General features: G+C 60.4%; 48 protein-coding genes, 1 tRNA gene and 3 pseudogenes (2 of these 52 running past the window's edge). 24 read left to right on the top strand and 28 right to left on the bottom strand.

Annotated features, from left to right (window positions below; genetic code table 11):
- The 3 genes from AC2444_RS02490 to copM form a co-directional block, all read left to right on the top strand.
- A protein-coding gene (locus AC2444_RS02490; protein WP_171815672.1) for a hypothetical protein crosses the window boundary here: on the top strand, positions 1-442 show its 3' portion. The gene continues 320 nt to the left of window position 1, outside the view; 442 of the gene's 762 nt are visible here — the last part of the coding sequence; its start codon lies off the left edge, out of view; it ends in the stop codon at positions 440-442.
- A 57-nt stretch (positions 443-499) separates the two neighbouring features.
- Positions 500-865 carry a hypothetical protein gene (locus AC2444_RS02485; RefSeq protein ID WP_012756198.1) on the top strand — a complete coding sequence of 122 codons (366 nt, stop codon included), beginning with the start codon at positions 500-502 and terminating at the stop codon, positions 863-865.
- A 75-nt stretch (positions 866-940) separates the two neighbouring features.
- Positions 941-1,300 carry a CopM family metallochaperone gene (copM, locus tag AC2444_RS02480; RefSeq protein WP_012756197.1) on the top strand — a complete coding sequence of 120 codons (360 nt, stop codon included), beginning with the start codon at positions 941-943 and terminating at the stop codon, positions 1,298-1,300.
- 64 nt (positions 1,301-1,364) lie between these two features.
- Here copM and AC2444_RS02475 read toward each other — a convergent pair whose 3' ends face one another.
- On the bottom strand, positions 1,365-2,414 hold the full coding sequence (locus AC2444_RS02475) for an aldo/keto reductase (protein WP_128449652.1): 1,050 nt from the start codon (positions 2,412-2,414) through the stop codon (positions 1,365-1,367).
- A 237-nt stretch (positions 2,415-2,651) separates the two neighbouring features.
- On the opposite strand from AC2444_RS02475, the gene AC2444_RS02470 reads away from it, so the two are divergent.
- The gene (locus tag AC2444_RS02470) at positions 2,652-3,356 is read left to right on the top strand and encodes an HAD family hydrolase (protein ID WP_012756195.1); all 705 of its coding nucleotides are present in this window, start codon (positions 2,652-2,654) and stop codon (positions 3,354-3,356) included.
- A gap of 19 nt (positions 3,357-3,375) precedes the next feature.
- On the opposite strand, the gene AC2444_RS02465 is transcribed toward AC2444_RS02470, so the two are convergent.
- Positions 3,376-3,882, bottom strand: coding sequence for a hypothetical protein (locus tag AC2444_RS02465; RefSeq protein WP_012756194.1), 507 nt, complete (start codon positions 3,880-3,882; stop codon positions 3,376-3,378).
- Positions 3,879-4,508 carry a DNA-3-methyladenine glycosylase I gene (locus AC2444_RS02460; protein WP_012756193.1) on the bottom strand — a complete coding sequence of 210 codons (630 nt, stop codon included), beginning with the start codon at positions 4,506-4,508 and terminating at the stop codon, positions 3,879-3,881. Before AC2444_RS02460 ends, AC2444_RS02465 begins: the two co-directional genes overlap by 4 nt.
- A 248-nt stretch (positions 4,509-4,756) precedes the next feature.
- Here AC2444_RS02460 and AC2444_RS02455 point away from each other — a divergent pair, with 248 nt between their 5' ends.
- From AC2444_RS02455 to AC2444_RS02445, 3 genes are all read left to right on the top strand, one after another.
- Positions 4,757-5,506: a L,D-transpeptidase gene (locus AC2444_RS02455; protein WP_012756192.1), complete on the top strand. Its 750-nt coding sequence runs from the start codon at positions 4,757-4,759 to the stop codon at positions 5,504-5,506.
- A gap of 240 nt (positions 5,507-5,746) precedes the next feature.
- Positions 5,747-6,439 carry a L,D-transpeptidase gene (locus tag AC2444_RS02450; RefSeq protein WP_012756191.1) on the top strand — a complete coding sequence of 231 codons (693 nt, stop codon included), beginning with the start codon at positions 5,747-5,749 and terminating at the stop codon, positions 6,437-6,439.
- Positions 6,440-6,559: 120 nt separating this feature from the next.
- Positions 6,560-7,234: an outer membrane protein gene (locus AC2444_RS02445; RefSeq protein ID WP_012756190.1), complete on the top strand. Its 675-nt coding sequence runs from the start codon at positions 6,560-6,562 to the stop codon at positions 7,232-7,234.
- A 27-nt stretch (positions 7,235-7,261) separates the two neighbouring features.
- On the opposite strand, the gene AC2444_RS02440 is transcribed toward AC2444_RS02445, so the two are convergent.
- The 4 genes from AC2444_RS02440 to AC2444_RS02425 all read right to left on the bottom strand — a co-directional run bounded on the left by AC2444_RS02440 (position 7,262) and on the right by AC2444_RS02425 (position 11,942).
- Positions 7,262-7,702: a hypothetical protein gene (locus AC2444_RS02440; protein WP_012756189.1), complete on the bottom strand. Its 441-nt coding sequence runs from the start codon at positions 7,700-7,702 to the stop codon at positions 7,262-7,264.
- 42 nt (positions 7,703-7,744) lie between these two features.
- Positions 7,745-9,055: a glycolate oxidase subunit GlcF gene (glcF, locus tag AC2444_RS02435; RefSeq protein ID WP_012756188.1), complete on the bottom strand. Its 1,311-nt coding sequence runs from the start codon at positions 9,053-9,055 to the stop codon at positions 7,745-7,747.
- A 251-nt stretch (positions 9,056-9,306) separates the two neighbouring features.
- On the bottom strand, positions 9,307-10,506 hold the full coding sequence (locus tag AC2444_RS02430; RefSeq protein WP_012756187.1) for an FAD-binding protein: 1,200 nt from the start codon (positions 10,504-10,506) through the stop codon (positions 9,307-9,309).
- A complete protein-coding gene (locus AC2444_RS02425) occupies positions 10,503-11,942 on the bottom strand; it encodes an FAD-linked oxidase C-terminal domain-containing protein (protein ID WP_012756186.1) in 1,440 nt (479 codons plus the stop codon). Before AC2444_RS02425 ends, AC2444_RS02430 begins: the two co-directional genes overlap by 4 nt.
- A 159-nt stretch (positions 11,943-12,101) precedes the next feature.
- Here AC2444_RS02425 and AC2444_RS02420 point away from each other — a divergent pair, with 159 nt between their 5' ends.
- Entirely contained in the window at positions 12,102-12,998 is an 897-nt protein-coding gene (locus AC2444_RS02420) for a LysR family transcriptional regulator (RefSeq protein ID WP_012756185.1), read from the top strand.
- 13 nt (positions 12,999-13,011) lie between these two features.
- On the opposite strand, the gene AC2444_RS02415 is transcribed toward AC2444_RS02420, so the two are convergent.
- Positions 13,012-13,863, bottom strand: a complete 852-nt coding sequence (locus tag AC2444_RS02415; RefSeq protein ID WP_012756184.1) for a LysR family transcriptional regulator — start codon at positions 13,861-13,863, stop codon at positions 13,012-13,014.
- 138 nt (positions 13,864-14,001) lie between these two features.
- On the opposite strand from AC2444_RS02415, the gene AC2444_RS02410 reads away from it, so the two are divergent.
- Positions 14,002-14,997, top strand: coding sequence for a zinc-dependent alcohol dehydrogenase family protein (locus AC2444_RS02410; protein WP_012756183.1), 996 nt, complete (start codon positions 14,002-14,004; stop codon positions 14,995-14,997).
- An 18-nt stretch (positions 14,998-15,015) separates the two neighbouring features.
- Here AC2444_RS02410 and AC2444_RS02405 read toward each other — a convergent pair whose 3' ends face one another.
- A complete protein-coding gene (locus AC2444_RS02405; protein WP_012756182.1) occupies positions 15,016-16,173 on the bottom strand; it encodes an adenosylhomocysteinase in 1,158 nt (385 codons plus the stop codon).
- Between the two features lie 99 nt (positions 16,174-16,272).
- A complete protein-coding gene (locus AC2444_RS02400; protein ID WP_012756181.1) occupies positions 16,273-17,181 on the bottom strand; it encodes a LysR substrate-binding domain-containing protein in 909 nt (302 codons plus the stop codon).
- Positions 17,182-17,414: 233 nt separating this feature from the next.
- Here AC2444_RS02400 and AC2444_RS02395 point away from each other — a divergent pair, with 233 nt between their 5' ends.
- The 5 genes from AC2444_RS02395 (at position 17,415) to AC2444_RS02375 (ending at position 23,076) form a co-directional block, all read left to right on the top strand.
- Positions 17,415-17,945 (top strand): NUDIX hydrolase, encoded by a 531-nt coding sequence (locus AC2444_RS02395; RefSeq protein WP_012756180.1) that lies wholly within the window; start codon positions 17,415-17,417, stop codon positions 17,943-17,945.
- A 62-nt stretch (positions 17,946-18,007) separates the two neighbouring features.
- Positions 18,008-19,507 carry an inorganic phosphate transporter gene (locus AC2444_RS02390; RefSeq protein WP_012756179.1) on the top strand — a complete coding sequence of 500 codons (1,500 nt, stop codon included), beginning with the start codon at positions 18,008-18,010 and terminating at the stop codon, positions 19,505-19,507.
- Between the two features lie 98 nt (positions 19,508-19,605).
- On the top strand, positions 19,606-20,343 hold the full coding sequence (locus AC2444_RS02385) for a 16S rRNA (uracil(1498)-N(3))-methyltransferase (RefSeq protein WP_012756178.1): 738 nt from the start codon (positions 19,606-19,608) through the stop codon (positions 20,341-20,343).
- A gap of 147 nt (positions 20,344-20,490) precedes the next feature.
- Positions 20,491-21,864 carry a glutamate--cysteine ligase gene (locus AC2444_RS02380; RefSeq protein ID WP_012756177.1) on the top strand — a complete coding sequence of 458 codons (1,374 nt, stop codon included), beginning with the start codon at positions 20,491-20,493 and terminating at the stop codon, positions 21,862-21,864.
- A gap of 345 nt (positions 21,865-22,209) precedes the next feature.
- Positions 22,210-23,076: a DUF937 domain-containing protein gene (locus AC2444_RS02375; protein WP_012756176.1), complete on the top strand. Its 867-nt coding sequence runs from the start codon at positions 22,210-22,212 to the stop codon at positions 23,074-23,076.
- 159 nt (positions 23,077-23,235) lie between these two features.
- Here the strand turns inward: AC2444_RS02375 and AC2444_RS02370 are convergent, their stop codons facing one another.
- Positions 23,236-23,535 carry a DUF1127 domain-containing protein gene (locus AC2444_RS02370; protein ID WP_012756175.1) on the bottom strand — a complete coding sequence of 100 codons (300 nt, stop codon included), beginning with the start codon at positions 23,533-23,535 and terminating at the stop codon, positions 23,236-23,238.
- A 215-nt stretch (positions 23,536-23,750) separates the two neighbouring features.
- Between AC2444_RS02370 and AC2444_RS02365 the strand changes: the two genes are divergently transcribed.
- Positions 23,751-24,707, top strand: coding sequence for a LysR substrate-binding domain-containing protein (locus tag AC2444_RS02365; protein ID WP_032986695.1), 957 nt, complete (start codon positions 23,751-23,753; stop codon positions 24,705-24,707).
- 6 nt (positions 24,708-24,713) lie between these two features.
- Here AC2444_RS02365 and AC2444_RS02360 read toward each other — a convergent pair whose 3' ends face one another.
- From AC2444_RS02360 to AC2444_RS02335, 6 genes are all read right to left on the bottom strand, one after another.
- Positions 24,714-25,355 carry a TetR/AcrR family transcriptional regulator gene (locus tag AC2444_RS02360; protein WP_041935628.1) on the bottom strand — a complete coding sequence of 214 codons (642 nt, stop codon included), beginning with the start codon at positions 25,353-25,355 and terminating at the stop codon, positions 24,714-24,716.
- Between the two features lie 214 nt (positions 25,356-25,569).
- Complete coding sequence (locus AC2444_RS02355) at positions 25,570-28,617, bottom strand: autotransporter outer membrane beta-barrel domain-containing protein (protein ID WP_244432241.1); 3,048 nt, start codon at positions 28,615-28,617, stop codon at positions 25,570-25,572.
- Between the two features lie 333 nt (positions 28,618-28,950).
- A complete protein-coding gene (locus AC2444_RS02350) occupies positions 28,951-29,367 on the bottom strand; it encodes an MAPEG family protein (protein WP_012756172.1) in 417 nt (138 codons plus the stop codon).
- 164 nt (positions 29,368-29,531) lie between these two features.
- On the bottom strand, positions 29,532-30,086 hold the full coding sequence (locus AC2444_RS02345; protein ID WP_012756171.1) for a hypothetical protein: 555 nt from the start codon (positions 30,084-30,086) through the stop codon (positions 29,532-29,534).
- A 2-nt stretch (positions 30,087-30,088) separates the two neighbouring features.
- Positions 30,089-31,573 carry an IMP dehydrogenase gene (gene guaB, locus AC2444_RS02340; protein ID WP_012756170.1) on the bottom strand — a complete coding sequence of 495 codons (1,485 nt, stop codon included), beginning with the start codon at positions 31,571-31,573 and terminating at the stop codon, positions 30,089-30,091.
- 280 nt (positions 31,574-31,853) lie between these two features.
- A complete protein-coding gene (locus tag AC2444_RS02335; protein WP_012756169.1) occupies positions 31,854-32,846 on the bottom strand; it encodes an MBL fold metallo-hydrolase in 993 nt (330 codons plus the stop codon).
- Between the two features lie 248 nt (positions 32,847-33,094).
- Between AC2444_RS02335 and AC2444_RS02330 the strand changes: the two genes are divergently transcribed.
- On the top strand, positions 33,095-34,519 hold the full coding sequence (locus tag AC2444_RS02330) for a DHA2 family efflux MFS transporter permease subunit (protein WP_128449653.1): 1,425 nt from the start codon (positions 33,095-33,097) through the stop codon (positions 34,517-34,519).
- An 85-nt stretch (positions 34,520-34,604) separates the two neighbouring features.
- Here the strand turns inward: AC2444_RS02330 and AC2444_RS02325 are convergent, their stop codons facing one another.
- The 3 genes from AC2444_RS02325 to AC2444_RS02315 form a co-directional block, all read right to left on the bottom strand.
- Positions 34,605-34,988, bottom strand: coding sequence for a VOC family protein (locus tag AC2444_RS02325; protein WP_012756167.1), 384 nt, complete (start codon positions 34,986-34,988; stop codon positions 34,605-34,607).
- Between the two features lie 157 nt (positions 34,989-35,145).
- Positions 35,146-35,865 carry an RlmE family RNA methyltransferase gene (locus AC2444_RS02320; protein ID WP_012756166.1) on the bottom strand — a complete coding sequence of 240 codons (720 nt, stop codon included), beginning with the start codon at positions 35,863-35,865 and terminating at the stop codon, positions 35,146-35,148.
- Between the two features lie 14 nt (positions 35,866-35,879).
- Positions 35,880-37,448 (bottom strand): Ppx/GppA phosphatase family protein, encoded by a 1,569-nt coding sequence (locus tag AC2444_RS02315; protein WP_041935463.1) that lies wholly within the window; start codon positions 37,446-37,448, stop codon positions 35,880-35,882.
- Between the two features lie 242 nt (positions 37,449-37,690).
- Between AC2444_RS02315 and AC2444_RS02310 the strand changes: the two genes are divergently transcribed.
- From AC2444_RS02310 to AC2444_RS02300, 3 genes are all read left to right on the top strand, one after another.
- A tRNA-Gln gene (locus AC2444_RS02310) sits at positions 37,691-37,764 on the top strand.
- 848 nt (positions 37,765-38,612) lie between these two features.
- The gene (locus tag AC2444_RS02305; RefSeq protein ID WP_012756162.1) at positions 38,613-38,774 is read left to right on the top strand and encodes a hypothetical protein; all 162 of its coding nucleotides are present in this window, start codon (positions 38,613-38,615) and stop codon (positions 38,772-38,774) included.
- A 600-nt stretch (positions 38,775-39,374) separates the two neighbouring features.
- Positions 39,375-40,289, top strand: a complete 915-nt coding sequence (locus AC2444_RS02300; RefSeq protein WP_012756161.1) for a nucleotidyltransferase and HEPN domain-containing protein — start codon at positions 39,375-39,377, stop codon at positions 40,287-40,289.
- 52 nt (positions 40,290-40,341) lie between these two features.
- Here the strand turns inward: AC2444_RS02300 and traA are convergent, their stop codons facing one another.
- Positions 40,342-44,952: a Ti-type conjugative transfer relaxase TraA gene (gene traA, locus AC2444_RS02295; RefSeq protein WP_128449654.1), complete on the bottom strand. Its 4,611-nt coding sequence runs from the start codon at positions 44,950-44,952 to the stop codon at positions 40,342-40,344.
- 554 nt (positions 44,953-45,506) lie between these two features.
- Here traA and AC2444_RS02290 point away from each other — a divergent pair.
- Positions 45,507-46,692, top strand: a pseudogene (locus tag AC2444_RS02290) (IS3 family transposase).
- 106 nt (positions 46,693-46,798) lie between these two features.
- Here AC2444_RS02290 and AC2444_RS02285 read toward each other — a convergent pair.
- A complete protein-coding gene (locus AC2444_RS02285) occupies positions 46,799-48,832 on the bottom strand; it encodes a sulfatase-like hydrolase/transferase (RefSeq protein ID WP_012756159.1) in 2,034 nt (677 codons plus the stop codon).
- The gene (locus tag AC2444_RS02280) at positions 48,829-50,196 is read right to left on the bottom strand and encodes an SAM-dependent methyltransferase (protein ID WP_012756158.1); all 1,368 of its coding nucleotides are present in this window, start codon (positions 50,194-50,196) and stop codon (positions 48,829-48,831) included. The genes AC2444_RS02285 and AC2444_RS02280 overlap by 4 nt, the downstream gene beginning before the upstream one ends.
- Before the next feature lie 837 nt (positions 50,197-51,033).
- On the opposite strand from AC2444_RS02280, the gene tnpA reads away from it, so the two are divergent.
- The 4 genes and pseudogenes from tnpA to AC2444_RS02260 all read left to right on the top strand — a co-directional run bounded on the left by tnpA (position 51,034) and on the right by AC2444_RS02260 (position 53,729).
- Positions 51,034-51,402, top strand: coding sequence for an IS66-like element accessory protein TnpA (gene tnpA / locus AC2444_RS02275; protein WP_012756395.1), 369 nt, complete (start codon positions 51,034-51,036; stop codon positions 51,400-51,402).
- Between the two features lie 50 nt (positions 51,403-51,452).
- Entirely contained in the window at positions 51,453-51,746 is a 294-nt protein-coding gene (gene tnpB / locus AC2444_RS02270; protein ID WP_130665924.1) for an IS66 family insertion sequence element accessory protein TnpB, read from the top strand.
- A gap of 63 nt (positions 51,747-51,809) precedes the next feature.
- Positions 51,810-53,432: an IS66 family transposase gene (gene tnpC / locus AC2444_RS02265; RefSeq protein ID WP_128450348.1), complete on the top strand. Its 1,623-nt coding sequence runs from the start codon at positions 51,810-51,812 to the stop codon at positions 53,430-53,432.
- Positions 53,432-53,729 (top strand): annotated as a pseudogene (locus AC2444_RS02260) (hypothetical protein). The gene tnpC and the pseudogene AC2444_RS02260 overlap by 1 nt, the downstream one beginning before the upstream one ends.
- A gap of 293 nt (positions 53,730-54,022) precedes the next feature.
- On the opposite strand, the pseudogene AC2444_RS02255 reads toward AC2444_RS02260, so the two are convergent.
- The 5 genes and pseudogenes from AC2444_RS02255 to AC2444_RS02235 all read right to left on the bottom strand — a co-directional run.
- Positions 54,023-54,124 (bottom strand): annotated as a pseudogene (locus AC2444_RS02255) (bifunctional riboflavin kinase/FAD synthetase); the annotation flags it as partial.
- Positions 54,117-54,965, bottom strand: coding sequence for a TIGR01459 family HAD-type hydrolase (locus AC2444_RS02250; RefSeq protein ID WP_012756155.1), 849 nt, complete (start codon positions 54,963-54,965; stop codon positions 54,117-54,119). The gene AC2444_RS02250 and the pseudogene AC2444_RS02255, both read right to left, overlap by 8 nt.
- A 252-nt stretch (positions 54,966-55,217) precedes the next feature.
- Positions 55,218-55,961, bottom strand: a complete 744-nt coding sequence (locus tag AC2444_RS02245; protein ID WP_012756154.1) for a glycosyltransferase family 2 protein — start codon at positions 55,959-55,961, stop codon at positions 55,218-55,220.
- On the bottom strand, positions 55,958-57,058 hold the full coding sequence (locus AC2444_RS02240) for a glycosyltransferase family 4 protein (RefSeq protein WP_012756153.1): 1,101 nt from the start codon (positions 57,056-57,058) through the stop codon (positions 55,958-55,960). The genes AC2444_RS02245 and AC2444_RS02240 overlap by 4 nt, the downstream gene beginning before the upstream one ends.
- On the bottom strand, positions 57,055-57,190 hold the 3' portion of the coding sequence (locus AC2444_RS02235; RefSeq protein ID WP_012756152.1) for a capsular polysaccharide export protein, LipB/KpsS family. Its footprint extends 1,637 nt past the window's final position; 136 of the gene's 1,773 nt are visible here — the last part of the coding sequence; the start codon falls outside the window, past its right edge; its stop codon occupies positions 57,055-57,057. Before AC2444_RS02235 ends, AC2444_RS02240 begins: the two co-directional genes overlap by 4 nt.

Below are 57,190 nucleotides of genomic sequence, written 5' to 3'. Positions count from 1 at the left end.
GTTCCATCGCAATGTCCAACTGATCGAGCGCGATCTTTCCGGCTACGACGACCTCGCCGCCGGCCGCGAGCCCGAACCGCTCGGCTTTTTGCGTGCTGTGCCCTATCTCGATTTGGTGGTATCCGCCAACCTGTTGTCGCAGATCGGCCGCGGTGTGAAACGGCGCCATGGGGCCGAGGCGGGGCGAATGCCTGAAGACACGGTGGAAAGGCTGATCGCGGCGCACCTGACCGGGCTTTCGGGGCTTCCCTGCCGCAACTGCCTGGTAACCGACATCGCCTATGCCGTCATCGACCGCAACGGCAAGACGCATGAAGAGGCCGACCTGCTGCATGGCGTTTTGCCGCCGCCGGCAAAAGCCGCCTGGACATGGCCGGTCGCGCCGCTCGGCGAAGAGAGCAAGGATTATAGGATCGAGCACAATGTCATGGCTGCTTGGTGACCAGGATGTGACCGCCGATTGCCTTGGCTTGTATCCAGCATTCGCCTATAAAACAGCATGCGCATGCTCGCCCTCATCACGATGTTTCTCGGCTGGCTGGTCTACAGCGCCATGTCCGCATGGGCCGGCTGCCCGACCTGTGCGTCGATGAATGCGCCGGTCGTCGTCGAAAACGGCATGCACCATCAGATGGCTGGCATGGATAGGCATGAGGCGGCTGATACGGCCGATCCGTTGAAAGACCCTTGCGCCACCGGCAACTCCGCGCATATGCCGCTTTGCGTCGCCTGTCTTTTGCTGCCAGCGACGGTGACGGTCATGGATGGCGGAAAGTCCATTTTCGGCTATCCCGCCCCGGCGCTTGCCCGCGCCCTGGACGACGACAAGCCGACGCCGCAGCCGCCCCCTCCCCGACTGTCCTGACACGACGACTATCCATGCCAATCGGGTGGCCCAGCCGCCCGGCAAACCTATTGTCAGACAGAGGAAGGAACTCTCATGTCTTTGAAAATCATCACCCTCACCGCAATGCTCGCCATCATTGCCGCTCCCGTCCTTGCCAAAGACAAGCCGATGGACATGAGCAAGCCGATGGGCAACCACGATGCGGCGAGCCACGCCTTCAGCGAGGCGAACGCCAAGATGCACAAGGATATGATGATCGACTATAGCGGCGATGCCGATGCGGATTTCGTCCGCGGCATGATCCCGCATCATCAGGGTGCGATCGATATGGCCAGGATCGAGCTGCAATACGGAAAAGATCCCGATATCCGCAAACTCGCCGAAGCCGTCATCAGGGCGCAGGAAGCCGAAATCGCCGAGATGAACGCCTGGCTTAAGGCCCACGGCAAGTAGTCGATCGTTGAGGAAAAGGGGAACGCCGGATGTCCGGCGTTCCCCAAGACTTATGTTGGCGAGGTCAGTCCTTCGGCTCGAAATCGGCCGGGCGGCGGCCGGCGCCCTGTCGCGCCAGCATCCAGCCCGGATATTCGGGCGCAAGCGCGCTCACCTCGTCGAGCTTCTTGATATCCCCTTCATCGAGCTTCAGCTTGACGGCGGCAAGGTTCTGGTCGAGCTGATCGACACGCTTGGCGCCGATGATGACTGTCGTGACGAAGGGCTTGGCCAGGATATAGGCGAGCGCGACGGTGGCGACGCTGACGCCGTGCTTTTCGGCGACTTCGCGCATGACGGCGACACAGGCCCAGGCCTTGTCCTTGTCGACGGGCGGGAAATCGAAACTGGCGCGGCGGCCTTCACCATTGCCGGGCGCGCCGGGACCGTACTTGCCGGAGAGCAGACCGCCGGCGAGCGGGGACCAGACCATCAGGCCAAGCTTTTCCTCCTGCATCATCGGCACGATGTCGCGTTCGAGATCGCGGCCGGCGATGGAGTAATAGGCCTGCACGGTTTCGAAACGGGCAAAGCCGCGGCGCTCCGACAGGCCGAGTGCCTTGGAAATGCGCCAGGCCTGCCAGTTGGAGACGCCGATGTAGCGCACGAGACCACGGGACACGAGATCGTCGAAAGCGCGTAGCGTCTCCTCGATCGGCGTCACCGTATCGGTCGCATGGATCTGATAGAGATCGATATGATCGGTCTGCAGCCGCTTGAGGCTCGCCTCGACCGAGTCCATGATGTGACCGCGCGAGGCGCCGCGGTCGTTCGGCTTGTCGCCCATGACGCCGTAGACCTTGGTGGCGATGACGACGTCCTTGCGTTGGATGTCGAGGTTCTTCAGCGCCTGGCCGAGCAACCTTTCGGACTCGCCGGTCGAATAGACGTCGGCCGTGTCGATGAAATTGACGCCTGATGCAAGCGAGCGCTCGACGATCCGGTCGGCGGCATTCTGATTGACGTCGGCGATGGCGCCCCAGGCAGTGCCTTGCTTGGCTTCGCCGAAGGTCATCGTGCCCAGGCAGATTTCCGAGACGAAAAGTCCGGTATTTCCGAGTTGATTGTAACGCATGGTCGAAAAATTCCTTTGTGTCTGCCGCAAGAGGGGCTTGCGAACTACTGAACTTCATTTTTTGATTATTGGCCTGCATATGACAGGCACAGCCGTGGCTGGCTGCAAGGTGAGGCGATTTTCATGTAGTGCGGCGTCGGCGCTTTTCAACGCCGTAGCTTGGCTCTGCGGAGGCTATGCCCTTGTCTCGACACAGGCCGCCGATAGATTGCCGGCCATATTTTAAGAGGTGCGCATATGACGACGCGACCACTGACCACGATCGGCTTCGATGCCGACGATACACTCTGGCAGAACGAACAATATTACCGGCTGACGGAAGCCCATTTCACCGGGCTTCTTGCCGATTTCGCCGAAGGACCGAAGATTTCCGAACGGCTGCTGGAGGCCGAAAAACGCAACCTTCGCCACTACGGCTTCGGCATCAAGGGTTTTACGTTGTCGATGATCGAGACGGCGATCGAGATCACCGAGGGCAAGATTCCGGCCGGCGTGATCGCCAAGATTCTCGATACCGGCCGCGAGCTCCTCTCCCATCCTGTCGAGACCATGCCGCATGTGCGCGACACGCTGGAGGCGCTTGCCGGCAAATACCTGCTTGTCATGATCACCAAGGGCGATCTCTTCGACCAGGAGCGCAAGCTCGCCCAATCGGGGCTCGGCGACTTCTTCGATGCCGTCGAGATCGTCTCCGACAAGACGGCGGTCACCTATCGCCGCATCTTCGCCAAGGTCGGCGACGGGCCGGAGCGGGCAATGATGGTCGGCAATTCGCTGAAATCGGACATCGTGCCGGCGATCGCCGCCGGCAGCTACGGCGTCTTCGTGCCACACGAACTGACCTGGGTGCTGGAACATGTGGACGAGCCGAAAGAGGCGCCGCGTTTCCGCAAGATCGACCACCTCGGCGAATTGCGCGACCTGATCGACCGGCTCGGCTAAGCCGGGCGCCACCTCTGCCTCATTGCGGCTTGGGCGGGGCCTTCGGGAACAGCGAGGGGCGCTCCGGCTCGGCCGGCGGTTTCGGCTGCTGCGGGGCAGCCGCCAACGGCTCGATCAGGATGCTGAAGGGAGCGCCGAGGCCGCGGCGCGGCGAGACCTTGGAATAATAGGGGCGCAGCAGCCAGGTGGCGTTTTCCTTGATCGTCGTCTCGAAGCTCATGCCGTCCTCGTCGGTGCCGAAGAAGGCCTCGTCATCGGGTTTCGACAGGTCGAAAATCGCCAGGAAGGCAAATTTGCTTTTGGTCGAAAAGCTGATCTTCATATGCTGACCGGCTCGCACCGGCAGCGTATAGACATGGCCATTGCCGAACTTCGTCCAGCCCTTCAACTGCATGGTGACGGCCGGGAATTGCAGCTTCTCCAGCTTCTCACCGGGATCGAGCTGCGGCGTCTGCGCCATGGCGGAGACGGTCAGGAGGAAAAGGGCAGCGGCGGCGATCAGTGTTCTCACGGCGTGATCTTTCATGGGCGAACCAGAGCAGTGCGCATCGCCTCGACCTCGGGCCGGCAGAAGCAGCCTTCCAGATGATCGTTGACGAGACCCATCGCCTGCATGAAAGCATAAACTGTGGTCGGGCCGACAAAGGTCCAGCCGCGTTTCTTCAGATCCTTCGAAATGACCACCGATGTCGGCGTCGTCGGATTGGCGACGATGTGCTCGCGGTCGACCACCGCCGGCCGCTCGTTATGGCCGGGCTCGTAGCGCCAGAAATAATGGGCGAGCGAGCCGAATTCGCCGCGGAGTTCGATGGCGCGCTTGGCATTGTTGATGGTCGAGACGATCTTGCCGCGATGGCGGATGATGCCGGCATCGCCAAGGCAGCGAGCGACATCCTCTTCGCCGAAAAGGGCGACCTTGTCGAAATCGAAACCTGAAAAGGCGGCGCGGAAATTCTCGCGTTTGCGCAGGATCGTCAGCCAGGAAAGGCCCGACTGGAAGCCTTCGAGGCAGATCTTCTCGAAGAGGCGGATATCATCGGTGACAGGGCGGCCCCATTCCTCGTCATGATAGCGGAGATAGTCGGGCAGATTGGCGTGCCAGTGGCAGCGGCTCCTGCCGTCCTCGCCGATGATGATGCCTGTCGCGCTCATGATCCTTCATTCTGCGGGGATCCGCTTCGTTCTCTGCTCATGATTCCGGCTTTACCATTTGCAAACCGTCTTTCCAAACCGAACGGTAACCCTGACGAAAAGTTTATCCGATCGGTCGGCTTTTCGTGAATCGATCTTTACCATTCGCTGGCGGATTGGGTGGCAGCGTCTTTCCCGGGCGGAACATCTCCGCCCGGGCGGACATGTCCCGCCAGCGCATTTTCGGTCATTTGTAGAGAGTTCGTCCGATGATGAAACAGCTTGTTCTTGCCGCAGCCCTCTTCGGGATTTTCTCCACGGCCGCCATTGCAGACGACCGCTACGCCACCCGCCCGCCCGTTGTGCTCAGCCCCGATCTGACCGCACCGTGGATCAACCAACTGGGCGGCGGCAGGGTTCGTCCCGTCGTCTATCAGCGGCCGGTCGTCCAGCCGCAGCAGCGCGGCCTTTTCCAGCGCCGGATCATCCGACGGGCGCCGCAGGTGTCACCGCAGACCGTTTCGGCGATCAATCCCGGCATCCCGTCGATCCGTCGTCCGATCGAACCGCAATACCTGCCGCAGGTGGTCGACTACGATACCACGGAAAAGCCCGGCACGATCGTCATCGATACCAACAACCGCTTCCTCTATCTGGTGATGCAAGGCGGCAAGGCGCGGCGCTACGGCGTCGGCGTCGGCAAGCCGGGCTTCGAATGGGCCGGCGCCCACAAAATCACCCGCAAGACCGAATGGCCGGATTGGACGCCGCCTTCCGAGATGATCAGCCGCGAAGCCGCCAAGGGCCATTACCTGCCGGCGCGCATGGACGGCGGGGCGGAAAACCCGCTTGGCGCCCGCGCCATGTATCTCGGCTCGACGCTTTACCGCATCCACGGCACCAACGCCCCCTGGTCGATCGGCAGCGCCGTCTCCTCCGGCTGCATCCGCCTGCGCAACGAAGACGTCGTCGACCTCTACGACCGCGTCAATGTCGGAACCCGCGTCATCGTCATGTAACGGCGGCGCAATACTTACAGTGCTGCGCGTCTTTTCGAGAGGCGCAAGGGGCGCTGTAATCCTTTAAATTGCTGCATAATTTTTCCTTAAGTCGATTCCGATTTGAGGATAAATTATGCAGTAGGAGCCGCAAGAACAGCCGGCTCCCCTTCTCCAAAATTGCTGTATCCGGCCACACCGATCTTGAATCAGGCAGAAGTTCATGTAGCTTCGAGCGGATTTGCTTGAGGGGAATCGATCATGATCAAACTAATGCCGGGTCTGGCTGCTGCCGGACTTGTCCTGTCCTTGATGTCTACATCCGCCTTTGCAGCACCTGCGGGCTCCGCGCCCGACAATGCACGGGCACCGGCACAGATCGTGCGCGTCGCGCAGATGCCGAAATATGTGAAGCCGCAGTTCAAGCGCAAGAAAGTGCGCCTGGCAACGACGGAAGCCGCCGGCACCGTCATCATCGATACCAACAACAAATATCTCTACCTCGTCGAAGGCAACAATCGCGCCACCCGATACGGCATCGGCGTCGGCCGCGACGGCTTCGGCTGGTCGGGGGTCGTCAAGATCGGCCGCAAGGCCGAATGGCCGGGCTGGACGCCGCCGGCCGAGATGCGCCGCCGCGAAGCCGCCAAAGGACATATGATTCCTGCTTTCCAGGAGGGCGGTGAGGACAATCCGCTCGGCGCCCGCGCAATGTATCTCTACCAGGGCGGCCGCGACACCATCTTCCGCATCCACGGCACCAATCAGCCCTGGACGATCGGCCTCAACATGTCTTCCGGCTGCATCCGGATGATGAACGAGGATGTGTCGCATCTCTACGATCGCGCGCCCGTCGGCACCAAGGTGATCGTCATCGGCCCCGGCAACAGGCAGGGCAAGGTGGCATTCGAGGACAGGGGCATCGACGTGCTGCGTACGATGTTCGGCGGCTGAGCAACACTTAGCAAAAAAACGAAAGGCGCAGTCTGATGCGCCTTTCGTTTTGCTTAGACTTTGCGGCCAAAAGCTGGCACACGTGCCTAAGAGTCGACATATTTATTTCGGGGCTATTCAATGACATCTGCGCTGCGTTCTTCCGCTTCCCTGCTTGCGGGCATCGCGTTTTTGACAATCTGTTCAGCAGTTTCCGCCTCGGCGGAAGACCTGCAATTCTCTATCTACGGCGGCTACCAGACCGCGCCGCATAGCGGCGTCGATCTTTCCGACGGCACGCACTTCACCGCCGGCTGGGAAGGCAAGTCCTTCGGCAGCCCGCCTTATTACGGCGGTCGCGTCACCTGGTGGCTCGAGAACTTCAACAAGCCGAACTGGGGTATTTCGCTCGATTATACCCATGACAAGGTCTATGCCGACGACGATACGCTGGCAAAGGCCGGCTGGTCGCATTTCGAATTCACCGACGGCCTGAACCTCCTCACGGTGAACGGTCTCTACCGTTTCCAGGATCCGACCCGCCGCTGGACCCCCTATCTCGGCGCCGGTATCGGCGTGAACATTCCGCATGTCGAAGTGATTCGTCCCGAGGGCAAGACCTGGGCTTATGAATTCGGCGGCGTGACGCTGCAGGCCCAGGCCGGCGTCGACTTCAAGGTGACCGAGCGCTGGTCGACCTTCGTCGAATACAAGGGCACCTATTCGCGCGTCGACGTTCCGATCGACAGCGGCGTGGACCTGAAGACCAACATCTTCACGAACGCCGTCAACGTCGGCGTATCGTTCCACTGGTAATTGAGTTGTTGAATTTCGGCTGTGGCGCTATTTCGTGCCGCAGCTGACCTTACCCTCGACGGCATAGGGTTTTTCACCGCCTTCGATAGTCAGGGAATAGCTGCCGCTAAAATTTGCCGCCGGCTTGCCGCGCTCGCCGGCGATAACCACCAGATCCAGCGTTGCGCCGCCAGTGTCATCTTCGCCACCGTCGAAGACTTCCATGAGCAGTTCGCCGTTACGCGACCAATGGTTGGTCAGGTGCTGCGATTCGAAAACACGCTTTCCGAACACGGCCTCTTGGGCCGGATCCTTGACGATCAGCGCGCCGCGGAAGTGGTTGAGCTTGTGGCCGGCGGCGCTTTCGAAACCGCTTTCGAGCGTGAAGCGCGCTTCCTTGTCGTCGGCGGAACAGAAATAACGGCTATTTGCATGGGCGGTGCCTGCCGCACCGAGCAGTCCCGCAAGCACAATCATTCCCCGCCACATCGTCTAAACTCCCGAGACCGGCCCGACGGGCCTTCGCAAGCTTCAGCCTAACGGCAAACCTGTTAATTTTTCCGGCACAGCGCCGCCGTAGGCCCAATCGAGCAGTTCGACCGTATGCAGGATTGGAATGCCGGTGCCGGTAGCGATCTGGGTGATGCAGCCGATATTGCCGGTGGCAATGATATCGGCCTTGGTCGCCTCGAGGTTCTTGACCTTGCGCGCCTTCAGCACGGCCGAGATCTCCGGCTGCATGATGTTGTAGATGCCGGCGGAGCCGCAGCAAAAATGGCCTTCCGCCGGATCGCGCACAGTAAAGCCCGCCGCTTTCAATAATTGCTTCGGCGCGAGCGTGATGCGCTGGCCGTGCTGCATGGAACAGGCGGAATGATAGGCGACGGTGATACCCTTCGGCATGTGTGCCGGCAGGTCGAGGGTTGCGAGATATTCGGTGACGTCCTTGGCCAGCGCCGAGACCCTGGCCGCCTTTGCGGCATAGGCGGGATCGAGGCGCAGCATGTGGCCGTAATCCTTGATCGTCGTGCCGCAGCCCGAAGCAGTGATGATGATCGCATCGAGGCCCTGCCCCTCGATCTCGCGCGTCCAGATATCGACATTGGCGCGCGCACTTTCGAGCGCCTGCTCGGCGCGACCCATGTGATGCACCAGCGAGCCGCAGCAGACCTCGCTTTCCGGCACCACGACCTCGACGCCGAGCCGCGTCAACAGCCGGATCGCCGCCGCGTTGATGCCGGGATCGAGCACCGGCTGGGCGCAGCCGGAAAGGATCGCCACCCGGCCGCGCCGTTCCGTTTCGGGCCGATGCGTGCCGGGTTTTGCGAAGTCCGAAGCAGCGGGGATGCGGCGCGGCGCAAGTGCCAGCATGGCGGCGAAGGGTTTCAACGCGCCACCCCGCATCAGACCGGCGAAGGGCCGGCCGAGACGGGCGAGATTGAGCGCCAGGCGAAAGCGACCGGGATAGGGCAGCACAGCGGCAAGGATGGCGCGCGTCAGCCTGTTCATGAACGGGCGCTTGTAGGTCTTTTCGATATGGGCGCGGGCGTGATCGACCAGATGCATGTAATCGACGCCGGAGGGACAGGTGGTAACGCAGGCAAGGCAGGAGAGACAGCGGTCGATATGGGTGACGACTTCGGTATCGGCGGGGCGGCCGTTTTCCAGCATGTCCTTGATCAGGTAGATGCGGCCGCGCGGGCTGTCGAGCTCGTTGCCGAGCGTCACATAGGTGGGACAGGTGGCGGTGCAGAAACCGCAGTGAACGCATTTGCGCAGAATCTGCTCGGATTCGGCGACATCGGGATCGAGGAGCTGGGTCGGGGTGAAGTTGGTTTGCATCTAACGCGACCGCCGCTTTGGGAGGATATCGGGCGTTGTGCATGCAATACCCCCCTCTGTCCTGCCGGACATCTCCCCCACAAGGGGGGAGATCAACAAGAGGTTGGACCATCGCTTCCTATCTGCCGTGTCGGAGTCGCAGTGCCCGAATTGTTTGGGGAAGTCATAGCCCTCAGCCAATCTCCCCCCTTGTGGGGGAGATGTCCGGCAGGACAGAGGGGGGTAACCCAAGCACAAACTCATCTTATCCCTCACCCCATCTTCCCCGGATTGAAGATTCCCGCCGGATCGAATTTCTCCTTCACCCGCTGCGACAGCATCGTCACCGCCTCGGGCTCGGGATGAAAGGCAGCAGTTGTCGCCCTCGCCTCACCCGATGCACGGATCAGCGTCGCGTGGCCGCCGCCGAGCGCCTTGATGTAGCGACGGACCAGTTCCGCTTCGGGGCCGGCCTCCATGCGCATCCAGACGAGGCCGCCCTGCCAGTCGTAGAAGGCGTCGACGCCTGCCTCGAGGCGGAGCGCTGCGACCAGCTGAGGGCCGGTGCCGGGGGCGACCGAGACGCGCCAGATCGGCCGCATGCTGCCGTCGGCATAGGGCAGCACGTCGCGGATTTCCTGCCAGAGCTTTTGGCTCTCCGGCTGTTCCAGCCGCGTGACCGTGGCGAAACCCGACATTGCCGCGGCAAGCTTCTCGATGCGTACGTCGACCGAGCCCGGCAGGCCTTCGATGCGCAGAGCGGTCGCCTCGCCCTCCGGCAATTTGCCGGCGAGGAATTTCCACGTCACCGTCAGCGGCAGGTGGGCGGCGCCTGAGACTTCCACCGGCAGGGCCATTGCCGCCGCCATGGCGTTTGCCGCCTCGGCGTCGTTGAGGCCTGATAGCAGCACCGTCCGCTCCGTCTTCGGGCGCGGCGGCACGCGGAAGGTGACTTCGGTGAGGAAAGCCAGCGTGCCATGCGAGCCGGCAACCAGCTTGGCGAGATCGAGGCCGGTGACATTCTTCATCACTCGGCCGCCGGCCTTGATGATCTCACCCTTGCCGTTGACGAAGCGCACCCCGAGCAGGCTGTCGCGGGCGGCACCCGCGATCAGCCGACGCGGACCGGAGACATTGGCGGCAAAGACGCCGCCGATGGTCGGCTCGCCGGATGTGCCCATCACCGGGCGATGATCCATCGGCTCGAAGGCGAGCATCTGGCCGCTCTCCTGAAGTGCCGCCTCGACCTCGGCAAGCGACGTTCCGGATCGGACGGTCATGACCATTTCGCCGGGATTATAGGCGACGATGCCGGAAAGTCCGGTCGAGCGCAGCCGGCCCTCGGCGGCAACGGTATTGCCGAAGCCCGAGCGGCTATTGCCGCCGCAGATCGCCAGCGGCCGGCCGCTTTCCGCATGGGCGCGGACGATCACTGCTGCCTCTTCCTCGCTCGTCGGCGTCAGGTCGATCATGCGGCGGGGCGCCCTTCGAGCGGGAAGACCTTCGACGGATTGAGGAGCCAGCCGGGATCGAAGGCGGCACGCGCCGCCATCTGCTGGGTGAGATCGACCTCGGAATATTGGTGCCGCATCAGGTCGCGCTTCTCGATGCCGACGCCATGTTCGCCGGTGAGGCAGCCGCCGGCATCGACGCAGAGCCGAAGGATATCGTTGCCGGCGGCCTCGGCACGGGCGGCATCCTCCGGATCGTTGGCATTGAAGAGGATCAGCGGATGCATGTTGCCGTCGCCGGCATGGAAGACGTTGGCGACGCGCAAGCCGTAATGATCGACGATCTCGGCGGTCCTTTGCAACACGTAGGAAAGCTGGCTGAGCGGCACGGTGCCGTCCATGCAGATATAGTCGGCGATGCGGCCGGTGGCGCCGAAGGCGGATTTGCGGCCCTTCCAGATCAGCGCCGCCTCGGTCGCCGACTGGCATTCGCGCACGGTCTTGACAGCGTGCCGGCGGGCGATCTCGACGATGTCCTTCAGCGCGGCGTCCATCTCCGCTTCCGACCCCTCGACCTCGACGATCAATAGCGCGCCGACATCGAGCGGATATCCGGCATGGGCGAAGGCCTCGCAGATCTCGATCGCCGGCTTGTCCATAAATTCGATTGCGACCGGGATAATGCCGGCGGCAATGACATCGGCAACGCAGGCGCCGGCCTCCTCCGATCTCTCGAAGCCAAAGAGCACCGGGCGCGCGCCTTCCGGCTTGGCGATCAGCCGCACCGTTGCCTCGGTGACGATGCCGAGCTGGCCTTCGTGGCCGCAGACGAGGCCGAGCAGGTCGTAGCCTGCCGCATCCAGCGCCTTGCCGCCGAGCTCGATCACGGTGCCGTCGACCAGTACCATCCTGACGCCGAGCAGATTGTTGGTGGTGACGCCATATTTCAGACAGTGGGCGCCGCCGGAATTCATGCCGATATTGCCGCCGATGGTGCAGGCAAGCTGCGAGCTCGGATCGGGCGCATAGAAAAAGCCGTCCGCGGAGACGGATTCGGAGATATTGAGATTGGTGACACCGGCCTGGACCACGGCGACCCGGTTCGGCAGATCGATTTCGAGGATGCTGTTCATCTTCGACAGGCCAAGTACGACGGCATCCTCCTGCGGAATGGCGCCGCCGGAGAGCGAAGTGCCGGCGCCGCGCGGCACGACGGGAATGCCGTAGCGATTGCAGTAACGCATGACGGCCGAAACCTCAGCCGTGGTGCGCGGGAGGGCGACGGCGAGCGGCAGGCGGCGGTAGGACACGAAGGCGTCGGTCTCGAACGGCACCAGCTCGCGCGCCTCATGCACCAGGCATTCCAGCGGCAGAAGATCGGTGAGATCGGCAACGATCTGGGCGCGGCGCGCCAGCACGTCGGCGCGCGGCTCGAGAAACGAAATGGCGTCGGACATGGCGTTCTCCCTGGCCCTGACGACGGGAATGACAGCGGGAAGATGACAGCGGAAACCGGCCGCGAACCTCCCTGCCGCCGATAAACCGGCTTAGCACTTTCCCGAAAGTGGCGCAAATGCTAAGCACTTATGCCAAAAGGGAAAAAGTTACGAAACCTTATGACCAATCTGGGTGATCTCGAAATCTTTGCCAAGGTCGTTTCGACCGGAAGCATGTCGCTCGCCGGCCGGGCACTCGGCTTTTCTCCGGCCGTCGTCTCCAAACGGATCAAGCGGCTGGAGGACCGGCTCGGCACCCGGCTTCTGCAACGCACGACGCGGCAGATCTCGCTGACGGAGGCCGGGCAGGGCTTCTACGACCGGGTTCTCGGTATTCTCGCCGGGCTCGAGGAGGCAGAATTTTATATCTCAGGCCGCTCGGCGCAGATGCACGGCACGCTGAAGATCTCTGCCCCGACCTCCTTCGGGCGCATGCATATCGCGCCGCATCTGAAGGATTTCATGGAGGCGCATCCGGAGCTTGCGATCAACCTGGTGCTGACCGACGAATTCAGCGACATCGTCGGCGGCGGCTTCGATCTGGCGATCCGCATTGCCGAACTCACCGATTCGAGCCTCGTTGCCCGAAGGCTGGCGCCGGTGCGCCGGCTGCTCTGCGCCTCGCCGGATTACCTTGCGTCGCATGGCGAGCCGAAGCACATCGACGAGCTGAAACGCCATCGCTGCCTGCCGGCCCACAATAACGACACCTGGCGGCTGAACGGGCCGGACGGGGCGCTGAGTCTCAGGCCGGAAGGCTTGCTCGTCACCAATTCCAGCGAGGTGATCCGCGAGGCGGTCATCGCCGGGCTCGGGATCGCGCTGCGCTCCACCTGGGATATCGGTGAAGAGCTCAAGGCCGGCCGGCTGGTGCAGGTGCTGCCGGCCTATGAGAGCTCGCACAATGTCGCGCTGTCGGCCGTTTATCCCAGCCGGCAGTTCCTGCCGGCCAAGGTGCGGCTGTTCATCGACTATCTGGCAGAGCTTTATGGTCCCGTCCCCTATTGGGAGCGCTGACGGCATCACCGATTCAGCGCGCCAGCCTCTCGATGACAAGGTCCAGCAGGGCGCGCAGCCGCGCTAACCGCTTCATGTCGCGGTGATAGCCGACCCAGGTGTCGCGGCCGGGTGGCGGTTCACCGAGATCGACCAGTTCGATGGCCGCAAGAGAATCGCCGAGCGGCCGCGGCAGGACGGCGAGCCCGGCTCCGTTGGCGCAGAGCGCAGCCTGCACGTCGCGGCTGTTGCTGCGCGTGACGATGTCGGCCTGCGGCAACAGGCGCCGCAGCCAGCCGACATCCGGCATCTCGCCGAAAGCCTCGTCCATGGTGACAAGGCGGGCGCCCGCGCCGTCGCCGGCTTCGGGGTGCGGTGCGCCGCGACTGATGTAAAGGCCGTATTCGATACGGATAAGCTTGCGCGATACGATCTCCGCTTCCGTAAAAGGCTGGATGCGAAAGACGAGGTCGGCTTCGCGTCGCGACAGACTGAGAAGCCGGCTGTCAGTCAGCAATTCGACCACCACCTTCGGATGAACTTGCGAGAATTCCGCCAACACAGGCGAAAGCACGTGCGCGCCGAACCAATCGGATGAGGACAGCCTGAGTAAACCATCGAGCTGACGGCTGCCGCCGGCAAGGCTCCGCTCCATGGCGAGCGCCTCCTCCTCGATGCGTTCGGCGCCGGCGAACACGGCTGCGCCTTCGTCGGTCAGGACGAAGCCATCGGTCGTGCGCTGAAAAAGCGTCTGGCCGAGAGAGGCTTCAAGGGCACGCAGCCGCCTGCCCATCGTCGGCTGCGTCAGTCCGAGGCGGCGGGCTGCTGCCCCCAGCGTGCCGAACCGCGCGATCGCCAGAAACAGCTTGAGGTCACTCCATTCCATCGCTCGCATCCGCCAAACAAAAATGCATGGACTTCAGTCGTTATCTTTCATTTTCATTCGAGTTTCAATGAAGCATCTTTCTTCCACGCCAATTGCGGTGTCCCTATAGACGCCGCTCCGCGAACGAAGGAGAGTTCCATGTCTGTACAATCAACGATGAAAGCGCTGTTGGCTGAAGCACCGAATTCACCATTGCGCATCGCCGATATTTCAAAACCGGTGCCCGGCGAAGGCCAGGTCCTTGTGCGCATCAAGGCAAGCGGCGTCAATCCGCTCGACCTCAAGATCCGGGCCGGCAATGCGGCCCATGCCCGCCATCCGCTTCCCGCCATTGTCGGTATCGATATGGCCGGTGTTGTCGAAGAGGTCGGAACTGGCGTCAGCGGTTTTCGCCGCGGCGACGCGGTCTACGGCATGACCGGCGGGGTCGGCGGCATTCAGGGATCGCTTGCCGAATTTGCAGCTGTTGACGCCGCGCTGCTGGCGCCAAAGCCGCAGAATCTGTCGATGCGCGAGGCAGCCGCCTTGCCGCTGATCTCGATCACCGCCTGGGAGGGGCTGGTCGACCGCGCCGGGGTCAAGGCCGGCCAGAAGGTTCTGGTGATTGGCGGCGGCGGTGTCGGCCATATCGTCGCGCAGATCGCCAAGGCTGCCGGAGCCGAGGTCTATGTGGTCGACGGCACGTCGAAAGCAGACTATCTCGCCGGCCTTGGCGCAACGCCGATCGATCGTGACGCGGAAACGGTGGAAACCTATGTCGCAAGACACACCGGCGGCAAGGGTTTCGAACTGGTCTACGATACCGTCGGCGGCCAGGGGCTCGATACGGCATTCCGAGCCGTCAGCCAGTTCGGCCACGTCGTCAGCTGCCTTGGCTGGGGAAGCCACGCGCTGGCACCGCTCTCCTTCAAGGCCGCCACCTATTCAGGCGTCTTCACGCTGCTGCCGCTGCTGACCGGCGAAGGACGCGCCCATCATGGTGAGATCATGCGAGAGATGACGAAGCTTGCCGAAGCCGGCAAGGTGATGCCGAAGCTCGACCCGCGCCGCTTCACCCTTGCCGATACAGATGAGGCGCATCGGCTGATCGAAAACCGGCAGGCGGACGGGAAGCTCGTCGTCGAGATCGACTGATCTAATCCGTCCGCGGAATTAACGCGCCAGATCGAGGTAGGCGTTCGCCACCATGGCATCGATATCCGCGGGCACAGGCACGACGCAGGATTGGGGGCCGGCCTCGCCCTTGGCGATGCGTTCCAGGCAGCGGGCCTGAAGGGTGAAGCCGAGATCCATCGACTCGACGGTATTGCCGAGCGGCCGCGGGCCGGCGAGATTGGCCATATGGCCGCCACCGAGCAGATGGAAAGAGCGGCCGTCGCTGAGATGGAAGGTCTCGATATGGTCGGCCTCGTAGCGATCGATGCCAATGACATCGGGGTGGCGACGGAAGGCTTCGACATCGATCTCATGCGGGAAATGGCCGCCATTCATCAGGATCGCGCCATCCTTGACGAGCGGCAGGTCGGCCGCCGTCACGATGCCGGCAAAACCCGTGACGGTAACGATGATATCGGCCGAGCGGATCGCCGCGTCGCGCAGCGGTGTGGTGAAACCGTCGAGATGAGCTTCGAGCGTCGTCACCGGATCGATATCGATGACGCTGACGGTGGAAAAGGCATTGCGGAAACAGGCGGCCGTGCCCTTGCCGCAGGCGCCGTAGCCGAACACCGTCACGCGCTTGCCGTTGGTGGAGCGGTTGGTGAAGCGCAGGTAGCTTTCGAACAGGCTCTGACCGACGGCATGCCTGTTTTCGGCGAACTGCTTGATCGGGCTGTCGTTGATGACGAGGATCGGCATGTTCAGGCGCGCGCGCAGCGGCAGCAGGCGGATGCGGCCCGAGGTGGTTTCCTCTGTGCCGCCGCGGAGATTGGCGTAGGGTTTTTCCGCCGCGATGGCGAAAAGATCGCCGCCATTGTCGAGCAGCAGATTCGGCTTTTCGGCAATCACCGCTTCGAGGCTCTGATGGTGAGCGGCGGGATCGGTCGTCTGCGTCGCGAAGACCGAGATGCCTTGGGTACGCAAGAACTCGACCGTCGAAGGCTGGGTGCTGTTGAGATTGCCGGTGCAGACAAGACGCGCCCCACCGGCGCGAAGCGTCGTCAGCAGCGCCACCGTCTTCGGCTCCAGATGGATGCCGGTGCCGATCGACAGGCCCTCGAAGGGACGCGTCCGCTCGAATTCGGCCGCCGTCGCCTTGAGCAGCCGGCAGCTGTTGCCGATCCAGTCGATGCGGGTTGCGCTCTTTTCCATCAACTCTTTCCTATTTGCGTGTTGGTGCTGTTTCTAGCGGACCAACAGGGTTGCGAATATGGAAGTAATTCTGGCGAAAGGGCAGAAAATCTGCCCTTTTCAGGCTGGTGTCCCGCAACGAAGCAACCAACCGGACAAGGCCGCAAAGGCCGGCCGTTTCACATCCGGCGTGCGGCAGCAGAAGTTGTAGCCCGATGGCCGAGAGATGAAGCCGTAGGGCGCGACCAGATGCCCGCGCTCGAGATCGTCCTCGATCGAGGCACGTGGGGCAAGTGCGATGCCAAGCCCGGAACGGGCGGCACCCAGCGCCAGCAGCAGATCCGCGAATTCCTGGGTGCGGGAAAAGACGACCGGCGGCGTGCCGCTTTCGGCAAACCATTCGTCCCAGAGCTTCGGAACGCTGCGGCTGATAAGCATCGTCTGCGTGCCCATCGCCGCCGGGTCGCTCGATAGTGTCGCGCCAAGCGAAGGCGTTGCGACCGGACCGAACTCATCCGCCATGAATCGCAGGGCGGTAATGCCTGCGGCCGGCCGGTATTCGCCGCCCATGATCACGGCGTCCAATTCCAGGTGCATCTGCAGCGGTTCGACCGTGGCCATCGGCACGATGTCGACGGTATCGCCGAGGCTCGCCTGCATGTCTGCTGCGCGCGGCATCAGCCACCAGACCGCGAAGGCGGAGGGTACGCCAAGGCGGATGCGGCGCGGCACGGCGCCTTCGAGTTCCGACGCGGCGCGCTGCAGAATGTCGAAAGCCGCGCTCGCGGCGGCCGCAAAAGCGCTGGCCTGCAAGGTCGGGACCAGCCTGCGGCCGTCGCGCAGGAAGAGCTTGCTACCGAAGTGATTCTCCAGCGTGTCGATCTGCTGGCGCACGGCGGCGCGCACCACATTCAGCTCTTCGGCAGCCTTCAGAATGCTGCCATGACGGCAGACGGCCTCGAAGGCGCGGATGGCATTGAGCGGGGGAAGACGCATGGGGACGACATTCACAAAATCATGGTGGATCACTAGATCTCGGCATTGAACGAAAGGCAAGATCACGCCATGTTGTACAGCTGTGCAATGTGACGCATTCGAGACAGGATGCGACGGATTTTCCGAGCCTGTCCGGCCTCGATTTCCCTATGAACGGCGATCAAATCGCGTTTCGAATCGTCCTGCGGCCTTTTGGATTGCGTAAGCTTTCCGTGATATACGTATATGAGTGATTCCTAACGACGACTGCGAAGGTGACCCGACCATTGACTCTTTTCGCCCGACTGGCTTCCGATGTGCAACTGATGTTCCGGCGTCCGCCGCGACAGCAATATGGTGCGCTCTGCTATCGGGTAAAGAAGAAGAGCGGTGAGGTCGAGGTGCTGTTGATGACGAGCCGCGATACCGGCCGCTGGGTCATTCCCAAGGGCTGGCCGATGACGCGCAAATGCGCCCATGAGGTCGCGATGCAGGAAGCCTTCGAGGAAGCCGGCGTCCGCGGCGCGGTCGAAACGGAGACGCTCGGCGCCTACACCTATTCGAAGGCGTTGCGCGACGGGGTGCAGGTGATCTGCAAAGTGCAGGTCTATGCGCTCGAGGTCACCGACATGGCGAAGAACTTCAAGGAAAAAGGCGAGCGCCGCATCGAATGGGTCTCGTTCGACGAGGCGGCGGCGCGCGTGCGCGAACCGGAGCTCCGCCACCTTTTCCTCGCCTTCAAGCAAAAGATGACCGACAGGCTTTCGGCCAAGGCGGCGAAGCAAATTCCAGACGTGAAACAAATTCCGGCGGAATGAATCCTGCCATCTTGCACTGCTAGGAAAGCAGCGTAGAAGCAGATTCATCCTCAGGAAAAAGAATGCCGCCACGTCCCGCAGTCCTCACGAAACGCACGCTCGACAAGGACCTCGACAAGATCACCCATGCCGAGGACGTGGCGAAGCATGTTTTGCGGCGGCTGGTGGCGCCTGGTCTCGGGCTGATCTTCGTCGGTCTGGCCATGCTCTTTGCCGGCGTCTATGTATTCGACCGGCCGGGAGCGATGCTCGTCATCGCGGCCGCCGCCCTTGCCGGCTATATGGCGATGAACATCGGCGCCAACGACGTGACCAACAATGTCGGTGCCGCCGTCGGGGCGCGCGCCATGACGATGGGCCAGGCATTGGTCATCGCTGCGATTTTCGAAGTTCTTGGCGCCACGATCGCCGGCGGCGAGGTCGTCAAGACGATTTCCTCAAACATCGTCGACGCCGTCCAGGTACCGCCGGCGCTGCTCGGCTGGATCATGATGGCGGCGCTGATGGCGGCGGCTCTCTGGATCAACCTCGCAACCTGGATGAACGCGCCGGTTTCCACCACCCATGCTATCGTCGGCGCGGTGATCGGCGCCGGCATCTCAGCCGTCGGGCCGGAACCGGTGAACTGGCAGGTAATGCTGGAGATCACCTCGAGCTGGATCACCTCCCCGCTGATCGGCGGGCTGATCGCCGCCGGGCTGCTTTATCTCGTCAAGACGCTCATTATCTATCGCGATGACAAGGTCGCGGCGGCCCAACGCTGGGTGCCGGTGCTGGTCGCGGTGATGGCCGGCGGCTTCATGGCCTATATGGTGCTGCAGCTGTCGCCCCCGGGCAGGTTCCCGCCGCTGACCGTCCTCCTCATCGGAATCGGCATCGGGCTGGTGAGCTGGCTTGCCGCCCGGCCACTCGTTCTCGCCCAAGCGCGGGAGCTCGAAAACCGCAACAGCTCGCTGCGAACGCTGTTCCGGCTGCCGCTGATCGGCTCTGCGGCGCTGCTGTCCTTCGCGCATGGCGCAAACGACGTTTCGAACGCGGTCGGGCCGCTGTCGGCGATTGTCCATTCGGTCGGCATCGGCGGCGGCGGCGGCATCGGGCATCCGCCGCTCTGGGTGATGCTGATCGGCGCCCTAGGCATCTCCGTCGGTCTGCTGCTCTTCGGGCCGCGCCTGATCCGCCTCGTCGGCGAGGAAATTACCAAGCTCAATCCGATGCGGGCCTATTGCGTGGCGCTGTCGACAGCTTTTACCGTCATCGTCGCCTCCTGGCTCGGTCTGCCGGTCAGCACCACACATATCGCCGTCGGCGCCGTCTTCGGCGTCGGATTCTTCCGCGAATGGTATACGCGCCATTCGAAGCGTCGCATCGCCTATATCAGGCGCAAGGCCGAGAGCTTTGATATCGACGAGCCGGAAGAGCCGAATATCCACGAGACCCGGCGGCGCTATCTCGTGCGCCGTTCGCATTTCATGACGATCGTCGCCGCCTGGATCGTCACCGTGCCGGTTTCGGCAGCGCTTGCGGCAATGATTTATTGGGTTATGTTCGCGCTCTTCGTCTAAAGCACGTCACGATCTTGCAGATCCGTGCTGCGCTTTAGGTCTTTATTTTCTAGCCTGCACAGTTTTGCGAGGCATGCTTCGAGGCCCCGAGTTTTTTAATGCGCGCCAATTTCCGCATGCAACGGCTTTTCGTCGATGCGCCGCTCACGCGCGGTGCCGGCGTGGAGGCGAATGCCGATCAGTTCAACTATCTCGCCAATGTGCTGCGGATGGAGGACGGTGGGGAGATCCTGCTCTTCAACGGCCGCGACGGCGAGTGGAAGGCAACCCTTACCTTCCCCACGCGCAAACGCATCCTTTTGACGGCAACCGAAGAGACGCGGCCGCAGCCGCAGCCTTGCGACCTGCATTATCTCTTTGCGCCGCTCAAGGTCGGCCGCATGGACTATCTCGTGCAGAAGGCGGTCGAAATGGGAGCCGGCCTGCTGCAGCCGGTCATGACCCAGCACGTTCAGGGCAAGGTCACCAATCTCGACAAGCTGCGCGCCAATGTCATCGAGGCGGCGGAGCAATGCGGCATTCTCGGCATCCCCGACGTGGCCGAGCCGGTGAGGCTTCTCGACCTGCTCGACCGCTGGCCGAGCGAGCGCCGCATCATCTATTGCGACGAGGGCGATGCCGGGCAGAACCCGCTGCCGGTGCTCTCGGCGATCAGGGAAAGACATCTCGCTCTGCTCGTCGGGCCGGAAGGCGGCTTTTCGGAAGAAGAGCGGGCGCGGCTTCGAAGCCTCGATTTCGTCACGGCCATCCCACTCGGACCGCGCATCCTGCGGGCCGATACGGCAGCCGTTGCTGCCTTGGCGGTGGTCCAGGCGGCGATCGGCGACTGGAACTAAGGTCGAAAACGGGTTGACATGGAAATCGCTGTTATTTTTTTGATGCGTCGTTGAAAGAATTTCACTTGCAACATGGGTGGCTTGGGTCCTAATCAGCCTTCCAACCGCCCGGCCCCCTGGGCGCCTTTTTGAATACAGGTATCCCGCATGGCCCGCGACACTACCGACCAGACACCGCTCTCTTCGGTCCAGGATCTGACCGATTATATCGCCGCGGGCAACAAGCCGCGGGAGCACTTCCGGATCGGCACCGAACACGAGAAATTCGCCTTCTTCCGCGCCGACAACAGCCCGGTTCCCTATTTCGGCGATGCCAGCATTTCGGCCCTCTTGACCGGCCTGCAGAAGAAAAGCGGCTGGGAGCCGATCACCGACGGCGGCAACATCATCGGCCTTGCCGAGCAGCATGGCATGGGCGCGATCTCGATCGAGCCCGGCGGCCAGTTCGAACTCTCCGGTGCACCGCTGGAGACGATCCACGAGACCTGCAAGGAATCGAACCAGCATCTGGCGACGCTGCGCGAAATCGCCGAGCCGATGGGCATCCGCTTCCTCGGTATCGGCGGCAGTCCGAAATGGACCTACGCGGAAACGCCGCAGATGCCGAAATCACGCTACGAGATCATGACCCGCTATATGCCGAAGGTCGGTACCCAGGGTCTCGACATGATGTACCGCACCTGCACGATCCAGGTGAACCTCGATTTTTCCTCGGAAGCCGACATGCGCAAGAAAATGCGCGTTTCGATGAAGCTGCAATCGCTGGCGACCGCGCTTTTCGCATCCTCGCCCTTCACCGAGGGCAAGCCGAACGGGCTGCTCTCCTGGCGCGGTGACATCTGGCGCGATGTCGACAATCGGCGCGCCGGCCTGCTCGATTTCAGCTTCCGCGACGATTTCGGCTTCCGCGACTATGCCGAATGGGCCCTCGACGCGCCGATGTATTTCATCGTCCGCGAAGGCCGCTATCACGACTGCACCCATGTCACCTTCCGCCAGTTCATGAACGGCGCATTGAAGGGCGAGGTCGCCGATCCGGCGCCGACGATGGGGGACTGGACGAACCATCTTTCGACACTTTTCCCCGACGTGCGGCTGAAGCGTTTCCTCGAAATGCGCGGCGCCGACGGCGGCCCGTGGCGGCGCATCTGTGCGCTGCCGGCCTTCTGGGTCGGCCTGCTCTACGATGATGCAGCACTCGATGCTGCCGACGAGTTGACGAAGGATTGGACCTTTGCCGAGATCAGCGCCCTGCGCAATGCGGTTCCCGCCGAAGGGTTGAAGGCGCAATTCCGCGGGCACCCGCTCTTCGACATGGCGCGCGAAGTGGTCGGCATATCAAGGGCCGGTCTCAAGGCGCGCGGCAAGCTCAACCGGGAAGGCCAGGACGAGACGATCTTCCTGGCGCCGCTCGACGAGGTGCTCGCCAAGAAGGCGACGCTCGCCGAGGATTTGCTGTCGCTCTATCACGGCCGCTGGCACGGCTCCGTGGAGCCGGTCTTTGAGGACTATCAGTACTGAGTCCGACCCCGGTTCCCCTTTTCCTGGAATCGCTCTGACAGCCGCTGTTTTCGCCTGTTTCCGAGCAGCGGAAGTGAAGGCCGGCGACCTAGCGCATCGTGCTTTCCGAAAATCGGAATCGATTTTCGGAAAGCACGATGCGAGGATCGAAAGAGTTGGAGCGTCCTTTGTGCGTCAGAAAGCACGCACGGCGCTCGCGTGCTCCACCGACCCGCCGCTGGAGCCTCGGCCGCATGCTCTCGCTAAATTCCTCCCTAAGTTCTTATGGCAAAAAGCAGTTTGCTCATTGCCATTTCCGGTTATAGTGGCGTTACAACGCGTCACGACCCGGGGAAAGGGACTTCCATGCTGCCACTCTTCGACATGATGATGCAGGCGCAGAACGGCGCGGCGATGGAGGCGATCGCCCGGCAGTTCAACCTCGCGCAGGAACAAGCGACGAAGGCAATGGCGGCGCTGATGCCGGCCTTTTCCGCCGGGCTGAAGCGCAGCACCAGCAATCCCTATGATTTCGTCGGGCTGATGCAGGCGGTCTCCTCCGGCAACTATGCGCGATATTTCGAGGATATGAACCGGGCGTTCACGCCAGAGGGTATTTCCGACGGCAACAACATCCTTGCCCAGCTCTTCGGCTCGAAGGAGGTTTCGCGCGCGGTCGCCGCCCAGGCGGCACAGATGACCGGTATCGGCCAGGATATTTATAAGCGGATGCTGCCGGTGCTGGCCGATACGCTGATGGGCGGGCTCTTTAAACAGACGACCGGCCAGATGGCCTCGCCGGTCAACCCCTTCGTCAACACGGCGATGGGCGAGACCATGCAGAAATGGCTGGAAAGCACCGGCTTTGCGCCGAAGCCGAAGACGACCCCGGACCCCAGCATCTTCGACAATCCCTTCACCCAGGCGATGCAGCTGATGTTTTCGGTACCGAAGCCGGAAGCGACATCTCAGCCGAACCCCTTCCTCGACAATCCCTTCGCCAAGGCCTTCCAGGAGATGATGGGCGGGCTCGGCCAGCAGCCGGCGGCGCAGACTAAGACCAAGACGCCGGAGGCGCCGAAGGAAGAGGCGAAGCTCAATGCCGACAGCTATACCGAGATGCTGAACGCCATGTTCGACAGCGGACTGGAAGTGCAGAAGAACTACCAGAGGAACCTGGAAGCGATCTTCGAAACCTATCGGCCTAAGCCCTCCTCGGACAAGAGTGAATAGCACTGTAGATTTTTACGCATGTCGCTATCGCCAAACCGCGGCACACTTTGCGCGACATGGTTTAGCGCATAAAAAAACCCGGAGATGGCTTGGGAAAGCCGATCACCGGGTCAAGCGGCAGGGCTATTGGCTATCACCCTGCGGGGAAACTCGCCGCTCCTACTGTTCGTAGGAGCGGAAGAGGGACAGGCGCCAGCGATTGCGCGCCGAGCGCGTCAGATGTTCCGACGGGTCCTCGAAAAAGGTCGATGCCAGGAACGCGGAGGTCAGGTCGGCTCTGTTAAGGCCGATATCCCTCAGCTGAGCGTCGCTCAGATCGTGCAGCGTGTTGATCTCCATGCGATTGCGGAACCCGCGAAAGAGGGAGGTCAACGGTGCGAGGCCTGCTGCCAGACGCTGGGGAAACGTCGGGGTGAGCTTGCCGCAGTCGAGTTCTATTGTTCTGTCTGTCATCCGCATGGGACTCTCCTTTCTTTCGATTTCTTTCAGGCGCGCAACAACCCACCCCCTCCACGCGAGGTCGCACGGGAAGGAGCAAGGCTGAATTGGCTCGGACAGGCAGGGTGTCTGTCCTTCACTTTGCTTGATTTGCATCCCGAAGATGCCAAAGACCTATTGATCAGTCCAACGAATGTTTCTAATGATTATCATCAGCTATCTTTATGGGTGACAACATGTCCGCGCCTCTTGATCTCGACCAATTGCAGACTTTCATCGCCATCGTCGATTCCGGCAGCTTCACCAAGGCCGCCGACAGGGTCTACAAGACCCAATCGGCCGTCTCCATGCAGATGCGCCGTCTCGAGGAACGCATCGGCAAGCAGCTGTTCATCAAGGACGGGCGGGGAAACCGGCTGACGGTCGAGGGCGAAAAGCTGCTCAACTATGCGCGGCGGATCATCCGCCTCAACAATGAGGCTATCGCCGCCTTCGACGACAACAGGCTGGAGGGGACGCTGCGCATCGGCACGCCCGATGATTATGCCGACCGCTACATGCCCGAAATCATCGGCCGCTTCGCCAAGACGCACCCGAATGTCGAGCTCTATATCGTCTGCGAGCCCTCGGTGGATCTTGCCGAACGCATGCATAAGGGCGAGCTCGACATCGCGCTCGTCACCCATAATCCGCGGGAGCGCATGTCCGATGTGGTGAGAACCGAGCCGCTCTGCTGGGTGGGCTCGGCCAACCATCCGATCCGCGACGACGCGCCGGTACCGCTTGCCGTCGGTCGGCGTGACTGCCAGTGGCGCCAGCTCGCCTGCTCGGCGCTCGATGCCGTGGGACGCGAGCACCAGATCCTGTTTACCAGCTGGTCCTGCACCGTCGTTGCCGCCGCCGTGCTGGCCGGCATGGCGGTTTCGGTGATGCCGGAATCGGCGCTGCGGACGGGCATGAAGGTGCTGAGCCAGGCGGACGGTTTTCCAGCGCTGCCGCCGGTGCAGATCGGCATCATGAAGCGGCCGGGCGTTTCGCTTTCGCTGATGAACGCGATCACCGCGCATATCACCGCCTGCCTCGACAATATCACGCCCACTGTCGTCGACGACAGCCTGGAGGCGGACGTTAAATCCGCCCAGGCGCGCCTTTATCCGCGGTTGAAGGCGGCCAATATGGTGCCAAGCTGGTAAGAGTTCTCAGGCAGCAGCCGGCACGGTCACGGTGAAAAGAGAGGCGCGGATGACGCGCTTCCACTCATCGAGCATACGCCGTGCCAAGGCCTCCTCGCTGACGGCGGCAAGTCGGATCACGGCGCCGATCAGGTGGCTGAACAGGTAAGTGCGCGCATACATTTCTTCGTCGCAAAGGTCAGGGGCCAGCTGACGCACGGCGTCACGGAAGATGCCGGCGACGTGACCGCTATGCTCAATATTCAGCTGCAACAGATCCTGATCGGTCTCCGTTCCCATCCAGACACCGAGATAGACGGGATCGTCGTGGTAGGAATCGTAATACCAGTCGATGGTGGCGCAGACCACGTCCAGCGCCTGGTCGAGTGACCGTACGTCGGCAAACATCGCCGCCATCTTCGTCTGGATCGCCGAGGCATGCTGGTCGAACAGGGCTTTGACGATCGCCGCCTTCTCCGGGAAATACTGGTAGACCGAACCGATCGGCACCTTGGCTGCAGCGGCGAGCTCCGTCATCCGCATGGCGCTGACGCCCTTTTCGGCGATGATCTTGGCGGCGGCGGCGAGAATGAGGTCCAGCCTCTGGATGCTGCGCTCCTGCTTCGGCTTCCTGCGCAAGCCGATCCGATCCATGCTTTCCGCGCCCATGTCGTTCCCATTCTTTTTGTTCGCGGCGGAAGGCATGACATGCAGGTCTTCATCGGCCGTAAAGGGAAACACTCGCATTTTAACGACCGGCAAAAGCGTATGAAAAACGGGGCTCTACGGCATTATGCTGCAACTCAAAGTGTTGCAATGTTCTTGCGCGTCTGAAAAGACGCGGGAGCGCTGCAATGCATCTCGTATTTAAATCGGGACGTTTTTAGAATTTCACCGACAGCGTCGCTTTGGCCCCATGCTGCTGCGCGTTGTCGGCAATCTGGCCGGAATAGGCGATGCCGAGGATGGCGCTTTCGGTGAGGTCGAAGTCGAGCCCGGCGTCAAGAACGAAGGCGTTCTCTGCCACCGGCACTCCGGCGACGGTGAACGCGTCGCCTCCGGCAAAAGCATGCGTCGACACCGGAACGATGTCGCCGGCGGCATGCCGCCAGCCTGACATGCCGCGCAGGGTGGCGTTCGTCTCGCCCAAGCGAACCTCCATTTCGGCATGCAGGCCAAGCGTGGTGATGGTGGTGTTGGTCATGCGGCTGGAGCTGTCGAGCGCTGCCGCCCCGCCCCCTTCGGTGAAACCCGCCGTTCGAATGCCGATATGGGCGAGATTGACGAAAGGCTCGAAAGTGGCCGCCGCCGTATCAAACCGATAGCCCAGCTCCGCAAATGCCTGCAGCGTGCCGGCATTATAGCTTGCTTCCAGCCTGTCCTCGAAGCTTCCAATAGCGACGCTGCGGTTGGTCTCGATCTCGTGCCACGTATGAGCGAGACCGGTGCGGAAGGCGAGACCGCCCCATTGCGTGCCCGCGTAAAGGCCGAGGTGATAATCGTCGCTCGATCCCGATGAGCTTCGGTGCCGCGGGTCGAATTGGGAGTTGCTGTAACCGGCCATCAGGCCGAGCCTGACGTCATCGAACATGGCGTCGACGCCAGCGAGAAGCCCGCCGGTCTGGTGGTTGAGGGTGGCGGCATTGCCGTCCGTGCGTGTCTCGCTTGCGCCGCCAAAAGCCGTGCTCCAGAAAACCGGCGCGTCCGAAGGATTGGCAGCGATGAGTTCCGGACCGCCCGGCCAGAAAGCCTGTATCGGGATTACGCCAGCACTGGCGTCGCTAAACGCGGAACGCAGACGTTCGTTGGCGGCCTGGCGGACAACGAGGCTTTGCGTAATCAGCGCCGTTTTGATCGAGCCATGGATTTCACCGGAAAGCGCGTCGTAACTGGCCTGAATCAGCGGCTCGTCATCGGGCAATGTGACGATGGCGTCGTAGATATCGTTGCCAGTTCCGAGATTCTCTGCAGCCTCTGCCGCGGCCATCTGGTTGCGCGTCCGTGCCATGTCGCTGAAACGCACGTTGTTGCGTTCGATCTCCAGATAGACGTTGTTCAGATCATAGGAGAGCTCCGCCGCCAGGAAGGCATAATCGGAGGTGACGGCGCCGAATGTTCCGTTGATCCCGCCAGCGGCGGTAAGGATCGTATAGGTGGAGAAAGGCTGGTAGTCGCCATTCATCCCAACATGGGTAACGCTGGCGCCGTTGAGGAACGCGGTCCCCGTGACCGAGATCAAATCGCTGGCAGTGCCAGCCGGATCGACCTCGACCTCATAGGTGGAACTGGGATCGAGGGTGAGGTTGCCGCCGATGGTCAATGTCCCGATGGAGTTGCCCGGCGCGATGGTGACGCCTGCGCCGGCGGTCACCGTACCGATATGACCCGACCCGGCCAGCGTGCCGCCCGTCATCATCAAGATGCCGCCAAGGCTGCCATTGACGATCAGGCGTCCGTCCGAAACCGTGGTCGTGCCGGCAAAGCCCGAACTGTTGCCGGTCAGGCGCAAGGTGCCGCTGCCCAGCATCGTGAAGTCGCCGCTGCCGGAGAGTATGCCGCCATAGGTGGTGTTGTTCGCCTGATCGAGCGTGAGTTCGGCGCTGCCGATGACGATCTCGCCGCCGCTTCCCGAAAGCTGCGCCATCGTCAGGTCGAAGCCGCCGAGATCGAATATGCCGCCATTGACCGCATAGGCGCCATTCTGCACGAAGGCACCGGCGCTGCCCGCCTGCAACGTGCCGGCCTCGACCGTCGTCACACCGGTAAAACTGCTGGTGCCCGAAAGCGTCAGTGTGCCGCTGCCCTTTTTGGTCAAGCCACCGGCGCCTTGCAAATCCGTGGCAATGCCGACGGCAAAGCCGTTCGTATCGATAAAGGCGCCGCCAGCATCAATCGTTACCTCGCCGGCGTTGAAACCGCGCAGGAAATTCGCCTCGTTGCCCGTTGCGCTGAGAATACCGCCATCGAAAACGAGGTCCGCGTCACCACCGCCTCTCTCGATATAACCGGTCTCCAGGACGCCGCGCCCGTTTGCGGCGCTTCCGGCGATCCGCACAGTTCCCGTGGCGCCCGAATCGTCGGCGATGATAACCTCGGAAGCCGAAACCGTGCCGCCATTCTCGACGCTCATACTGCCTGAACCGAATTCGCCCACGAACAGCGCGCCGGAATTGATCCAGCTCGACCCCGTATCGGTCACGCTCACCACGCCGTTGCCGTTCGAACTATAGCCGACATAACCTTCACTCGCAGTGACCGAGCCGCCATTCGAAATGGTCAGCGTTCCCGCTCCCGCCTCGCCGACCGAGATATAGCTGGAATTGCTCCAGATCGAGTTCGTGCCTGTGACGATGACCTCGCCGATGGCAGTCGTGTCGTTGCTGATAAGCCCGGCAGTGCTGCTGACCGTGCCGCCATTCGAAATGGTCAGAGTGCCGGTGCCGCTGTCGCCGATATAAAGATCCTGGGCGTTGGTCCAGGTCGAGCCGGTGCCGGTGACCGTCACCGTGCCGCTGGCGCCAGAGAAATAGCCGATACGGCCGAATATATTGTCGACAACGCCGCCATCTTCGATATTGAGCACGCCGACACCCCGATGGCCGACGTAGAGGTCGTCGGAATTGGTCCAGGCCGAGCCCGTCCCCGTAACCGTTACCGTTCCTGCAGCGCCGGGATCGACACCGAGCACGCCGATGTCATTGCTGACTATGCCGCCATTCCGGATGACAAGGGCTGCATCGTCACCATTCTGATCGCCCACGATGAGGTTGGTATTGATTGTCCATGGACTCGGTTGCGTGCCCGCGCCGGTACCGCCCGGGTCGTTGCCATCGACGATCTCCGTGTCGTTGCCGGTGATGACCTGCGCCCATCCCGGCCCTACAGCCAGCACCAGCGCCGCAGTGCTCGCCAATCCCGTAAGTCGCAGCATGACCATCCCTTGGATTGCCGCTCCAGATATCCTTTCGCCCATGCTCGCTCGCAAATCGTCCCCACCATCATTCGCTCGCGCAGAAATAGGCCAATCAATTTAAATATTAGTAACCATGTTATTGAAATATTCATCGACAGCGGGAACAACAGCCTTACGCCGCACGCGTTAGGCGCATGTTTTGACTGGTCTTCCAGCCTTTTCACTTTGGTGAAAACAATATCGTTGGGAATGGCTCAACGTCCGGCGGCCATATTGCCGCCGATGCCGGCAACTTGCGTCGTCGGCCTGCAACACTTACGGGCAAATAATAGGGCGGCGGCGCCTGTCGCCTCAGCTCATCAGCATCCATGCGGCAAGCCAGATCCACATGGCGGCAAGCACCAGGTAACCGGCGGCGAAGATCGGGCTGCGATAACGCAGGTCGTTGCTGGTGACGTGGATGGCGGCATGGGCGTAACGCAGGGCGACGAAGGCCCAGGCGAGGCCGAGGGCGACGAGATTGTCTGCCTCGGTGATATAGAGAAGAATGCAGCAGGCGTAGAAGAGCACCGGCAGTTCGAACTGGTTGGCGAGGCAGTTCTTGACGACAAGGCTTTCGGCCGGCTCGCCGCGGTTTTCGCGATAATCCGATTTCACGATGCTGCCGGCGCGGACCATTTTTGCGCGCCGAAGCCCAAGAAGCGCATAAAGACCATAGACCAGGGCCACATGGGCGAGCAGTGGCCAGAAGATTTGATAGCCGGTCATATGTTGGTCGTTTCCTTTCCGCTTCCGCGTTCGACGCGAGCATTAGCCGAAAGGGGAGCTGGATACCAGCATAGGGCAACGCCCCATCGACACCTGCGTCGCTAAGGCACGTCGCCGCAGGTGTCCCGGCTTTTCGACATGGAGCTGGATGGAATAACGGCGCCTCAGTCCGGGCGCGACGAGAGCCAGCGCATGACGGCGAGCCGGGCGATGAGGATGAAGCAGATGGCAAGGCTTGCGAATTTCAGCCGTGTCATCCACGGCAGCAGCTGCGTTGCAAGACCTGCAGACGCACCGTTGCCGAAGGCGATGAGGCTCGAGATGTTCTCGCCGTAGTCGGCGATGCCGTAGATGAACGGCAGCAGGTAGATCGCCTTGCCAACGAGCGGATGCGCCGATCGGCCGAACCATGCACCGCCGGGACCGAGTTTGAGGAAGGCGAGGAACAGCAGCGCCGTCAGCAAGGCCGGAAAGATCAGCTCCGGCCCGAAATACATGGCGCGCAGCAGCCTGGTCGCCGTCTCGTTCTCATCAAGCAGCTTCTGCATGTGGAAGACCGCCGACTCGTCGTAACCGGCGAAATAGGTATCGAGCACCGCCTGGCCAGTTTCATGCTTGAACGGGACGACGAAGCCGAAGGTCGTCCAGGCGAGCACGGCAAGGCAGAGGGCTGCGAGCAGCGCGACGATCCAGAGAGGAATCCCGCTGCCCGCCTTCATGATCAGAGGCCGGCGCCCGGATAGTTCGGGCTCTCGCGGGTGATCGTCACGTCATGGGCGTGGCTTTCGCGAAGACCGGCACCGGAGATGCGCACGAACGTGGCCCGCTCCTGGAAATCCTTGAGATCCTTGCCGCCGACATAACCCATGGCCGCCTTGAGGCCGCCGGCGAGCTGATGGATGACGCCCGAAACCGGCCCCTTGTACGGCACCTGACCTTCGATGCCCTCAGGCACGAGCTTCAGCGTGTCGCGCACCTCGGCCTGGAAGTAACGGTCGGCCGAGCCGCGGGCCATGGCGCCGACGGAGCCCATGCCGCGATAGGCCTTGAAGGAGCGTCCCTGGTAGAGATAGACCTCGCCCGGGCTCTCATCGGTGCCGGCAAGCAGCGAGCCGATCATGACGGCGGAAGCGCCGGCAGCGATCGCCTTGGCAAGATCGCCGGAGAACTTGATACCGCCATCGGCGATGACGGGCACGTCCTGATCATTCGCGGCCTGCACCGCCGACATGATGGCGGCCAACTGCGGCACGCCGACGCCGGCGACGATGCGCGTCGTGCAGATCGAACCCGGACCGATGCCGACCTTGACGGCGTCCGCGCCGGCATCGATCAGCGCCCTGGTGCCGTCATAGGTGGCGACGTTGCCGGCCATGATGCGCACCGAGTTGGAAAGCTTCTTGACGCGGCTGACGGCATCGAGGACGCGCTGCGAGTGGCCATGGGCTGTATCGACGACCAGAAGGTCGACGCCGGCCTCTATCAGACGCTCGGCGCGCTCGAAGCCGTCGTCACCGACGCTGATGGCGGCGGCCGCGCGAAGCCTGCCCTGCGCATCCTTGGAAGCGTTCGGGTTCAGCTGCGACTTCTCGATGTCCTTGACGGTGATGAGACCGACGCAACGGCCTTCGGTATCGACCACCAGCAGCTTCTCGATGCGATGCGAATGCAGCAGGCGCTTGGCCTCCTGCTGATCGACGTTTTCCTTGACGGTGACCAGTTTGTCCTTGGTCATCAGCTCATGGATCTTCTGTTCCTGATCGGTAGCGAAACGGACGTCGCGGTTGGTCAGGATCCCGACGAGGCGGCCGGACTTCTCCACGACAGGGATGCCGGAAATGCTGTAGGACTTCATGAGCCCGAGCGCATCGGCAAGTGTTTCATCCGGGCCGATCGTCACCGGATTGACGACCATGCCGCTTTCAAACTTCTTCACTTGCCGGACCTGCTCGGCCTGCTCGATCGGCGTCAGGTTGCGATGGATGACGCCGAGGCCGCCGGCCTGGGCCATGGCGATCGCCAGGCGGCTCTCAGTGACGGTATCCATGGCGGATGAGATGATCGGGATGTTGAGTTCGAAATCCCGAGCGATACGGGTAGAGATATTCGTCTGGCCGGGCATGACCTCGGAATGTCCCGGCTGCAGCAGCACGTCGTCGAAGGTAAGCGCATCTGCGCCGGTTGCCGTTTCAATGATGCGTGCCATGGCCAAATTCCTTCGTTTAATAAAAATGCGACCCTGTCCGGAAACGAATCGTCCGCCCCGGCGGTCTGCATTAAGTTGCTTGGAAGTTGGCGAGGGCTGGTAACACGTCTATGACAGGAAGGAAATAGCAAAAAGCCCGGCATGTCCGCCAGGCTCGTCATGGGTGCCATGCGCCAGGAGCATTGCGGGAAAAGCGCTCAGCACTTTTCCGTCCGGAATTGCATAAAAACAAGAAGTTAGAGCGGCCCAGCGCTTCCGCGAAAGGCGGAACCGCTCCCGATCAGATGTCGAACTGATAGCTCTTCGGCACGAAGCGATAACCGCCATCCTGCCTTTCGACGAAGCCGACCGCCGGGAAGGGCATGTGGTAGCCAAGGAAGGCGATCTTCTCGCTCGCAATCATCTCGAAGACCTTGCGGCGGGTGGCGGCAGCCTGCGCCTTGTCCATGTCGAAGCGCACCTCCCAATCCGGCCGCAGCAGCGACAGGATATAATGGTTGGCGGTATCGCCGGTGAGCACAAGGCGTTTGCCCTCGGATTCGACGTGGAACACCATATGTCCCGGCGAGTGGCCGGCCGCCAGCACCGCAGTCACACCGGGCGCGACGCTATCACCTTCTTTGATAAAAGTAGTCTTCTCGGCGAACGGTACGACATTGGCGAGCACCGCCTTGTGGCCGCCCTCGGCAGGTGTGCCCTCACGTGCCTTGTCCGACCAGAAATCATATTCCGCCTGGCCGACGACATAGCGAGCATTCTTGAAGGCAGCCGCGCCGTCTTCCATCAGGCCGCCGATATGATCACCGTGCAGATGGGTCAGCGCTACCAGCGTGACGTCGTCGGCCGAATATCCCGCCGCCTTCAAGCCTTCGGTCAGTTGACCGGCGCCACGTGCGCGGCCGGCAGCGCCGAAGCCGGTATCGACGAGGATGACATCCGACCCGGTATCGATGAGAGCCGGCGTATAGCCATTCATGAACTTGTCGGCCGGCAGGAAGTTTGCGGTCAGCAATCCCTTGACGGTTTCGGGGTCCTGATTGGTGCCGAAGGTTTCATAGGGCTTTTCGACAATGCTGGTGCCGTCACGGACGACGGTGAACGTATAGGAACCGAGCTTGAATTGATTGATCTCGGGCAAAAGCGTTCCATCCATATGATTGCGTTCTCCAGTTGCGGCCGCTTCGGCCTTCTCTCGCAAAATGACCGGCGCCCCCAGCAGGCCAAGGCCTGCGGCAAAAAGGGTGCGCCGCTTTATTCCCGACGAAATTGTCATATGTCCATCCTTCATGACGTGCGAAGCGTCGCCGCACGGCCCCCAGTGTCGATTCCGGCCGGATTTCTTGCTCCCGCCAGGTAAACATATGTCAATCTTGACAAGCGACGTTAATGCGCAAGCCGTCTCACGCAGACGTGAAGCAAACGTGTCGTCGACCCGGATTTGGGGATTGGCAGAACCTGCAGCTGGGACTAAACAGCACCGGCCTTTCCAGCTCCATTCCGCGCCCATCAAGGCTCCCGCCTATGAATCGCATCGTCCCGCTGATCCTTGCCGTCGCCCTCTTCATGGAACAGATGGACTCGACTGTCATTGCGACGGCGCTGCCGGCGATCGCGGCGGATCTCAATGTCGGGCCGATCACGCTGAAGCTGGCGTTGACCTCCTACATGGTGGCGCTGGCGGTGTTCATCCCGGTCAGCGGCTGGATGGCCGACAGGTTCGGCGCCAAGAAAATCTTCCGCCTTGCCATCTCGGTCTTCGTCATCGGCTCGATCTTCTGCGCAATTTCGTCCAACCTCGTCGAATTCGTGTTTGCCCGCTTCCTGCAGGGCATGGGCGGCGCGATGATGACGCCGGTCGGCCGCCTCGTGCTGGTGCGCACGACGCAGCGTAGCGATCTTGTCTCGGCCATGGCGCTGCTCACCATACCCGCACTTGTCGGCCCGCTCACCGGACCGCCGCTCGGCGGTTTCATCACCACCTATTTCAGCTGGCACTGGATCTTCCTGATCAACGTGCCAGTCGGCATCATCGGCATCTGGCTTGCGACGATCTTCCTGCCGGAGGTGGAAGCGACGGCGCCGCCGCGGCTCGATTTCACCGGTTTCGTGCTGACTTCGCTATCGGCTGCGGGCGTCGTCTTCGGCCTGTCGGTGGTCAGTCTGCCGGCCCTGCCCCCGATCATCGGCGTCACCGCCACCTTGATCGGCCTCATCTGCGGCGTCCTCTACGTGCGCCATGCCAAGCGTCATCCGGCGCCGATCCTCAATCTCAACCTGTTCAAGAACCCGACGTTTCGGGCCTCCACCTTGGGCGGCATGCTCTTTCGCATTTGCGTCGGCGCCATGCCATTCCTGACGCCGCTGATGCTGCAGCTCGGCTTCGGGCTGACGCCGTTCCAATCCGGCCTCATCACCTTTGCAGGCGCGATCGGGGCGATCACCACCAAGTTCATGGCGAAGCGCGTCTTCGCCGCCGCCGGCTTCCGCACAACGCTTCTCGGCGCCGCCATGGTAACGACCCTGGTGACTGTCGTCACCGGCCTGTTCACGCCGTCGACGCCGCATCTCGTCATCATCGGCGTGCTGCTGCTCGGCGGCTTCTCCCGCTCCTTCATGTTCACCGGGGTGAATGCGCTTGCCTTCGCCGACATCGATGATGCCGAAGCTAGCCAGGCGACATCGATGAGCTCGGTGATGCAGCAGGTCAGCCTGGCGCTCGGTGTTGCGGTCGCCGCCGCGATCCTGGAGAGCTCGATCTATTTCCGCGGCGAAGCGCTGCAGGTGGCCGATTTCCACCTTGCCTTCTACATCATCGCCGGACTGACGGTCATTGCGACCATTCCCTTCATCCGAATGGACCGCAATGCCGGCGCACTCGTTTCCGGCCACCGCTTGAAGACGATGACGGCCGCAACTGTTGAAGCCGAACAGCACGCGGTGAAATAAAGCATGTCGCGCAAAAGTGTGCAGCAGTTTTGCGGGAACGACATGCGTGGAAACAAGACCTAAAGCGCGAGGAGCGAAGGCACCGCTACTGCGGGTTTTCGCAGACCGCAGAGAGCTTGTTACCGTCGAGATCACGCACATAGGCGGCATAGAATTGGGCATGGTAGGAGCGCAGGCCGGGCTCGCCCTCATCCACGGCGCCTGCCGCGATTGCCGCCGCATGGAAGGCATCGACATCAGCCCGCGTTTCGGCTGCAAGCGCCACCATGGCGCCATTGCCTGAGGTTGCCCGGCGGTGATTGAACGGCGTCACCACCCAGAAGCGGCAGCGCGTATCGCCCTCGGCGGAATAGCCGATTTCCTCTTCGGAAGAGCGCTGACGGCGATAGCCGAGGGGAGACAGCACGGCATCATAAAAATGCCCTGCGCGATAAAGGTCGTTGGTTCCGAGCGTGACGTAAAGAAGCATGGGATCAGCGGTTCAAATCCTGACAGCGCGGTGCGCCCTTCAGACACGCAAAGGACGCGGCAACGCTTTCCATTGCTGCATATCTTATCCTTAAATCGATACCGTTTTAAGGAGTTATGCAGTTGATCGCCATCATCCGTCGGGACCGGCCCGAAGATCAAGCTTCCTCTGCGTTGCCTTCGGCCTTGCGTCCCTTGAACCCCTTGGCCAGCAGGAACATCTCGACTGATTCGGCGCGCGACGAGTTCGGTTTGACATGGACGACCTGGCGGAAATTCTGCTTGAGCATGGCGAGCAGCTCACGCTCGGTGCCGCCCTGAAAGGTCTTGGTCAGGAAGTGCCCGCCCTCCCCCAGGACTTCGACGGCGAAATGGGCCGCGACTTCGCACAGATGCATGGTGCGCAGATGGTCGGTGCGGTGGTGGCCGGTGGTGGGCGCCGCCATGTCGGAGATGACGAGATCAGGCGTGCCCCCGACGGCCTCCAACAGCTTTTCCGGCGCTGTCGGATCGAGGAAATCGAGCTGCAGGATCTTGACCCCCGGCAGCTGGGTCATTTCGAGGAAATCGATCGCAGCCACACGAATATCATCATCCGTCGAGCCGGTGACCTTGGCGGCGATCTGCGACCAGCTGCCGGGAGCGGCCCCCAGATCGATGATGCGCCTGGCGCCGCGCAGGATGTGATGTTTCTCGTCGATCTCCAGCAGCTTGAAGGCGGCCCGGGCGCGATAGCCTTCAAGCTGGGCGCGTTGCACATAGGGATCGTTGATGTGGCGCTCCAGCCATTGGCGGGAGGAGGCCTTCATCTTCTTGTTCTTGACGCGCTGGCCGAGCTTGCGGCCGGTGCGGTTTCCCGCGATCGGTGCCTTGGTCATGCCTATTCCTTATCTCACGATCTCACGCGCTGGCCGCGGCGGTTACGATTGCGCCGCCACACGCCGTCATCGGCCATCATGTCGGTGAGCAGACCTTCCCTCAAGCCGCGATCGGCAACCCGCATGCGCGGGCTCGGCCAACGGCGGCGGATCGCCTCGAGAATGGCGCAGCCGGCGAGCACCAGATCGGCCCGATCGGGCCCAATGCAGGGATTGGCGGCGCGGCTTGCGAAATCCCAGGAGAGCAGCTTTGCCTGCATGGCGGAGACCTCGTCGTCGGACAGCCAGATGCCATCGACCTTGCGCCGGTCATAACGCGGCAGGTCGAGATGCACGCCGGCAAGCGTTGTCACCGTGCCCGATGTGCCGATCAGGTGAAAGTCGCCGGTCTGGGCGACCTCGATCTCCGGGCAATCGAAGCTTCCAAGCATGCCTTCGACTTCACGCACCATGCCTTCGAAGGCCTCCGGCGTGACGTCGTGCCCGCCATGGCGCTCCGACAGGGTCACGACGCCGACCGGCAACGAGGTCCAGTGGGTGATGTGATTGGCAAGGCGGCTGAAGCGATTGTCGCCGATGCGGATGACGGCAATCTCCGACGAGCCGCCGCCGATATCGAAGAGCACGACGGAGCGCGTCTCGCGACCGACCAGCGAGGAGCAGCCGGAGACGGCAAGCCGCGCCTCTGTCTCGCGATCGATGATCTCAAGCGCGAGGCCGGTTTCGGCAACGACCCGGCTGAGGAATTCCTCGCCATTGACGGCCTGGCGGCAGGCTTCGGTGGCGATCAGCCGCATGCGGCGGATCTCCCGGTTCCTGAGCTTGGAGGCGCAGATCCTCAGCGCCTCGATCGCCCTCTCCATCGCCTCATCGGACAGACGGCCGCTGGCCGCAAGACCTTCGCCGAGGCGCACGATGCGGGAAAAGGCGTCGACGACGCGAAATTGTCCCGGACGAGTCGGCTGGGCAATGAGGAGACGGCAATTGTTGGTGCCGAGATCGAGGGCAGCATAGAGCTCCTCCGGCCACACATGTTCGCCGGCCTGACGATCCCCCTGATGCCCGGGATGGGCATGGCTTTCCTGGCGACCCCTGCGGTTGGCGCTCGCGCCATTCAGTGTTTCACGCAGTTCGCCACCGAGCGCCGTCTCTTCCGCGCGGCGTTCCTGCTGCGGGGCACCTGATGGTTTTGCCGGTGTTAGCGGCCGGCCCTGCAGACCGCGCTTGCCGCGATGCTTGCGGCGGTTGCGACGGCTCGGCGCCGAATCGCCATCGGAGCGGGCGGCATGATCTGCCGCTCCGGCCTGTTCCATCATATGAGGTTGAGGTGAACCATCCTGCACAGCACCATGGCCGCCACGACGGCGACGCTTGCGCTTGCGGGCCGGATTGCCGGCTGCATCTTCCATCGGGCGCGCAGGCTGTCCGGCACCGCCGGAAGGCTCATGCGAAGCGGGATGAGCACCGTTGCGGGATTGCCCGCCACGTTTGCCCTTGCGGCGCCTGGACTTCTTGCCGTCCTTGCGCCCTGCCGCCGACGCCCCGTCAAATTGCAGCTTTGCGCCGCCTTCGGGGTCTTCCACGTTGTTTTTCCATCGCGCCGCGCAAGTCTTGAGATATGCAGCAGGCGCTCATTCGATTTTTGCGTTGCGGCAAGAATATCAGCGCCCGCCGAAATCGCCAAATTCTTTTTTGGACAGGGGATTTGCAGCGGTTTCACCTTTCCGCGGCAGCACCGATTTTTTTCAAATCGGGTATTTGCAATCCCCCGGCTTTTGGTTATAAGCGCCGCACACCAGCCGACCGCCCGCCGGTTCGCTTATGCTGGGGAATAGTTCAATGGTAGAACGACGGACTCTGACTCCGTTAATCTTGGTTCGAATCCAGGTTCCCCAGCCAATCTTCCGAAGACGAATGTAATTCTTTAACCGACCAGAGGTCGGTGAGTGATTTCGTGCTATATCATTCGCAACCTAATTCGCTTCGAACACGGAGGAATGAGTGGGGACGCGTACGAACGAGCCGACAGTTTGGGCTATCGATTGGCGCATTCTCGGTATTCAGTGGAAAAGATGCCGACCCTTGTTAGGCACCGTGAGTTGCTGGCCGAAGGCCACCGTATTGCGCTGCTTTGTCTTCCGTTCCGAATAGGCTTTCGGTTCTCGCACATCGCCTGCAGCTACGCTCTGCGCTGCGCAGGCTTGCGTACGTCTCGTGACCGCCCGAGCTGATCACCGCTGCCGCCGTCTCATCGATTAACTTCAATTAGGTCTGCAACGTCTGCGACGTACACTTCAATCGCCGCGCATTCCAGCCACCTCGATCGAGCTGGAAGGCGTAAGTTGTGACGTGAGTATCACTTGCCAACACTGCCCCGCGCTGAAACCAAGTAGCTTGGAGATCCGACAATCAGGCGGCAAATCAGCGGATGAGACGAGTTTGAACGTCGCGATCGAGCCATACCGCTGGCCGAGAAGTGTCTTGACGCTAAGTATGATTTTCTATCCAACATGAGGTGTTTGGGACGCCAACACGGACGCGTATGGAAATCGGTTTTGTTGCGGTCGCGGGTATAGCTGGCTTTGTCGTCGGAAGCGGGCAAGGCAGTTTGGTTGACGGGCTCGTCACGGCCGTAGCAGCCATGGCTGTGGTATTCATATTTGTCACCCTCACCTGAAGCCCATCCCACCCTCAGCATGAAGTGACTTTAGTGGCGTTCCACAATATCTCGAGGACGCTGTCGGGGAATGCCGCTGGATGATCCAATCAGTGATATAACGTTCGACTGTGGCCGTGCCCTTGCAAAATCGTTCCGCAGCATTGACGGCTTGGCCTTCATGCACATCTGTCCGATCGACATCTCGGCGCCCAGCCTGAAGCTTCTGCAGCGCGATTCGCGCCAAAACTGAACATCGTCAACGCGCTTTTAACGGCTGAGCACGGGGAGGTGCCGTTCAGGATGCCGAAGCTCTCTCGCTGGGACGCTTCCTCGACTGGGATTGATCGCGATTTTCATAATTCTCGCCGGAACGCCTCATCTATTGGCATCTCACGCCGCTCGTCGGTCTTAAACAAACTGATGCCAGGGTGCTTTGCGGGCAGCTCTCGAGCTTGTTTTTGGTTTTGTTACAACATAATATTGCAGCGAACTGCACTGACAGGAAAACTAGATGCGAAATGTTCGAAAGGTTTGCGTATGAACGCGCAGCCGCATCTAGAATTCGCCTGACGCAGATGTAGAGGATGTCATCGCTACCGCTCACTCACGTTATGCACCACACGGAAATAATATCACTGCACCGGCGCGACTTACGCGCGCTCAGGCGTCAGATCAGGAAAGAGTGTGGAAGCGTAATGGGGACCAGTGCGACAAGTGAAGCGATTTTGCCGTCTTCTAGCAGACCGTACGCCGGAGCGAGGATCCCGATATGCATTGTAAGAGCATTGAGACTTATTTTTGTGGAGTGCTACAGCCAAGATAATTTCGCTACGAAAGATGCCCGCCGCCGATGAAATCCAACCTCGACCACCTGCCCGAACGCAAACAGCGCGAGCTTGCCCGCGTTGTCGATATCCTGCATGAGGAATTTCAGGATGCACTCAAGGACAGCTCAGCGGAGTTCAAGAAAATGGGGCGGATCCTCAAGGTCATCTTGTTTGGATCATATGCTCGCGGTGACTGGGTTGACGAGCCGCACACGCTCAAGGGCTATCGTTCTGATTATGATCTGCTGGTAATCGTCAACAACAGGAAGCTGTCTGACTTCGCCACGTATTGGTATAAGGCGGCGGACCGCTTTCTCCACGATCCCGGCATCAAAACGCCGGTTAGCCTCATTGTTCACTCGCGGCGCGAGGTCAACACGGCGCTTCACGAGGGACAATACTTCTTCTCAGACATCCGCCGCGAGGGGATCGTTCTTTATGAACTCGATGATGAACCGCTGCCCGAACCGAAGCCACGCTCTAAGGCCGAGGAGTACCTAATCGCCAAGGAGCATTTTGAAGAGAGATTTCCATTCTCAACTGACTTGTTGGATGGATTCACGTTATACGTTGAAAGGCGGCGCTACAAACACGCAGCCTTTTTCCTCCATCAAGTTATTGAGCATGCTTACTCGGCTGCACTTTTGACGTTATCCAATTATAGCCCCGCCTCCCATAATCTGACTTTCCTGCGTAAGTTGGCGGAGGGCCGTGATCGTCGCCTCGTGGATGCCTGGCCGCGTGACCAGCAACGCTATCGCGCCTGGTTCAATACGATCAATGAAGCATACGTAAAGGCGCGTTATTCGAATCACTATGAAGTCAGCGAAGAGGCGTTGATCTGGCTCGGAGAACAGACAGCCGAACTGCATGTGCTGGTCAAAATTGTATGCAAGGAACATCTCACGAGACTTCGAACAGACGCTACAGATTATTGAACCTGCCGTTGTATTTCGAAGGTGACGCGCTCGTTTCGCTTCTTCAATGGTTTTAGAGATCGACGCCGCGGTTGGCGGTGCGCTGGCGCCGCTCCGAGATAATCCTGTCGCTGCTTTCAATACGAACGGCCTGCTGCAGGATTTTCAGCCTGTCCTGCATCGCCTCGAAGGCCGTGCGATGTGGCGGTGGAACACGGTTGATGCGATCCTTCGCTTGGCGGAGGATCGCATCACGACCAAAGCGCTCGTCGAGCGCCCTGCTGACAGCGGCAAATTCCTGGCGAATATTTGGATCGAGAAAAAAGGCCGATGCGTTCAGCTTGCGAGCGTTGCTCTTCGACTCGGCAGCTAGCCGCGTGAGTACCTCTTCCGCCGCCTTCGAGAGGCCGGGAATGGCGACTGCCATGCGCCGTCGTTCTTCGGCAATAGCCTGGCGTTCGGCATTGAGCACATTGACGTAGGCCGAACCGAGTGACCGCAGGCGAGCGGCGACTTCAGGCGTGGCCTGCACTGCCGCCTTCCGCTCCCGGCCAGAAGCCAGCATCCGGTCCATGAGGCGATTGGAGCCGCGGAGCGCACCATAGGCGGCCGGATCGTTGGTCACAGCCGCGGCGATGCGCTCGGCAGCAAAACCTTTCTGGAGCAGCTCTTCGATCTTGCCGACGGCGCCGGCCGGATCGCGCCAGATCGCGCTTGCCACGGCCGCCAGCGCTACGCGCTGCTGGCGATACAGCGGCGTGGCGAGAGCGCGCGATCTCGCCTCCTCGTCGATCGGGGTCTTGAATTCGGTGACTGCGGCGAGCATGGGGACATTCTCCCTCTCGGGATCGGCATTGGCGCCGGCAACAATCTTCGAACGATCCCGCCGCTCGACGAGATGCTGCTCGTCGGCAAAATGCTTCACGGCTTCAAACAGCCGGGTCAACTTCTCGCCTCTCATGCCTGTGAGGTCTTCCGGCATACGCTCGACCATGTTGCGTTCGGCAACTGCATCGGCTTTGGATGTGAAGGCGCTCCAGCCGAAGCGTTCCGTCAGCGCCTCGCTGATCGCCTTGACCTCCTGCACGAGCGAGCGGTCTTCGGTGGCAAGCGCAAAGGCGGTCTTGTAGGCGTCGTCACCACCCCTTTCTCGCACTGCTTCGATCTCTACGAGACGCGCCATCACCTGCCTGGAAAGAGCCGGGATCGGCAATGACATGTGAGCGCGGCGCTGTTGCTCACGGACACCAAACCGTTCAGCATTCCTGCGGAACTCCGTCGCATGGGCGCGGGCCAACGGTATCAGTTCCGTCAATGCCGCGGTCGCGATGCTGCGCTCGTCGCGTGCCGCACGGCCGTCGACGATCAGATCGGAACCACGCAGGCGGCCGAGCCGATCCGGCGCTGCGGCAAGATCGTCGGCAAGCCTGCGGGGTTCGATCTTCACATCCGATGCCATGGCGTTCAGGGCGACAAGTGCTGCATCCGGGTCACGATAGATCTTCTCCAACAGCGGCCGCAGGATGGCTTCCCGTTCCTTCCACGCCAGCGAAGAAAGCTGAGCCAGGCGCGCATCTTCCTCCGCGCTTCTGGCGAATTCCGTGGTGGGTGCGATCAGATACCGCACACCGCCAGCATCTGCATCCGAGACAGTTTGCGTTTCAATTCGCGCCTCATTGTACGAAACACGCCGTTCCCGCTCGATCGCAAATCCGAGCGCAACGCTGGCCCGCTCCCAGAGCTCAGCCACCTGCTCGCGCTTCTCGGCAATCCACGCCAACCGGCGGGAGACGCCTTCCTCCATGCCGGCCGCAGTTTGAGAAAGAGTGTCGATCCCACGACGCCGGGCGAAATCGTCGGCATGAGCCTGGTAGCTGGCCTCGCTCTCGAAATCGAGTGTCGTCGTCTTGGCACCGGAGCGCGACAGGCGCAGGACCAACTGCTTGAACACATGCGGCCGATGGCTTTCCTGCTCGATGCGTTCCAGGCGGGCTTCGGCGGTTTCGATGCGTTTGGCGGTCCAGACATTGCGGTCGACCTCACGTTCCTCGTAACGCTTCTGCCCGGTTTGTTCATCGACGACCGGAACCTGAACCTTGACCTTCTCGACACCGTCCTTGCGCAGGGTCACCGAGTCGCCTTCTGAGACACCACCTTCTTCGAGCGCCTTCGGCAAGCTCACACCCCAGAGACGATGGACGGTTCCGTCATCCGTTCTGACGTCGGCATAAGGACTGTCGTCGGCATCCTCGTCATTCGGCCGGAACTTGGCTTGTCCGCTTTCCACGAGCTCACCGGTCACGCCGGCGGCATGATCGGCACGCTGCTTTCGTCCCCATTCCGGCTTCGCTTCAAAGTCTTCCTTCGCGGCATAGAGGTCTGCGCGGCCGCGATGCCGGGTCATCGACACATAGGTCAGGTGCTGGTCCATCATGCCGGTGGCGAGCACGAAGGTTCGCTCGACGGTGGCACCTTGTGATTTGTGGATGGTCGCGGCGTAGCCATGATCGACATTGCGATAGCTGTCCTCACTGATGACGACATCGCGGCCATTGTCGAGACGGACCGACAGCAGTGTGTCGCCACGTTTGTCGCCGGTGGAAACGACCGTGCCGAGCATGCCGTTCTTCACATATTGCGGGCCGAGACGGGGAGCACGTGGCTCAAGGAAACGGGCATTCTCCAGGAAGATGATGCGGTCGCCGGCGGCGAATTCCCGCGCTCCGCGTTCGGTCCGGAAAGAGCGGTTCTCACCCAGCGCGCCCGCGTCCGATATCACCGATCGCAGTGCCTCGTTCAGACGCTTCACGTCTTGATTTGTGTGGGCGAGTACCAGCAGCTCATCGCCGCGAAGACGGCCACCATTGACTTTGAGGACCGACGTCTCGATCGCCTGTCGGCGCGCTTCGCTCCAATCGCCAACAATCCGCCCGATGACTTCGTCCCGTGTCCCAGCCTCGATGAGATGGCCCTGCTGCGCATAGACGTCGAGACCTTTCTCGATCTCGCCACGAGCAAAGAGCCGCGACGCCTCGCGCGCCCATTGCTGGCGCTGCCGTCGTACGCCGGCGAGTTCGGCAAAACCGATCCGCTCGGTGATCGCCCGGAACGCCGCACCCGCCTGGATCGGCTGCAGTTGCATCGCATCGCCGACCAGAACGACTTTGGTGCCTGCATCTTCAGCAATCTTCAACACACGCGCCATCTGCTGCGACGACACCATTCCGGCCTCGTCGACGACAAGCACATCACCACGACGGAGCGTCTCGTGTCCATTGGCCCATATAAGTTCCCAGGCGGCGAGCGTTCGCGACCTGATGCCGGAACTGTCTTCCAGCCCCTCAGCGGCCTTGCCCGCAAGGGCCGCGCCGATCACCCGGCGACCTTCGCCTTCCCAGGCGACACGTGCCGCGGCAAGCAGGGTCGACTTGCCGGCACCGGCAAGGCCGACCACCGCAGCAATGCCGCTGTCACCGGTGATATGACTGATGGCATTGATCTGTTCCGCATCGAGCTTGAAGGGTTTGTCGAGATCGCCAGCTTCGACGCTTTTGACGGCGGCCGCGATATACCGTGACGGAACGGCAAAACCTTTGTGCTCTGACAACACCTGTGCCGACCGCGCCATGTCATACTCGATGCGCAGTATCTCGCGCGTGGTGAAGACAGCGGGTTCCGACGCATTACCCGTTTCAGGATCGACCTCCTGCGGCTTCAACATGACCAGGTCGTCCGACGCCATCAGCCGCGCGCGGATATTAGCGAAGTCCGAAGGATCGTCGACATATCGATGCAGAGCCTTGGCAATATCGCGCTCATCGAAGGTGGAGCGTTCATTCCCGAGCCGCTTCAACAGAAACTCCGGTTCGGAGAGCAGCCGATCGACCACCCCTTGCCGCCGGGCAAGACCGGCCGACGCGTAATAAGGTTGCCTGCCCCTGCGGGAGTGTGCTGCCTTCTCCGGACCGAGATGTCTTTGCGCGATGCCATCGAGACCCTGCTCGGCATAGGAGCGGCCATCGAGCCGGATCTCGTGGCCGGCAAACGCCAGGTGCCGGTTGGCCGTGTCCGCCCAGGCGATCTTCCAGCCCTTCATGGTTTCCTTGTCGCCGGCCCAGGCCTTGCTAACGATCCTGCCCTTCGGCCGGTCGAGCGTGACCACGCGCAGCGGCTTACCGCCTTCGTCGAGCACTTGAACCGTCTTCGCGCCGAAGCCCTCCTCCTTCAAGGGCCTCAATGTCATCATCAAATGGATGTGTGGGTTGTCGTCCTTGTCGTGATAGACCCAGTCCGCAACCATCCCCCTCGAGGTCAGGTTGTCATGGACGAATTCGCGCACCAGCGCGATGTTTTCGGCTTGCGTCAACTCCTCTGGCAGCGCGATGATCAGTTCGCGGGCGAGCTGCGCGTCCGGCCGTTTTTCGAACGCCTCCACGGCATTCCACAGCGCCTCGCTCGCCGCTGCAACGGTGCGGCAATCGATTGCCGTGCGCAGCCATTCCGGTACCTGCGTCGGCAAAGCCAGCTCCTCATGCACCAGTTCGGCCCTCCCGCCTCGGTAGCTGAAGGACGTGCCGGCCTGTTCGTCCATCATCCGGGCGCGATGGCGATAGGCCGCGGCCGGGACAATCCTCCGTCCAGCCCCCCTACTGATCACCCGTGCTTTGACGAACATAATCGCCATTGACGTCTCCAACTCTTGGGGCACAAAGCGACGGCGGCTTGCTTTTCTCCATCAATGGCGTGACGCGGGCCGAATGCCACCTTTCCAGAAGCGACTGCCATCCAGATCGTGAACTGTGAGAACGGAAACGCCGCACCTCGCAAAGAAATTTCCGTTGTCAAGTGCCGCGATAGCTCGCTCTTCGAAGGGCGGGAATACGGCAACGCAGTGGCCCGCCGGAATTCTGAAGGCATAAAACAAAATGTGACTCCCACCGATGGTCCGAATTTTGATGTTTTAAAAAAATCAGTTTAATACATTTTATAAGACTCACATTTACAAAATTGACGCCAGATATCTTTGTTTTTCCTGCGCCTTCTCGTTATTCTATTCGATCGATTCGGTCACCGGATCGCATTATAGAGACTTATACACGATAGTCAAATTGTAGAGCAAACACGATCGAGGTAGTGGTCAGCCACTCGCTCTCTGGACTCATCTCTAAGAAGTTTGACCTTGCGCCGTTGAAATAATCCATTTTGAAGTAAGCTCTGGCCCATTGAGAGGACCAGAGGATGAAGCGCAATCGTTTCACAGACGAACAGATCATCGGCATATTGAAGGAGCACGAGGCAGGCACGCCGGTCTCGGAGCTTTGCCGCAAGCATGGCGTCAGCGATGCTAGCATCTATAAATGGAAGGCCAAATTCGGCGGCATGGAGGTATCCGAAGCCAAGCGACTGAAGACGCTGGAGGACGAGAACACGAAGCTGAAGCGGCTTCTGGCAGATGCCATGCTCGACAATGCCGCTTTGAAAGACCTTTTGGGAAAGAAGTGGTGACGCCCGCGGCCAAGCGGAAAGCTGTCGCGCATCTGATGAGCCATCATGAGATGAGCGAACGGCGGGCGTGTAAAACCATTGGTTTTTGCCGAATGACGGTCCGTTACGAGACCAGGCGCGACGATGATCATGAGCTTCGCGAGCGAATGAAGGCGTTGGCGCATGAACGTCGCCGCTTCGGATATCGACGCATTCATGTGCTGCTCCGGCGGGAGGGTCACCTCGTGAACCACAAGAGGCTCTTCCGGCTCTATCGGGAGGAGAAACTGACGGTGCGCAAGCGCGGTGGTCGCAAGCGAGCGATAGGCACGCGAGCGCCGATGCTGGTGCCGATGGTGGCCAATGATCGTTGGTCGCTGGACTTCGTGTCGGATCAGTTCACCGATGGGCGCAGGTTGCGGATTCTGACCGTCGTCGATGATTGCACGAGGGAGTGCCTGGCGCTCGTCGCCGATACATCGCTTTCCGGTCTTCGCGTCGCACGGGAGCTTGACCGGATTATCGAGGAGCGCGGCAAGCCGAGGATGATCGTCAGTGACAACGGCAGAGTTCACCAGCAACGCGATCCTGCAATGGGCGGACCGGACCAAGGTTGACTGGCATTACATTGCGCCTGGCATGCCTATCCAGAACGCTTTTATCGAAAGTTTCAACGGGCGGCTGCGAGACGAGTTCTTGAATGAAACTCTCTGTTCTCGTCGCTTGCTCACGCCCGGTCTGCGCTTTCAAACTGGCGTAGCGACTACAACGATCAACGCCCGCATTCAGGCCTTGGCTGGCTGACACCGGCCGAATTCGCTCAGACACTCAACCCGCGACGTGATGCGGTGCTGCGCAGCCGAAATGGCTCCGCACCGCAACCCGCCGCGAACCAACAACAGCAACCAAAAACCGCTGGAGCGAACTCAAAACTGGATAAAACTTGGGGGCAAGGTCAAACTGGATAAAACTTGGGGGCAAGGTCACCTAGGGCTAAGCTTCAGTGGCGCCAAGGCTCGCGCAGCGGCACGCTTCCGCTCTCGATTTCAATGGCATGCAGACGTGGATATTTTCGCCACCTTTTCGACGTTGATCTGGTGCTCTGAAGGCCCCATGACTCGATTGCGCGCTGCCATCAATATATTGGCGACGCACGGCGTCTTGCCGTTTTCATCGACCTCCCATGTAGCAGTATTGTCGGGGGACCAGTCCTTGATAATCTCGAGCTTGTCATCCTTAATTCTACGTAGGAAAGTATATTCGACATCGTTGCCGCCGCTGACCGAACCCACGAGCCTTATTGATTGGTTAGGATTGAGTGGTTCGTCTGCGTCGATCGAGAACGTGGCTGATTGAATGGGGCGCGCAAGGTAGGGAACTCCGGGGCGAGATAGCATCCCACCGTATTGCCATGCTGCCGAGTCAGCCACATTCCCGACTATGATGAACTGTTCATAAGGCGAGACCGACGTCGTGCCAGCACGGATGATACGACTCACGACGAAGCTCCGGTCTTTGGGAGCTGTCACGTTTGGAAGATTTGTACGCCCTGCGGTAGCATCGTTGATCAAGGAGAACGTGTTCAGATGGCTTGTTTGCACCGAAGAAACCCGTAGAGGCCCTGTAGCGCCAAGCGGCTTTATTAACAGTGTTGGACGTGCGTACCCAACTAACTGAGGGGAGGAATACTCAACGACAGAGGTTATCTTCGGATCGGCATTTTCAGTGGGTCGCACCATCCCAAGTCCAGTATCTGACTGGAAAATGATAACGCTGTTGTCGTATGCACCTAAGCGCTTAAGTGCCCGCAGGATACCGGCCATCTGCTTAACCGCACACGTAGCTTGCGGCAAATAGTTCGGCCAATCTTCCGTTCTGGCAACACCTATCCGACAGTCCTCGTCAAGAATAAAGGGTTTGTGCGGCGGATAGAAATGCAGAAATTTATACACTGGATTGTCATCTGTAACGGCGATGTCTTCCGTCAATATTTTCGCAAAGTCCATCGACAAGGCGATGTCGTTGGCAGTGCTGCTATCCGCGTTCGCTGGTCCTGTCGCATCAGACCAAAGCAGTTTCCCCTCATTATATACGAGCGGCTTCAGCAAGGTCGGCGCCAGGCGTAACAGCGCGAGATCGACAACAATCAACGGATTTGATTTGCGCTGCTTCCCAAGACGTTGTCCAATTGAATTAGAAAGAAACGGTAGTGTCGAGCAGTAATACTTGGTCCTGAAGCAGAAGGCATTCGATGGCTGGACGGCGCTGACATCCCAGCCCTTGTCGGCGAGGTGAGACATCATGCTGCTCGAGCGAAGCCATTCACCGATTTCTTCTATCGGATCCATACCGTCCTGATGCTGGTCGAAGAACAGCCGCCCAGTCTGAATGGCAGCGATGGAGAGCGTCGTCCAGTTCGCATAGCCCGCGTGGTCCGGATAATAGGCAAAACCATCAAATTCAGACAATAGATCCGGCTGTTGCTCAGCAATTTGTTTGAAAGCATCCGATTGAAGGCTATCGAACATAATGTGAATGACGTTGACGTCGCGAGAAAGGGTCATCAGGGGACCGAGAGAAGTCGATATCCGATCGCGGGCCGCCAAGTTGTAGATGGGAATTAATAGGGCTAGGAAAGTCAATCCGGAGAGGATCATCAATGCTTCGCGAAGCCGCAAGATTGCGAAGCCTGCCGTCAATAAGAAAATGACGAAAAGCAGGATGAATTCGACCACGCCCCTCCCGCTACTAACGATATAAGGATGGGTACCGCCATCGATAGGCGGTATAACGCTTGTCGTGACTCCTTGACTCGCTGCTATCACACAAGTAGCAGCCCCGAGCACCACCGACATCCCAACGGGCTTGAAGCCCGTAATGCCAGTGATCACAAAAGCCACACACCCTACAACGATGGATATGAGCACCGGCGGCAGGAGCTGTAAGATGGAGCTTCCAGCGAACTCACTGATGTTTCTGGAATAGACATCTAGCGCGACCGTAAACAGAGTTACAGCTAGAAGCGCTGAGGCAAGAGCGTGGCCTCTCCACGATCCGGTGTGGCCAGCCAAATTAGTCATCCATTTCTGGAATAGGATATCAACGTTCTTCCCGTGCTGGAAACAACGAGATTCTCCAACACACGAGCGCGTCGTCCAATTAGCGAGATAAAGTGATCATAATTGTAGTCAGGGAAAATATCCCTACGCAGCGCCAACATTGTCCGTACTGTGGGATCATCCTTCGGCACGAATTCCACGACCCCGGTGGGGGCGACGGAAATTAACCAGTCAACGACCTGCTCCAACGGGATGTTGTGCGCGATCGCTAAGTGATGCTCGAATGCGAGCGCCAGGGCGGCATCCGCTTTCGCTCTTGACGCGAAACCAGTTCGTTCTTCCTGAAGCCAACCCTGCGAAGGCGACTGATTTCGAGCATCGAGAAATAGCGGGAGGAGATTCAGCGATTTGTTTTTAGCACGATGATAGGCGCTGTCCAGCGCTTGCTGATCGAAATCGAAACCAAAGACGCGTTGAGCACCATTGTGCAAGGCTACCTCAGAATAGTCGCCCGTGTTGCAGCCAAGATCTATGACCGTTGTAGCGCCGCTACGTCTGATGAAATCGCCGACGAACTGTTTTTTTAGTGTTGCTTCCGTATTGCTATAAGTATTTGCCGTGGCGTAGTTGGCCCATGTCGTGGGATCGGTATCGCGAGGTGACAAGCCAGCGATCCAGTTGCGAAGTTGCTGCAGCGTCGCCGTATATGCGTTGCGGGGAAGCTGGCGATGTTGTGCTTTTTCGGCTTGTCCGGCAGAAGCGCTACGCTGAAATTTATCCTGGAGCACCAAATGAGCGAGGACGCGCCACGAAACCTTTTGCCGAAATCTCAGCATTTTTACGAAATCGGCAATCGAGATTCCCTCAAGCGCGCCACGGTACCAGGCGTTGTGAGAAATGCCGAAGAATGATCGAAGCAGTAGCGGAACAAGGAACTGTTCGCAAAACTGCCTGTGCCCTTCCCAATACTCTCCGTCGCGATAGCGACGAACGGAAAGGTGATCTATAAAAACCGGCGTCGGGCCAAGGAATTGCACATTATAGGCAGTAGCATCAGATAGCGTGAAACCTCGGCCAAGCAAATGCAGATGGAAATCTAGGTGTAAAAGAGCCGCATCTTTCAGCATTGAAAACGACCATTCGTACGGATACGAAATTAAGGGTATTCTCGGATGCTCCAGCAAGTAGCTTGCGGTCTTGGACGGTGATGGAGCCGTCGATTCGGTGGTTGAGACAATCATCGGTGATTCGAAAATGCCAGCGTTCCTGGCAGCCTCATAATCAGCAGCGGCCGATGACTCGACCGTCCGATATATATGTTCGGTGCCTTCGTAAACATGGCCTGACGGATCGCGAAATGAGCCCGAAACACGCGATAGCATCATTTCCGCTCGCGGCCGCTTTTCTGTCTCTGGTTGTCTCCGGTGCGACAGAGGAAGCTTTTTACCCTTTGCCAAAACAACGAAATTGAAGCCGCGCCAACGGCGAAAGCTCCAATGACAGATTGGATAATGATGCTCCCCGTGCCTGGATCGAGATATGCATAAGCTGGGGTGACTATGAGAGCAAAAAGCGGAGTTAAAACCAGAAGTCTTGCGACATGCATAGAAGCAACCTTTCAAAGACTAAAAATTGCATAGCACCTGTCACAAAACTGTCAAGATTGGATGGCGTTGCGTGTTTACTGCGTCGTGGTCGTTTCGGACATCATGACGCACGCGAACGGCCCGCCCAAAAAGCTGAGGAAACCTAATTGGTGCGAAAACCCAACGGCTTGCTGAAGATTATCACCTTGGTAGTTCCGTGACGAGTCGTCCCACTTTGCTTCGTGAAGCCGGAAGGCCCATGTTGCTTGAATTCTATTTGTCCACAGCTTCGCGCGTCCCGTTTTCCGCGCCGCTCGATCCAGCGACAAAGTTGTTGTCAGAACTCTTCCGGAGCCGCCGAGGCTCTAACCGCCGCTGGATGAAAGTTCAGTGGCAGCTCAAAACCTCGACACGCAACCAAACGCCCGACCCTGCGGCAACCTCGCCGTCGGCGAGGAAGGTTATGCCGGCAGATTCGAGAGCGCTCTGGATTGCGGTGAGGTTGTTGGAGATAGGCGTGCGCTTGCCCGTCTCAACGTAACCGCCCGATTGGAACCGCCTGCCGCCTAGCGCCCTGATGGCCTAAGACACGTGTTTAACGACGTCGTTAGCGACGTGTCTTAGGCGAGGATTGCGATGCGCGTTGAAATTCTTGGGCAGGAACGTCGACGGCGGTGGCGCGAAGAAGACAAGCTTGCGATTGTCATGTCGGTTGGGGTTTCTGGAGCCACGATCACAGAGATTGCTCATCGTCATGATGTAACGCGGCAGCAGATATACGCCTGGCGTAGCGAGCTCAAGAAGAAGGGGCTGCTCCCGGTGTCTTCGAATGCATTGTTCATTCCCGTCGATCTGAATGCCGTGCAGAACGATGCCCCTAAATTGAGGGAGAGCTGCTCCGGGATGATTGAGCTACGATTGATCTGCGGCCGCACGCTTCGTTTCGAGAGTTCTATGGCTCCCGATGTCCTGACGCAGATTATCCGGGCAGTGGAAGCAGCATGATTGGGCCTGGGACCGGCGTTCGGGTGTATCTTGCGTGCGGGATCACGGATATGCGCAAGGGAGTAGAAGGCCTTGCCGCGCTTGCGCAGGATGTTTTGCGTCAGAAGCCGACTGGCGGCGCGGTCTTCGCCTTTCGCGGCAAGCGTGGCGATCGTTTGAAGCTGCTGTATTTTGATGGCCAGGGCTTCTGCCTGTATTACAAGATCTTGCAGAAGGGGCGGTTTCCTTGGCCTTCGGCATCCGACGGGACTGCCCGGCTGACGTCGGCCCAACTGGCGATGTTGTGGGAAGGGATCGATTGGCGTCGTCCTGATTGGGGTGCGCCACCGGCCCGTGTCGGGTGATTTTATCCCACTGAAACCACTGGTTTTTATGGAAATTTATCCTGTCTCGTGGTAGTCAGGATCATGTCTAGCGCGACGACAAATCTTCCGGACGATCCAGCCTTTCTCAAGGCAATGATTGCCGCTTTGCAGGCGGAAAACGCGAAGATGTCGGCCACATTGCAGGCGCATGATCAGTTAATCCAAACGCTGCGGCTGCGCATTGCCAAGCTGAAGAAACAGGTCTTCGGCAAGTCGTCTGAAAAGATTGAGCGTGAAATCGAGCAGTTGGAACTGGCGCTTGAGGATCTGTTGATCGCCGCCGCTGAAGGCAGTACGGCGCCAATCGATGAACCTGATGAGGCGGCGTCTGTTGTTCCCTTGGCGGATACGTCTGAAAAGATCATGCGCCGGCGCCCACGCGTCTCGGACAAGGCGGTTCGCGAGCGCCGAGAGCTCGATCCTGGCTCCTGCTGCCCGGAATGCGGAGGTGAATTGCGTCTTGTCGGTGAGGACGTCAGCGAAATCCTCGACATGATCGCCGCGCAGATGAAAGTCATCGAAGTTGCTCGACTGAAGAAGTCCTGCCGCTGCTGCGAGAAAATGGTGCAGGTGGCAGCACCCAGCCGCCCGATACCGGGCAGCATGGCCGGCGCTGGCCTCTTGGCGTACATTCTGGTCTCGAAGTTCGACGACCATTTGCCACTGTACCGTCTGAACGAGATCTTCGCCCGCATGGGCGCCGACATTCCCGACAGCACGATGGTTGATTGGTGTGGTCGCGCCATGCAGGTTCTGCAGCCTCTCATCGAGCGGATCGAAACGGCGGTCATGGCAAGTGACCTGCTTCATGCGGACGACACCCCGATCAGGGTGCTGGATCGCTCGCTGCGAGACAAGGGGTTGGGCAAGGGTGTGAAGAAGGGCAGGATCTGGACGTATGTCCGCGATCAGCGTCCATGGGCAGGCAGTTCCCCGCCCGGTGCAGTCTACTATTTTGCTCCTGACTGGAAAGAAGAGCACGTCCACCGCCACCTCAAGCAATCAAGCGGCATCCTTCAGGCTGACGGCTACAAAGGATATGGCAAGCTATACTCGCCTGGAGAAAAGGGAGAATCTCGCTTCAAGGAAGCCGCCTGCTGGGCTCATTGGCGACGAGACTTCCACGATATCTGGACATCAAACAAGTCCGAGATCGCGCGAGAGGCTCTTCATCGCATCGGAGCGCTTTACGACATCGAGCGTGGCATCAATGGGCAGCCTCCTGAGATCCGTCTTGCTGCGCGTCAAAAGCAGAGCAAGCCTAAGGCCGATGCATTCCGCCACTGGGCTGAAGCTCAACTCACGCGCATTCCGGGCAAAAGCGATCTGGCGACAGCTTTCCGCTACGGATTGAGCCGATGGTCTTCGCTCTGTCTGTTCCTCGAAGACGGTCGCGTTGCGATCGACAACAATGCCGCCGAGCGGGCACTGCGTCCGATAGGCCTGGGAAGACGAAACTGGCTCTTCGCGGGAGCCGATACGGGAGCGGAGACCTTGGCACGCGCCATGACGATCATCGAGACGGCAAAGATGAATGGTCTTGATCCGCAGGCCTATCTGGCAGACGTGCTCGATCGCATCCACGATCACAAGATCAATCGGTTAGACGAATTGCTTCCGTGGAACTGGTCGGCGATCACCACAATCGACGCGAAGGCAGCCTGATGGCGACAGTCACCTACGTCCGTACGATCAAATTTGTTGCCGAAATCCTCGAAGAGGACCCGGAGCTTCTTCAGGCAATTGTCTCCAACGATGATAATCTGAGCTACGGCAGCATCATCTCCGTGTACACCGGAGACGACGAATCGGTGACCGCACTGACGGACGACGGCATGGACGAATTGGAGCAGATGCTCAAAGATGCCCGCCGCTCACCCCAAGAATGGAACGACTGTCCTCGACAGCTTTGTTGACGACGAGCTGCTCGTCGCTCGCATCAAAGCAAAATCTCGGCGGTAGCAATCGGGCGGTTACGTCTCAACGTCTCTGATGGTCGACACCGACGTGCCACTTAACGAGGCCAGTTCGGGCTGACGCGGTGATCGCGCCGGCCGGACTGGCGGTATAGGGCATCACCATCTTGCCGACGTTCAATGATGCCGCAGTTGCCGATCTCTCTATTATTTCGCCAGTCGAACTGGCCCTAAGTGCGCTGTTCAACCCGGCGAGCACGACGCCCGGCGCCAGTTCCTGGCCAAGCCGATTCCGATGGGATCACTCATCTTCTTCGGTGCCATGCTCGGCCTTCTGGCGACGCCGCCCTTCAGATGGGCGGGCAAGGGTTCGCGGGTTTCATTGCGGTGGAAGACAGTCATCGGCTGGCTTCTCTTCATGCAAGGCGTGTCTTCATGCAAGGCGGGGCATCCACCACTTCGGCGCGGCGTTTTCCCGTTCGAGATAGGCGTTGAGGATCGCCTCGTCGGTCTCGCCGTTGAGGGTATATTCCTTGGCGTGGATACCGCCGCTGATGTAGAGGAGGTCGAGGCCGTAATTCAAGGCGCCGCGCACATCGGTCGGCATGCCGTCGCCGATCGCCAGCACGCGATCGACGGGGAAATCGCCGCGAAGCTCGCGGGCAGCCGCAAGCGTTGCCTCGTAGATCGGCCGATGCGGCTTGCCGGCGATGCGGGTGCTGCCGCCGAGCTGCTCGTAATAGGCAGCTATGGCGCCGGCGCAGGGGATGATGCGATGGCCGCGCTCGACGATGAGGTCGGGATTGGCGCAGATCATCGGCACGTCTCGGGCTTTGAAATCGAGAAGCATGTCGGTGTAATCTTCCGGCTTCTCCGTCTCGTCGTCGAAAAAGCCGGTGCAGACCAGCGATTGCGCTTCGCCCGCCGGCCGGCGCTCGATGTCGAGGCCGTCGAGGAGCGGGCTATTTCTCTCGTGGCCGAGCAGAAAGACGGTCTTCGGCCCTTCGGCGATCAAGCCGCGCGTGACGTCGCCAGAGGTGACGATCCTGTCATAGGCGCTGTCGGGAACGCCGATCTGGCGCAGCTGCTCGACCACCTGCCAGGAAAGGCGCGGAGAATTGGTGATGAGGACGACGGCGAGGCCGGCCTCGCGTGCCGCTTCAAGGGCTGCGGCCGCCTTCGGGAACGGATCGACGCCGTTGTGAACGACGCCCCAGACATCGCAGAGCACCACATCATAGTGACCTGATATCTCCGAGAAGTTTTCTATCCGCTTGGCCATTCCGATTTCCCGATTTGCTTCAGTCACCGGTGACATTGCAAAGGCGTAAGGCGATGGCAAGGCATTTTCTTCGCTGCCGGGCCAACGCGAAGAGCTCGAAGTGCAATCCGACAGCAGCTTTCGAAGCTGCGAAGTTCGGCCACACTCGTCGCTCGGATACCTGACCCAGGCAGGCTACGCCGGGATCATCGTCGCATGCCGGATGAAACTTCAGTAGCAAGTGATTTAAGAATTTGCTTCACGTTTGGGGGATCAGGTCATCCTGCTTATGTCGGGCGTGCGGCCGAGATGCTTTGTGAAGTATCGCATCATGCTCGAGACATGCCATCGCATGTATTTCGCATCGGCGTGACTCGCGCGGCGAGCGTCGTGAACCACGGAGACTGTTGGCAGCAGAATGACCTTCCAGCCTGCCTTCCATAGCCTAGCACAGATGTCCACATCCTCGTAGTAGAGGAAAAAACCTTCATCAAACCCGCCGACTTCCGCGAATGCTTCGGACCGAAAAAGCATGAACATGCCTGCAGTCCAATCAACCGCTGAAGATCGGTTGGGATCTATCGGAAATCTTCCGTCACTCTTGCCCAACGCCTTCCTGAGAAGACCGAAAGGCGTCGGAAAGTATCGAGCGCTGTCTTCGATGGTTCCCCCGGGATTGACTATCAGAGGGGCCACAAGGCCGACCCTGGGGTCACTCATCGCCGCTTTGAGATGGCCAAACGGATCCGCCTGAAGCCGGATGTCAGGATTTGCGACGCAGAACAAACCACTGTCGCAGCGCCTAAATGCCTGGTTATGGTTTGCTGCGAAGCCCTTGGGAGAAGGGTTCTCGATTTGTAGGAACGGATACCGTCTGTCTCGAATAGGCAATTCTTCCGGAATGTTTTTGGTCAGGACAACATTGAGCCCGGAACAGCGACTGTCTAAATCGTCCAGCAGCAGGTTCGCAATCTCCCCCTGTCCGTGGCTCACGATGGACACGCATATATCGCTCATGCTCGCTTCAACCCTTCCAGGGTTTCCAATGTCAGTTGGGCCGTGCGTTCCCAGGAGAATGATTTTGCCCGCTCGCGGCCTTGGGCGGACAGGGCGCCAAGCAGCTCTGGTTCCGTCAGCAGCCTCACAAGTCCGCCACGGATGTCATCCACATTCGTCGGGTCGACAAGGATCGCCGCGCCTTCGGCGATCTCCGCGGTAGCGCCGGTATTGCTGGTCAACAGCGGTATTCCGCGCGCCATCGCTTCAACCACCGGCAAACCAAACCCCTCGTAGAGTGATGGATAGAGAAGGGCCCTAGCGCCTTGCATCAGTTCTGCTAGAGAAGAATCGCTGACGTGCCCCAGAAAATCTATGGTATCGTTCGTCTTGAGGCTTTGTAGCAAGTCGCTTACCATCCATCCCGTGGCGCCGACGATAACAAGCCGCGTGTTGCCCCGGGTGGCATCATCGAGCATCTGCCAGGCGGCCAGCAATCGTGGAAGATTCTTTCGTGGCTCTAAGGTTCCGACGAAGAGCAGGTAGTCGCCTGAGTTACGTTGGTCGCGGGGAGCCTGCGAATCCGAGCCCAGCTTGCGTGCAGCCAGCAGCGTGACGGTTGTCTTTCCTCTACTCTCTGGAATGATGCGTTTTAGGTCCGTTTCTGTGGTCCGCGACACCGCAAATACAGCCTGCGCCTTTGCCACTGAACGTTGCATAATAGCCGGAAAGTAAAAGCGCTTTAAGCGCTCGTGCACCTCGGGAAACAGTTGGAAGGTTAGGTCATGTATTGTAACGGCCATTGGCCTTTGCGAAGCCACCGGTAATACGAAGGCCGTCCCCCAATGCACATCGATTCCAAGTCGGCGCATATGCCACGGAATCATTAGCTGCTGCCAGATCACTCTGATATGGCGGTTGTTGGGCGCGCGGACGAAACGAAACCGATGGTCCAATCCGGCTTCCGAGCAGAGGGAAACGGCCTTCTCGCTCGCGAAGATCGTGAACTCGTGGTTGATGGACGTATTGCGGCTCCAGCGCGACAAAATCTCTATAAGATAGACTGATGTTCCTGTCTTGGGGCCGCCCAATCCGGTTGCGTCAATACTAATTCTCACGTCGCTCTCCGGTCTGAGGGCGCTCCCATGAGGTCCTCTGCGGGATAGATGAAGGGTGTCCCCGCGATGATGCCGTTGCAAACGATGTCGAGCCCGGGCGACTTGCCGGGTGCAAGGTCGTCCAGACTATCT

Source organism: Rhizobium sp. WSM1328, from assembly GCF_057653715.1.
The sequence above is the reverse complement of the archived record's forward strand: the minus strand, read 5'-3'. Positions and strand labels throughout refer to the sequence as shown.

What these genes read in the sequence shown, in the direction of transcription:
- AC2444_RS02475 (WP_128449652.1), bottom strand. Translation starts at nt 2,414, where the DNA reads ATGCGTTACAATCAACTCGGAAATACCGGACTTTTCGTCTCGGAAATC.
- AC2444_RS02440 (WP_012756189.1), bottom strand. Translation starts at nt 7,702, where the DNA reads ATGTGGCGGGGAATGATTGTGCTTGCGGGACTGCTCGGTGCGGCAGGC.
- AC2444_RS02445 (WP_012756190.1), top strand. Translation starts at nt 6,560, where the DNA reads ATGACATCTGCGCTGCGTTCTTCCGCTTCCCTGCTTGCGGGCATCGCG.
- AC2444_RS02415 (WP_012756184.1), bottom strand. Translation starts at nt 13,863, where the DNA reads ATGGAATGGAGTGACCTCAAGCTGTTTCTGGCGATCGCGCGGTTCGGC.
- AC2444_RS02300 (WP_012756161.1), top strand. Translation starts at nt 39,375, where the DNA reads ATGAAATCCAACCTCGACCACCTGCCCGAACGCAAACAGCGCGAGCTT.
- copM (WP_012756197.1), top strand. Translation starts at nt 941, where the DNA reads ATGTCTTTGAAAATCATCACCCTCACCGCAATGCTCGCCATCATTGCC.
- AC2444_RS02320 (WP_012756166.1), bottom strand. Translation starts at nt 35,865, where the DNA reads ATGACCAAGGCACCGATCGCGGGAAACCGCACCGGCCGCAAGCTCGGC.
- AC2444_RS02450 (WP_012756191.1), top strand. Translation starts at nt 5,747, where the DNA reads ATGATCAAACTAATGCCGGGTCTGGCTGCTGCCGGACTTGTCCTGTCC.
- AC2444_RS02355 (WP_244432241.1), bottom strand. Translation starts at nt 28,617, where the DNA reads ATGCTGCGACTTACGGGATTGGCGAGCACTGCGGCGCTGGTGCTGGCT.
- tnpA (WP_012756395.1), top strand. Translation starts at nt 51,034, where the DNA reads ATGCGCGTTGAAATTCTTGGGCAGGAACGTCGACGGCGGTGGCGCGAA.
- AC2444_RS02410 (WP_012756183.1), top strand. Translation starts at nt 14,002, where the DNA reads ATGTCTGTACAATCAACGATGAAAGCGCTGTTGGCTGAAGCACCGAAT.
- AC2444_RS02425 (WP_012756186.1), bottom strand. Translation starts at nt 11,942, where the DNA reads ATGTCCGACGCCATTTCGTTTCTCGAGCCGCGCGCCGACGTGCTGGCG.
- AC2444_RS02460 (WP_012756193.1), bottom strand. Translation starts at nt 4,508, where the DNA reads ATGAGCGCGACAGGCATCATCATCGGCGAGGACGGCAGGAGCCGCTGC.
- AC2444_RS02335 (WP_012756169.1), bottom strand. Translation starts at nt 32,846, where the DNA reads ATGACAATTTCGTCGGGAATAAAGCGGCGCACCCTTTTTGCCGCAGGC.
- AC2444_RS02280 (WP_012756158.1), bottom strand. Translation starts at nt 50,196, where the DNA reads ATGATGCTATCGCGTGTTTCGGGCTCATTTCGCGATCCGTCAGGCCAT.
- tnpC (WP_128450348.1), top strand. Translation starts at nt 51,810, where the DNA reads ATGTCTAGCGCGACGACAAATCTTCCGGACGATCCAGCCTTTCTCAAG.
- AC2444_RS02485 (WP_012756198.1), top strand. Translation starts at nt 500, where the DNA reads ATGCGCATGCTCGCCCTCATCACGATGTTTCTCGGCTGGCTGGTCTAC.
- AC2444_RS02370 (WP_012756175.1), bottom strand. Translation starts at nt 23,535, where the DNA reads ATGCGGATGACAGACAGAACAATAGAACTCGACTGCGGCAAGCTCACC.
- AC2444_RS02285 (WP_012756159.1), bottom strand. Translation starts at nt 48,832, where the DNA reads ATGACTAATTTGGCTGGCCACACCGGATCGTGGAGAGGCCACGCTCTT.
- AC2444_RS02455 (WP_012756192.1), top strand. Translation starts at nt 4,757, where the DNA reads ATGATGAAACAGCTTGTTCTTGCCGCAGCCCTCTTCGGGATTTTCTCC.
- AC2444_RS02250 (WP_012756155.1), bottom strand. Translation starts at nt 54,965, where the DNA reads ATGGCCAAGCGGATAGAAAACTTCTCGGAGATATCAGGTCACTATGAT.
- AC2444_RS02385 (WP_012756178.1), top strand. Translation starts at nt 19,606, where the DNA reads ATGCGCGCCAATTTCCGCATGCAACGGCTTTTCGTCGATGCGCCGCTC.
- traA (WP_128449654.1), bottom strand. Translation starts at nt 44,952, where the DNA reads ATGGCGATTATGTTCGTCAAAGCACGGGTGATCAGTAGGGGGGCTGGA.
- AC2444_RS02345 (WP_012756171.1), bottom strand. Translation starts at nt 30,086, where the DNA reads ATGAAGGCGGGCAGCGGGATTCCTCTCTGGATCGTCGCGCTGCTCGCA.
- AC2444_RS02350 (WP_012756172.1), bottom strand. Translation starts at nt 29,367, where the DNA reads ATGACCGGCTATCAAATCTTCTGGCCACTGCTCGCCCATGTGGCCCTG.
- AC2444_RS02360 (WP_041935628.1), bottom strand. Translation starts at nt 25,355, where the DNA reads ATGGGCGCGGAAAGCATGGATCGGATCGGCTTGCGCAGGAAGCCGAAG.
- guaB (WP_012756170.1), bottom strand. Translation starts at nt 31,573, where the DNA reads ATGGCACGCATCATTGAAACGGCAACCGGCGCAGATGCGCTTACCTTC.
- AC2444_RS02465 (WP_012756194.1), bottom strand. Translation starts at nt 3,882, where the DNA reads ATGAAAGATCACGCCGTGAGAACACTGATCGCCGCCGCTGCCCTTTTC.
- AC2444_RS02375 (WP_012756176.1), top strand. Translation starts at nt 22,210, where the DNA reads ATGCTGCCACTCTTCGACATGATGATGCAGGCGCAGAACGGCGCGGCG.
- AC2444_RS02390 (WP_012756179.1), top strand. Translation starts at nt 18,008, where the DNA reads ATGCCGCCACGTCCCGCAGTCCTCACGAAACGCACGCTCGACAAGGAC.
- AC2444_RS02325 (WP_012756167.1), bottom strand. Translation starts at nt 34,988, where the DNA reads ATGCTTCTTTACGTCACGCTCGGAACCAACGACCTTTATCGCGCAGGG.
- AC2444_RS02365 (WP_032986695.1), top strand. Translation starts at nt 23,751, where the DNA reads ATGTCCGCGCCTCTTGATCTCGACCAATTGCAGACTTTCATCGCCATC.
- AC2444_RS02430 (WP_012756187.1), bottom strand. Translation starts at nt 10,506, where the DNA reads ATGATCGACCTGACGCCGACGAGCGAGGAAGAGGCAGCAGTGATCGTC.
- AC2444_RS02305 (WP_012756162.1), top strand. Translation starts at nt 38,613, where the DNA reads ATGCCGCTGGATGATCCAATCAGTGATATAACGTTCGACTGTGGCCGT.
- AC2444_RS02380 (WP_012756177.1), top strand. Translation starts at nt 20,491, where the DNA reads ATGGCCCGCGACACTACCGACCAGACACCGCTCTCTTCGGTCCAGGAT.
- AC2444_RS02245 (WP_012756154.1), bottom strand. Translation starts at nt 55,961, where the DNA reads ATGAGCGATATATGCGTGTCCATCGTGAGCCACGGACAGGGGGAGATT.
- AC2444_RS02470 (WP_012756195.1), top strand. Translation starts at nt 2,652, where the DNA reads ATGACGACGCGACCACTGACCACGATCGGCTTCGATGCCGACGATACA.
- AC2444_RS02405 (WP_012756182.1), bottom strand. Translation starts at nt 16,173, where the DNA reads ATGGAAAAGAGCGCAACCCGCATCGACTGGATCGGCAACAGCTGCCGG.
- AC2444_RS02420 (WP_012756185.1), top strand. Translation starts at nt 12,102, where the DNA reads ATGACCAATCTGGGTGATCTCGAAATCTTTGCCAAGGTCGTTTCGACC.
- AC2444_RS02330 (WP_128449653.1), top strand. Translation starts at nt 33,095, where the DNA reads ATGAATCGCATCGTCCCGCTGATCCTTGCCGTCGCCCTCTTCATGGAA.
- tnpB (WP_130665924.1), top strand. Translation starts at nt 51,453, where the DNA reads ATGCGCAAGGGAGTAGAAGGCCTTGCCGCGCTTGCGCAGGATGTTTTG.
- glcF (WP_012756188.1), bottom strand. Translation starts at nt 9,055, where the DNA reads ATGCAAACCAACTTCACCCCGACCCAGCTCCTCGATCCCGATGTCGCC.